Here is a 57,671-nt window from a genome sequence, read left to right on the forward strand (position 1 = left end):
ATTCAAGTCATGGCAAACGAGGCGGTGAAGCTCTCACTTCAGCTGGTCAATAACGAAGAAACAGAACGCACGGAACACAAATTATTCATGCCAATTCTGGTCAGACGCTCTTCCGTTGGCAGCATCAAATAAAGCTCAAACCGGCCTGTGTGGCTGGTTTTTTCTTTTAAACAGGTAAGAAGCTTGTAAAACATTCCCGCAAAAACAAGCGCATATCGATAAAAAGGGTTATTCTTAGTTATTAAAAGTACGAAATAATAACTGAATGAGCACTCAACCTAATTCACGTCAATTGATCTCCTGTGAGGAGTGTGGCTTGGTCGTTCGCGTCCCGGACATCGAACAAGGTCAAAAAGCCCAGTGCCCTCGCTGTGAGCATGCGCTAACCAAAGTCAATGCGAAACCGTATCAAAGCGTTATTGCTGTGTCGGTGGCTTGCCTGATCACCTTGGTTTTAAGTGTCTCCTTCCCATTCATGTCATTCAGTGTTCAAGGCCTTTCTCAAGAGATTACCTTGATGCATGCCGCTAAAATGCTGGCTGAGTTTCATAACGCCCTATTAGGCGCATTACTGCTGGCAACGGTTTTGGTGCTTCCGGCCATTTATGTAGGCTTGATCCTCTTTCTTCACCTTGAAGCGCTAAAATCACTCAAGCATCCGTTAGGGAAGAAACAAACTCGCATGGCAAAATCGCTGTGTCGCATCTTATTCCGAGTCGAACCTTGGCTCATGGTCGATGTGTTCTTAATTGGCGTTTTGGTGAGCTTAATTAAGATCGCCTCACTGGCTGAGATTGGCATGGGCAGTTCATTCTGGGCATTCTGTGTTTACACCATCTTGGTTGTGAAGTGCATTTCGATGGTCGATAAGAGTTGGCTGTGGGGACACTTCATTCCTGCGATTGAGCTGCCGAATGTGAAAGAAGGTGACACGCACCACAATGAAAACCACATTGGTTGCCACACCTGCCATCAGCTCAACCCTATTGAAGACAAAAAGCATCAGAAATGTATCCGTTGTGGCAGCCCGGTTCATAAGTACAACCCGCGAGATAATATCCAGAAAGCTTGGGCGCTGTTGTTTGCCTCGATCATTTTCTACATTCCCGCCAACCTTTATCCAATGATGTACACCGTGAGCCTTGGTCACTCAGAGGGTTCGACCATTATGGAAGGCGTAATTCTGCTGTGGAAGTTAGGCTCCTACCCGATTGCTGCGGTCATCTTCTTTGCGAGTGTATTTATTCCGATGGCCAAAATGCTCGCACTTGCATGGCTGTATTACAACGCCCAAAAAGCACAATACTTGCCGCCGGAAGAAAGTATTTCGCGTTTAAAAATCTACCGAATCACTGAGTTCATCGGCCGTTGGTCAATGATTGATATTTTTGTGGTCGCAATTTTGGTTGCACTGGTGCAATTGCAAAACTTAATGGCGATCTATCCTGGCCCTGCAGCACTCTCCTTTGCTGCGGTGGTAATTTTCACCATGCTCTCTGCAATGATTTTTGACTCGCGTTTGTTGTGGCAAAAGCCGCAAAACGAAGCGCAGGAGCCAATGACTAATAACTTAACTGAGAAAGCCAAATATGAGTGATGAGAACAAGACAACCGCTCAAATAAAACCGCAAAAGCAGGTCTCTGCGATTTGGATCATCCCGATCCTTGCGTTAGCGATGGGAGCGTGGATGTTGTTCCAATACATCAACAGTACCGGTCCAGAGATCACGCTGAAGCTACCAACTGCAGAAGGCATTGAAGTCGGCAAAACCGAAATTAAAGCACTGAACGTGAAAGTTGGGGTGATCACCGACGTCAAGCTTAGCGAAGACTACGATCACATCATTGCAACGGCGCAAATGAACAAAGATGCCAAACGCATGCTGCGTGAAGACTCGATGTTCTGGGTGGTAAAACCGCGTATCGGTCGTGAAGGTGTATCTGGTCTAGAAACCTTGTTGTCAGGTGCGTACATCCAGCTTCAACCAGGTAACTCTCAGGTTGAGAAAGAACGCTTTGATGTGCTTGATGTGCCGCCAGTGGCCTCTCCAGATGCAGAAGGTTTGCGCATTGTTTTGACTCATAAAGAAGCAGGCAAACTTGGGGTTGGTGATCCCGTTATCTACAAAGGCTTTACGGTAGGCCGAGTTGAAACGACGAGCTTCGATGTCGACACTCGCCGCGCTTTATACCAATTGTTTATCTTCAAGCCATACGACAGCCTAGTACGTACCAAAACCCATTTCTGGTTAAGCTCTGGTGTCGATTTACAGCTTAATGCGGAAGGCTTTGAAGTGAAATTTGGCTCACTAGAGAGCATGATTACCGGTGGGGTCACCTTCGACACCATTTCTGGCATTGGCGATGGTGATGAAATCAAAGAAGACATGACACACTTCCGTCTGTTCGATGATGTGAAGCAAGTGCGCGAAGGCATGTACGACGACTACATTCAATTCGTAATGATGTTTGAAGAATCGGTACGTGGTCTAAAACGCAAAGCACCCGTGGAATATCGTGGCCTTCGTATCGGTACGGTAATGAAAGTGCCAATGCGTATGCCAACGCCGGAAGAAGATTTCTCTGCGAAGAAGATTCCTGTCCTAGTACGTATCGAATTGGGTCGCGTGTACAACAACCTACCCGCAGACAAATTGCCGCTGTTCAAAGAAAAGCTGACAGAAGAGTTTGCTAAAGGACTTCGCGGTACACTAAAAACCGGTAACTTACTAACGGGCGCTCTATACATCGACACCGACTTCTACCCAGATGAAGACCCATACGTGCCGAGCAAATTCGAAGACTTTGACGTGTTCCCGACCAAACAAGGTGGCTTTGCTCAGGTTCAGCGCCAAGTGAATGACTTCCTAACCAAGCTAAACAGCTTACCAATGGAAGACACGTTGAACTCACTTAACAGAACACTGAAGAACTCAGAAAAGACGCTGGCTTCGGCAGAGCGTGTTGCAAGCAGTGTGGATCGTCTCCTCAACCAAGACGACACCAAAGCGATTCCTGCGGACATTCGCAAGAGCCTAGAGCAACTTCAAAGAACGTTGGATGGCTACGGTCCAAACTCCACCATGTACAGCGAAATGGAATCAACACTGAAAGAGCTTGAAAAAGTAATGACTGAGTTCAAACCGGTGCTAAAACAATTGAATGAAAAACCAAACTCATTGGTGTTTGGTGAAGATGAAGTGAGCGATCCAATTCCAGCGAGAGGGCAAAAATGATGAAACGCGGACTTTTATTGATTTCTGCCCTATTGGCAGGCTGTAGTAGTGCTCCTGAAGACACAGGCGCTTTGTATGTCTTACCGGAAGCAAGCTCAGCAAAGGTAAGCGATACCATGATCGCACAACGCCCACAACTTGTGGTTCGCCCAGTTGAATTGGCAAGCTACCTTGCCGACAGTGGCATTGTGTATCGCGCTTCAGAGACTCAGATCATCCAAGCGAAACACAATCAGTGGGCGCACAGTATCTCTGAACAAATCACGACGCGTGTAATCGACGAATTGCGCAGCAAGCAAAGCCAATACTGGCCGGTAGAAGTGAATAACCTGCTCGATCAGAGTGACGAAAACAAGCTTCAATTGTCACTAAGTAAGTTCAATGGCAGTTATGAAGGCAACGCTGAGATCGAAGGTGAATGGCTCCTTGTTGATGCTAACGGCAAGGTGAAGACCAGCGCACCAGTCAAAATCAGCATGCCTTTACAAGATGAAGGCTACGATGCGCTTGTCGATGCACTATCGGTAGGTTTGAACAACCTGACAGATCAAATCGCCGCTCAGCTATAACACACCTCGCCCATTCAGTTCTCTGAGTGGGCGACTTTTTCTCCCCTTGTTTTCCCGATACACTGTAACCCTGCCCTTTTAGTGAGTGATAAAGAATGAAAGACATGCGACAAGCGTTGCTCGATGCCGGATTGCATTTGATCAATGAACACGGCTTTGCTGGTGTGGGTTTAATGAAGATCATCAACGAAGCAGAAGGTACTAAAGGGTCGTTTTATCACTACTTCAAATCAAAAGAACACTTTGGTGCGATTTTGCTGCACGACTACTTTGAAACGCACCTTGAGCGTCTCGAACGCTTTTTGAGTGACGAGTCCAAAGCGCCAAGCGAACGCGTGCAAGCTTACTTTGATGATTGGTGCGTCGTTAAGTTGACCGACGATTTTCGTATTCAATGCTTAGTCGTCAAACTCGCTGGTGAAGTTTCTGGTCACGACACTGAAATGCAAAGTGAAATGGCTGTTGGCACTAAGAAAATGATTGAGAAAATGACGACTTTCTTTGAGCGCAGCAATCAAGAAGGCACGCTTAGTTTGTCTGCACCGGAACAAACAGCAAAAACACTGTTTAGCTTGTGGTTGGGTTATACCTTGCTTGCGGCAATGCAAAAAGATCGCGCAATTCTAGATGATGCGATGCAAACCACCGTCAAGCTGCTAAACGAGTAAGCAGAACCTCTCACATACTCGGTAAAACACAGCACATATATCGAGATAAACCATCAAGATAAAGACAACAAAGCCAGCATTTCGCTGGCTTTATGTTTATTAGATGGGTAATGCTAATTCCCGACTCCACCGACGGTTTCTGCAGGTGTTTCTGGCGTCACTGGAGGCCACTTCTTGAAGGTTTCCAAATGCTGCTGAACAGCGGCTTGGGCAGGACCAAAGGCCCACATTTTCTGCCCCATCCATTTTAAGTACATCCCGGATTCTTCTTCCGCCCGTTCATAAGGATCTTGGCGTAGGTTGAATAACAGTGGCGCATTCAACTCTTCTTTCGGACCACTCCAACCGTGGTTTTGTACCACAAAATGCGCTTTCCAATCCCCCACACGAACGGCTTGCAGTTTATCGCGCTCGTAGTAAAAGATTTCATTGCGATTAGATTTGCCGTTGTTGGTTAGCATTTCCATTTGGTTGTAGCCATCAAGGTGTGCTTTGTGGCCTTTGTAACCTTTCAGCATTTGCTGTTTTAAATCAGCAGGACCACCAGCAGCTTCGACCAACGTCGGCAGTAGATCCATACCATCAAACATACCGTTGCTGACTTTATTTGCTGGGATTTTTTCAGGCCAACTGATCAAGAAAGGTGCTCTAACCCCACCCTCCCATGTTGTTCCTTTCTCACCATGGAAAGGCGTCATGCCTCCGTCTGGCCATGTCATGATCTCAGGCCCATTATCGGCGGTGAAGATCACTATGGTGTTGTCAGCAACGCCGAGCTCTTCAAGCTTCGCAAGCATTTCTCCAACGTGGTCATCGAGGTCTTTCATCACGACCTCTTGCAATCCCCAACCGTTAGTTCCAAGCATAGCTTCATATTTCGGAGAGAGATGCGTCCATACATGACCTCTCGATGGACAGTACCAAGTAAAGAAAGGTTTTTCGGCCTTCACCGCACGCTCAATAAAATCGATCGCATGCTTGTTGACCTCATCATCAAGAGTACGCATTCGCTCAATGGTGAGAGCGCCATCATCTTTAATCGACTGGCCACCTTTTCCATCGGCTTTTGCGTGAATCACATTACGTGGCGCAAACTTTTGGAAAGCTTCATCCTTCGGCCAATCAGGATCTTCGGTGTATTCCATTGCGTTTAGGTGGTAAAGCCAACCCCAATACTCGTCAAAGCCGTGCATGGTTGGAAGAAACTCATCGCGATCACCTAAATGGTTTTTACCAAACTGCCCTGTGACGTAACCAAGCTCTTTAAGTAACTCAGGCAGAGTTGGCGTATTTTGGTTAAGCCCAACAGGACCACCAGGTAGGCCGACAGTGTGCATGCCTGTTCTTACCGGTAATTGCCCAGTTAAAAAAGCAGAACGCCCAGCAGTACAAGATGGCTGGGCGTAATAATCGGTAAGTAACATGCCTTTTTCAGCGATGCTATCAATGTTTGGCGTCTGGCTACTCATCAACCCACGGTGATAAGCGCTGACGTTAGAGACACCAATATCATCAGTAAATATCACGAAGATATTGGGTTGGTCCTGCGCTGCAGTTGCAGCGAAGGACATCAATGAAGCCAATCCTAGCGCTATACGACGAAGTATCCCTTTCATAAATTTTCCTTATGCTGTTTGCTCTTCTTTTCTGATCATCTTCAGCCCCACCAAGCCAAAGCCGAACTCCAAAAATAGATACACGACTAACAACCAATGCGGCATTCCGTCTACTAGCAAACTCAAGAGCCTTCCCATCGCTAAGCCCCACATAAAAATGACCAAGCTATACAGTGCAGGTAGACGATATTTGGTGCTCATCGCCCCCATTACCCAAAACATAGCGAGCGCTAAATACAATCCCATGACCGCTCGGAAAATGTGGCTAACGTTCACCGAGGATGCATCAATCCCAAATAAAAATGAGAGCGAGTCAACCGGTGAAAAACCATAAGAAAGTGCAATTGGGGTAAGACCTGCCGCAGCTAAGAGAAGAAAAATACTTTGAATTTTCATGACATCTCCTGATTCGCTGTTTCACATACAGCGTAGTTAAATTAACAAATTAAACAAGTTGCATAACTAATGCGTTTTTGAAAGAGGCTTGATGGAGCCTGTGTGTCCTTAAGCAAACATCAATAAAGGCGCCAAAATACACAAACCGGATAGCAGGACGTTTTCGATTTTCATCTGGGATTCTCCGTCAAATGTCATTCCATCGACGTTGAATTTTGAACGCGTTACCACGCTCTTCGATGGTTAAAGAATACACGATACAAACCGGTCGGTCTAGAGTTATTTACAAAAAAGATCTTAGCTCGATCATAGAGAATCGGTATCACGCTGAATTGAAAAGAAAGTTATCCATAAACCTGAGATTTTGAATTACTGCAATCCATGCTCTACGCTAATTTTGTGCGATTCATTTAATAACGATTACAAACACGGACGTTGATATGGCTAAGATGACCTTCCCTTCTATCGCCCTTATTTCCTCGCTTGCAGTGGCGCCAAACGCAATAGCAGAAGAGACGCAATCCCCACCAAGTAACTGGCAACACAGTGTCGAGATCTACATGCTCGCCCTAAATATCAATGGTGATACCACCATGGGTAACTTCTCTTCCAGTCTCGATGTCGATCCAAAGTTCATCATGGATCATCTCGACATTGGTGCTATGGCAAGACTTGAAGGGGTATATCAAAACAAATGGGGTTACTACATCGATTACAGTTTTATGGACCTCAGTGGTGACGTAAATAACCTGTCAGGTATTCTCCCAAATGTCAGCTATCGTGCTGATTTGGAGATCCGTCAGGGCGTTCTCGAAGCAAAAGCATTTCAGCGTGAAACCTACTCCTTCGGCATGATCGATTACATGTTTGGCTTACGTTGGTGGGATAACGACATCAAGGGCAAGGTTTACCGCAACGATAACCGTATTCTGGTGGATAGACTCAACATCAAAGAAGACTGGGTTGATTTTCTAATGGGTGTTCGATGGATCAATGACCTAACCAAAGATTGGCGCTTTCATGCCAGCTTGGATGCCGGTTTAGGTAAAGACACCAACTTTACCTATGCGACCCAATTTGGTTTGCGTTACCACATTAATGATTGGTCAGACGTTAACCTCGCTTATAAATCCACTTGGGTTGATTACGTAAACGAAGGAACCTTTGAATACGATACCGCTTCGCATGGCTTCTTAATCGGTCTTGGTTTGTACTTTTAATAACTTTAGGGCGAAGTGTTTCGGCACTTCGTACCGGATTCTCCTAAGCTAATAAGAACGAGTGTCACAAGGTGTTGCTTAGATGAACAAATCGGAAGTTATCTGGCCGGATTATTATCATCCCAAACATTCTCACATTCATGTGCGTAGCCAAATCGAAATCCCTGAACCTCCCGAGGTTGTATGGCAACACTTAGTTCGTGCTCATGAATGGCCTGCGTGGCGAGACGGAAAAACCATGGTGCAGATCCTAAGTGGTGACAGTACATTGTGCAAAAACACCATGTTTCGTTGGAAAGCCTCTTGGCTCGACTTTCATTGTACGGTTGTGGAATACACACAGCATCAGCGCTTGGCTTGGAAAGGGAAAAAAGGCGGCGTTGATATGTATCACGCGTGGGTGTTGGAACCAACCAAAACCGGTTGCAGTATTGTCACCGAAAGCACGCAACGTGGTGGCATGACTTGGCTTACCAAATACTTCGCACCAAAAAGGTTGAGAAAATACCACCTCAAATGGCTAGAAGAGCTATGTCGTCAGTCTCATGGTCACTGCGGCAAATAAGCACCAATGCCCACCGCCTACCGACGGATATGTACAATAAATGCTCCCTCCCTGATCTCAATCATATTTGAGACACATTGCATGAGATACCCTTAGCGAAAACTATAAAACCCAGTCATATGACCACATGGTCAATAGATAAGGCGCTTGAGCAGCAATGTCGATTAACATTTCAGATCTAACCACCGCATTAAGCAAGGTGGAGCACATCCACAAAGTTCAATTGGAAAACGTGCATCAGTTTTTCAAGTCTAACGAAACTTTCTCGGTAAAAGCCTTTAGCCAAATTGTGGCGACGGACTCTATTGATGAACGTTTTAAAGCTATCGACAAAGAATTTGCTTTGTTGGGCGATGCTAAAACTTACCTGCTAGAGGCTTCTTACTTGGTTGCTTAGGGACAAAGCCAACTAAAGTAAAAAATTGCGCTTTCAAACCTTAAATGAGATTTATTTTCAATCGCATTACTGCTAAATTATCAGCAGTTATCGTATGAGGTTTTGCAATGAACGCGAAGAAAGCGCTCAAAAAATTGAAGAAGAAAGCGGTTAAGAAAGTCGCCTCTTCTTCAAACAAACAACTTAGTGTATTAAAGAACAATGCATTAGGTAGCGTTGTCACATCTCAATCCCGCACTTCTTCATTACAAAGTGAACTCGTTAATGAGCTAAAAGGCGTAGCAAACCAAGCTGCAATGAGCGCAGCTTATGAACTTGCCGCCCCACTCAATCCGCTGTTGTCTTGGTTTAACGATTCGGGAGGTGTGGTCGATTTCACTACTTCAGCTAAAAAAGCGTCAACGCCACTACCTAAGCAATCTGCCAATGATGCAGCACCTGCATTTTCGGTAAAATCAGTGGGACATTTACCCTTAAAGTCACCACCTTGCAAACGATGCCCTGCTCTTTCTAACGGCATTTGTAAATGTGCAGCTAAAAAGTTTAGGTTGAGCGCATAAATTAACGCGCTAGCACCCACAGATTAGATCAAAAAAGCCCGACATCACGTCGGGCTTTTTGCTATTCATTTTTCGCGGTCATTTAGGCCAAGTTCATGATCACTCGGCTGACTGATGGGCCAACAATTCGGGTTAAAGCGACCCCTGTTAATCCTTTCACGAGACTCTTCGTTCCACTGACCATCGCTTTCTCAACAAAAGATGGTTTTTCGCTACTTTGCGTCCAATGGTGACTTTCTAGAATTTCCATCAGGCTATCACAATCAAGCTCTTCACTATCAAAACTGATAGCAACCGAACCTGCGTATCGCTTGTGCTTAATTTCGTGTACGGCATCAATCTCTTCCAACTGACAAATCAGTTCCGCAACCTCATTAGGGTGATCTTTAATGTAGTCAGAACGAACTCTAAGTCGCTGATTTGTCTTGTGAATGTAAGTATTCATGCTAGCACCAATCCAAATGATAACTATTACTGTTTGCAACAGTACCACTGAAATTGATTAAGCGCAAAACATTTGTAATTAGTTTGTCACATGATCGTTTTTCCCAATGAATCGCACTTTGCTTACCGTATAATTTTTTTATGAAACAGTACGTCGACCAGGCCTTAAAACTAAGAAAGTGGGTATCGATTGGCCACCATATCCCGGGAAGAGTAAGACTCAAATACAAGCTGGGCATCGTAGCGCACCTTGCCAAATTCCGTAGTGACGACATCGAGAAAGCCATTTCTTCTATTCCTGCGTTCAAAAACTACAAATTGAACAGTGCGACGGGAAGCATCGTCATCGAATACGACCCAATGACAGTCAACCCTAAGGCGATTGACGCGTTGTTTTCGGATTCAGAACAGGCTGCAGAACAAGCATGCTATTCGATCGCTGAGCAATTGGACTTAAATGGAGAACGTTCATGAGTGACTCATTGAACAATGCAAATCCATACGAAGCCTACTTCAAGGCTATGGTGGAAATGCAAAAGGAAATGGCGAATGCTTACATGGCAAGCATGCAAAACGGTGAAATGCCGCCAATGCTGATGCCTCATCAAATGGGTATGATGCCGCATTTCCCACATCCTGCATTTTGTCATCCCCACCAAATGCCACCGGGCATGGGGGCACAATTCCATCCAGGAATGATGCCACCACCTCCACACTGGCCACATCCGGGGATGATGCAACACCCACCTCAACCTCAACAACCACCACAGACTCCTGAAACACCGGAGAGCGACCCATTATTCGAGCAGGCTCAGGCAATGCTAGAAGGCGCTCTAGGTGAAGAAGCAGGCATGTTTAAAGAGATATTAGGAACTTTCGGTATGAACGATAAAGAGTTTTGGAAAGGCGCTATGGTAGGCGCTGCAGCAGCACTTCTACTTAGCAATGAAAATGTGCGCGGCAAACTAATGGGCTTGGTATCAGGTGCTGGCGATATGCTGAAATCTGGTGGTTCGAGCGTAAAAGAAGGCGCTGTTAATACCGCAAGCGCAGTCAAAGAGAACGTTTCAACAGGTAGCGAGATCTTCAAAGATACTTACGCTGCCGGCAAGCAAGGCTTTCAAGAGTCTGTAGAGCGCCACAAAGAAGAACCTGCAATCAAAGAAGTAGCAGAAAAAGCGCCTCGCGAAGAAAGCGAAGGTGAAGATGGCCAACCCGTTATTAAAGAACATGAGTAATTCAGCCAATAAACTCAGTTCTGCCAATCGCGCTATGCTCGTTGGTGCTATAGCCGGCGGTAGTGCAACGATTGCCAGCCAATGGAAAGAGCACAAAGCTGGCAATATCGACACCAATGAAATGGCGACTAACGCAGCGAAATCCGCGCTAAAAACCGCAGCTATCGCTGGTGCGACAACTTATGTGGCAGAAAAAATGGCAGGCCGCCCTGCACTCTCCATGCTGACGATTCTCAGCGTCGGTGCAGCAGGCCTTTACCTTATGGATCAAGCTTCGGACTCTAAAAATGAACAATAACAACCCATACTGCGGCTACCCTTATTACGGATATCCGCAACAACAAAACCAAGCGGCTGAACAACAACCTGCAGAACAACCTTACAAAAAGCAAAACTCCAAAACCCATTTCGCTATGGGTGTGGCTGCAGGCGCTGCAGTTGCTTACCTCCTAACCAATAAAAAGTTCCAACAAGGCGTTGCTACGACTGGCGAAAAAGCGTGGTCTGCGGTTCGTGGCGAAGTTGAAGAACTAAAAGAGCGTTTGGAAGACACCCAAGCAGAGCTGGAATACTACCGTAACCTTTACAAAGGCGAAGAATGATCTCGATTCAGGTAAAGCATCACTTTCCCGGTCGAATCCGCTTTAAAGCATCAGCACTGAGACATCACAAAGATGTGGGTACTTGGATTGAAACCAGTTTAATGGCGATCCAAGGCATTAGTGCGGTGCGAGTGAACGAATCTGCTCATTCTGTTGTAGTGGAATACGACACGCAATTGCTGCAAGCAAAAACTGTCGAAGAGCGTTTAAACCAGCTTGATTTAAACGACGCAACGCAAGAAGAAACGGAACATAAGTTCACTCGCGGCGATATTGCAATGAATGTGATTGGCACTATCGCTGCAGCTTTGCTGCCAAACAAATGGGGCGCACTTTCAACAGCTACCTTAATTGCCCCAACGCTGTTTGAAGGTGTGAGCGACCTAAAAGACAAAAACATCTCGGTTGAAGTTTTGGATGCGATTGCCGTTGGTCTCTCAGCTTGGCGCGGTGATTATCGTACCGCAATGATGACGCAAAGCTTGATCAGCCTTGGGGAATACATGGAGCAAAAAACCAGTCGTAATAGTGACCAACTATTGGCTGATTTAATGCGCCCTCAAGAGTCGATCGTTTGGCGCGTCGATGGGTCAGACCGCACTCAAGTCAACTCGACGGAACTGAATGTTGATGACATCATCGAACTGGCTCCTGGCGTATCGATTCCTGTTGACGGCACCATTGTAAAAGGCGCGGCGTTAATCAACCAATCATCTCTTACTGGTGAGAACGTGCCTGTTCGTCGTGAAGAGAGCGCGGTTGTTTACTCTGGTACTAGTGTCCATGAAGGCACTATTCAAGTTCGTGTTGATAAAGTCGGAAGTGAAGCAACAACCGCAAAAATTGCTAAGTTGATTTACGACTCGTTGAGTGAAAAAAGTGAAATTCAACAAGTCACACAAGACATGGCAAATCGCCGTGTAAAAATCACTTTAGGGATTGGTGCAGCTGTCTTCGCACTCACTCAAGACATCAACCGCGTTGCATCGGTGTTTCTTGTCGATTATTCCTGTGCCTTGAAACTGAGTACCCCAGTAACGTTCAAGTCCATCATGTACCGTGCTGCGCAACAAGGCATCTTGTTTAAAGGCGGTAGTGCAATTGAGAAGTTAGTGAAAATCGACACTTGTGTGTTCGATAAAACAGGGACACTCACGCATGGTGATATGCAGGTAACGGATGTCATTCCCCTCTGCGACTCGAACTCTGCACGTGACTTGCTAGCGATTGCTGCCTCGGTAGAAGAGCACAGTAACCACCCACTATCTCAAGCTGTAGTAAACGCTGCCAAGCACAACCAACTGCCGCACATCGAGCATGGTGAAGTGGAGTACGTGATTGCACACGGTCTCAAGAGCACAATGAACGAACATGAGTTGGTTATGGGTAGCCGTCACTTCCTAGAAGTGCATGAGGATGTTGACTTCACGCCATTTGAAGATGTGATTAAGAAATACGAGGCGCAAGGTCGCCACCTTATCTTTATCTCTCATCAAAATGTGTTGATTGGCATGATTGGCTTACGTGATCACTTACGTGAAGATGCGCTAGAAACCCTGAATGCCCTTCGCCAGTTTGGCGTAAAAGAGCTGATCATGATTACGGGTGATAGCCAATTCAAAGCCAGTATCCTTGGCAATGAGTTGAAGCTAGATCGTATCTTTGCCGAAGCGGTACCTTCTGAGAAATCGACTATTGTCGAAGCACTTCAAGCAGAAGGTCGCACTGTTATGTTTGTCGGTGATGGTGTTAACGATGCTCCAGCACTCACCGCGGCAGATGTTGGTGTTGCGATGGGCCGAGGAACCGAACTCGCCCGCCAAGTCGCGGACGTAGTTCTACTTCGTGACCATTTGTCTGGATTAGCTGAAGCGCGCGAACTTGCTAACATCGCCATGCATGTGATCAACTCCAATATTAAAATTGCTGAGTACGTGAATAGCGGAATCATGCTTGCAGCCGCACTAGGGTGGTTAAACCCAGCGATGAGTGCCCTGCTCCATAATGGTACGACATTGTCTATTCTTGGTCGCTCTGCGGCGCTAAGACATGGGTAATTCCTGAATTCCATCGTCCACTTAGATAGAAAAAGCCCCGATGCAATCAAGCATCGGGGTTTTTTACTGTCTACTTACTAAACAACTAATTCGCTGAAAGCTTATAACGATCGTCGATAACCGTCACTTCAGGGAACGATTTGCCCGCCTTCATCGCTTTCTCAGTTTCTTCTTTCACTGATTTATCAATCCAGAAGTTCGCAATGTCCATTGGGTGAAGAATTCGTTCAGTATTTTTTGTCATACCGTTTTTCGGGATCTTAACCCAACGCCAGTGCACATCACGCGTGTAAGGTACCATGTAGCCAGGAACGATCACGTTCGCATCACCCACGTATTTTTGAATCTGACGCGACAAATCGTAACGTTTTTGCTGTTCAAACTCATTGTCATACGCTTCAATCAGTTTATCTAACTCTGGACTGCTGTAGTTGGTGTGCGCGTTCGTTTGTGGCTTGTTCGCGTTATCTGAGTGGAAGTATTCCCAGTACGCAGGGATCTCACCAGAACCCATGTTCAAGAACGCCAATTGGTGCTTCTTCTCGAGGATGTATTTGAATGCCGAAGAGCCATCAACCAGATTCAGAGTAAACTCCAAGCCTGCAAGTTTTGCTTGCTCTTTTAGGTAAGCAATACGCGGCGTGTGTGAGTTGTAACCGTAGGTAATTGCAAAACTTAGACGCTCGCCTTTGTCGTTTACACGGATACCATCAGAGCCGACCTTGTCAAAGCCTGCTTTTTCGAAATGCTTAATCGCTTCTGCAGGATCAAACTTCGGTGGCTTGTTGTTTGGATCATCGTAATCACCATGACCAAAACCAAGGCCATGTGGTTTACGAGAGTAGTCACCACGCATGATGTTTTCGATCATACCGTCGTAATCAGTCGCCGCCATGATACCTTTACGCACTTCTAGACTATCCAACATTGGCATCGCGGTATTCATCCAGAGGCCACCCGCACCTTGAGGTGCTTGGTTAAAGCCCCAGTATTTTTGCACATAGCCTTTCTTGTACACTTCACTGTCTGTTTTATCGTGCCAGAAGTTTGGTAGTACCATCTCGAAGTAATCTAAATTACCCTTCTCAAAGTGCTTCATTGCGATGTCTTCATCACGAATGACTGTGATGCGGACTTTGTCTACGTTGTAACGGTTTTTGTAATAACGGTTGTTGTAGCCCCACCAATCTTCACCAACGTGTTTGAATGTCACGCTCTTACCTTTCTTCACTTTATCAATGTAGTAAGGTGCAGCTGTCGGCTCAGATTTAAAGTTGAACTTACGTACGAAGTTGTCTGGCATGCCATCGTTGTTCGCGTCTTTTTCACCCTCGAAGAAGTGCTCTGGACGAGGTTGGAAGCCGTTACTTGGCATATTGATCAGAACCATCAACGCATCTTGGCTCTGTTCCACAGCAAGATTTACTTTGATGGTGTAATCATCAATTTTCTCGACACTTAAGATGCTCGTTTTAAAGAAGTCGTTGTACCACGGATCAATGATGTCTTCTGAGGTGTAGTACTTCATCATGAACACGTAGTCGTCCGCCGTGATCTTTTCACCGTCCGACCATTTCGCTGTTTCATCTAATTGGAAGTAAACGGTTTTGTTGTCTTCACCGAATGCCCATGCTTTCGCAAGCTGTGGAATCCATTTGCCTGTGTCTGGATGGCGTTGCGCCAGTTTAGGCGTGCCATCCATTAAGTACTGACGAAGACCTGAGTTCGCATCAGGGCCAACACTACGAAGCGTTTGAGGGAAACTACGGATAGAAGTGCGGTAAGTACCACCACGAACCGCTTCTTCTGAAGCAAAAAGTGGTTCGTTGTTGTTCGAAGTCCATTCGATATCTGCAGGTAACTCAGCTGCGTTTAGCTGAAAACTTCCTGCAACCAACATTGCCAGTGCCGAAAATGGCAGGGTCTTTATCATTGTTTTCTTCCTTGTTGTGTTTGCGCAGTGCGGCAGGAAGAGCGACAACAAGTGAATCTCAGAATGACTGCGCGCGATACACAGCAAAGAAAATAAAGGGAGCGAATACAAAGTGAAGTCCTGTCCACTTCCGTATTAATATCAGAGAGTTTCACTAGGTCATCCTGACCTTACAACGCAGTGAATGCATCCACTCCATAGTATTCGTTACACATTTGTAACGCAACCCATCCATAACACATGGTTGCACATTCCGACTATCACAGCGATTTATGTTAGAGAAGTGTGATCATAACAGTACCATCCGCTAAGCCATTCCAGCCCTGCGATATAGTGTCTTTATGTTGAGCATGTTTGTGTTACAGGAAATAAAAAAGGCGAAGTGTTTACCACTTCACCTTTCGTTTTAGCCCCAAACTAGGCTTACATGTTCGCTAGGCTGTCGTTGATAGACTTAAGCACAGCCGCTGGATCTGTTGCTTGAGTAATTGGACGACCAATCACTAAGTAATCAGAGCCTGCTTGAATTGCATCTACTGGCGTCATGATACGGCGTTGATCACCTTGCTCAGAACCTGCTGGGCGAATACCAGGTGTCACTAACTTGAACTCTTTACCCAATTCATTCTTAAGCAAAGAAGATTCTTGCGCTGAACACACCACGCCATCAAGGCCAGAGTTTTTAGTCAGCGTAGCTAGACGAATCACTTGCTCTTGAGGCGCAACGTCCAAGCCAATACCGGCAAGGTCGCTTTGCTCCATACTGGTCAATACTGTCACACCAATCAGCAACGGACGGTCTTTACCGTAAGGCTCAAGAATTTCACGTGATGCCGCCATCATGCGCTCACCACCACTCGCGTGTACGTTCACCATCCATACACCCAGTTCAGCCGCAGCGCGAACTGCTTTTGAACACGTATTCGGGATATCGTGAAACTTCAGGTCTAGAAATACAGAGAAACCACGTTGATGAAGCTCACGTACGAAATCAGGACCAAATAGCGTAAACATTTCCTTGCCTACTTTTAGGCGACATGACGCAGGATCAATTCTATCTACAAACGCAAGCGCATCTGCTTGGTTATCATAATCCAGTGCGACAATAACTTTTTGGTCGATCATTTCATCTCCTAACTGTTTTTGGTTCTTATTAAATAAAGGTCAAAAAAATGCAGCGGACAGAAACTCTGCCAGCTGCATTAAAATTATTCACCGTCCAATCCTCGGATTGGCTTGATCGTCCCCCATCCTTTACATGATGGACAATGCCAGTAAAGAGAATGGGTGGAGAAACCACATTTCCTGCATCGGTAATGCGGTTTAACTTTTAACTGTTCACCAACCATCGCTTGTAGCGTCGACAAGCTGTCTTTCGCACGACCATCCTCTGCTTCAGCGATATGGTAGTCGATAAGGCGGTAGAAGCCTTTCATAGTTGGGTTTTTCAATAGTTGCTTGGTCAACAGCTCTTGTGCTGCCCCAACGCTCTCATGATGCGCGACAAGCTGCGCTAGCATCAACTCAGACGATACGCCCGCCTTCTTATCAATACACGCACGCAAGAATTCCACCAGCTCGTCTTCTTGGCCTAAGTGGTGATAACACTCTGCAATGGTCGGTAGAACATCACTAATGAAATCTTTATCTTGCTCAAGCACGCCCGTCAGATATTTGATGGTGTGTTTGTAGTCTTCTGACTCAAGATAGATACGACCAAGCGCAATGCTTGCACGCACACATTTTGGATCTTCTGATAGTGCTTTTTTAAAGTGTTGAATCGCTTTACTGGTATTGCCATCGGCTTGATCAAGCATGGCCAGCTCACACCAGAAATGCGCAATATTGGCGCGAATACGAGTGCGCTTCTTACCCATCTTAGCCAGTTGGTTGGCGTAGTGAATGGCTTTTTCCCACTCACGCGTTTGCTGGTAGATGGTGACAAGTTGCTGAAGTGCACTTTCACGGTGATCGGGTTCTTCCACCAATTGCTCAAAGATTTTCTCAGCGCGATCTAAAAAGCCGGACGCCATATAGTCTTTCGCGAGCTGTTGAAGCGCTAAGTTTTTCTGATCTAGAGTGAGCCCAGAACGGGAGATGAGGTTTTGGTGGATACGAATTGCACGGTCGACTTCACCACGAGAACGGAAAAGATTACCCAACGCTAGGTGTGTATCTATCGTTTCGTTGTCAACTTGGAGCAATTCAATAAAGTGGTCAACCGCCTTATCTGACTGATCAGATAAGAGCAGGTTAAGACCCGTCACATACTGACGGGATATTTGATGAGATTGCTTCTGCTTGTCTTGCTGAGCGCTGCGATGGCCCATGTACCAGCCATAAGCGGCGGCTATCGGCAATAACAAGAAGAGTAGTTCAAGCATTAAAGTTAAGCCTTATCCTTATGCCTGTTTTTCTACTGCTGGTTTTGCAGGTTTCTCTGCTTCAGCGGGCTCATACTTTTTAAGTTTCTTTTTCAGACGACGAACTTGAAGTTGAGTCTTAAATTGGATGCTAGCAAAGATAACCCATGCTAGACCAAAGCCAACCACGAATACCACACCCAATAGCGTTGATAGGTGGAACTCGCCTTTCGCCAGAAGATAATTAAAGGTTACGATCTCTTGGTTTTGAGAACCTAAAGCCAGTGCAATTAAAAAGAGAGCTAAAACAGCAATGATTTTTATAATTTTCATGTTACATCACCCTTCGAGGAGTAAGTAGGTAAGATTATGCAGTAAAATGTTTCTTCAGACCATGTATATTACCAATAATCTAGTTATAAAAAAGCGGCATACACGAGAGTATGCCGCTTTTTCAAACTAATAAGAGAGCCTTAGCTATCGATATTTACGCGCTCACGAAGCTCTTTACCTGGTTTGAAGTGAGGAACGTATTTACCTTCCAACTCCACTTTATCACCCGTTTTAGGGTTACGACCTACGCGAGGTTCGCGGTAATGAAGAGAAAAACTACCAAAGCCACGGATCTCGATACGGTCACCGCTCTCTAGTGTAGAGGCCATGTGCTCTAAAATATCTTTTACAGCATCTTCTACCTCTTTCGCTGATAAATGTGTTTGCTCAGCGCAGAGTCTTTCAATCAGTTCAGACTTAGTCATAGTTGCCCTCTTTGAGTATCTTTATCACTCATTATAGTAAGTAATACTAATTCCAACAAACACTTGCTATCAATTCTAGACAAATTTTACACAAAATGCGCAATCAAAAAATGTCTTTTTTTAGCATAGTTTATCAACATTAGTATTACTACTCGGAAAGTAGCAAGCATAAAAAAGGAGCCTTGCGGCTCCTTTTTAGCTTAAGCGAGTAAATTATTCGCCTTTAGCAGCTTTGAAAGCGTCAGCCATTGCATTACCAAAAGCAGCTTCGTCTTGCTTGTTGATAGATGCCATTGCTTCTTGCTCTTCAGCTTCATCTTTAGCTTTGATAGATAGGTTGATTACGCGGTTCTTACGGTCTACACCTGTGAACTTAGCTTCAACAACATCACCAGCGCTTAGGATTAGAGAAGCATCTTCTACGCGATCGCGTGATACTTCAGAAGCACGGATGTAACCTTCAACGCCTTCTGCGATTTCAACTGTAGCGCCTTTAGCGTCAACAGCAGTTACAGTAGCGTTAACTAGAACACCTTTCTTGTTGTCAGCAACGTAAGCATTGAATGGGTCGTTTTCCATTTGCTTAACGCCTAGAGAAATGCGCTCACGCTCAGCGTCTACTGCTAGAACAACTGCAGAGATCTCGTCGCCTTTCTTGTACTCACGTACAGCTTCTTCGCCAGCAACATTCCAAGAAATGTCAGATAGGTGAACTAGACCGTCGATGCCGCCTTCTAGACCGATGAAGATACCGAAGTCAGTGATAGACTTGATCTTACCAGTAACTTTGTCGCCTTTAGCTTGTGCTTCAGCGAATGACTGCCATGGGTTAGCTTTACACTGTTTCAGACCTAGAGAAATACGACGACGCTCTTCGTCGATCTCAAGAACCATAACCTCAACTTCGTCGCCAACATTAACAACTTTAGATGGGTGGATGTTCTTGTTAGTCCAATCCATTTCTGAAACGTGTACTAGACCTTCAACGCCTTCTTCGATTTCAACGAAGCAGCCGTAGTCAGTTAGGTTAGTTACGCGACCAGTTAGTTTGTGACCTTCTGGGTAACGCTTAGCGATTGCTACCCATGGATCTTCGCCTAGTTGCTTAAGACCTAGTGATACGCGAGTACGCTCACGGTCGAACTTAAGAACTTTAACTTGGATCTCGTCACCAACGTTAACGATTTCAGATGGGTGCTTAACGCGCTTCCAAGCCATATCAGTGATATGTAGAAGACCGTCAACGCCACCTAGGTCAACGAACGCACCGTAGTCAGTAAGGTTCTTAACGATACCTTTAACTTCAGAACCTTCTTGTAGAGTTTCTAGAAGCTCGTCACGCTCAACGCTGTTCTCAGATTCGATAACTGCGCGACGTGAAACAACTACGTTGTTACGTTTTTGGTCAAGTTTGATAACTTTGAACTCTAGCTCTTTGTTTTCTAGGTGAGCAGTGTCGCGGATTGGACGTACGTCTACTAGAGAGCCAGGAAGGAAAGCACGGATACCGTTTAGTTCAACAGTGAAACCGCCTTTAACTTTACCGTTGATGATACCAACAACAGTTTCAGCTTCTTCGTAAGCTTTCTCAAGAACGATCCAAGCTTCGTGACGCTTAGCTTTCTCACGAGAAAGTTGAGTTTCACCGAAACCATCTTCAACAGCGTCTAGAGCTACATCTACTTCAGCGCCAACTTCAACTTCAAGTTCGCCAGCAGCGTTCTTGAACTGTTCAGCAGGGATAGCAGATTCAGACTTAAGACCAGCGTCAACAAGAACGAAACCGTTCTCGATAGCTACTACAGTACCTTTAACGATGCTGCCTTGTTGGAATTCTGTTTCGTTTAGAAACTCTTCAAAGAGTTGAGCAAAAGATTCAGTCATTTATTTAATCTTCAATAAATTAAACGTCCACGGGTATCCTACCGCATGGGGTTATTAAATTCGCCAGTCATCATCCTTGCGACCAACGCTCTTAGCCTAGCCGAGCGTAATTACTCAGCTAGCTTCGATTCGATATATTGTAGTGCCTTTTCTACTACTTCGTCGATAGTCATCGACGTAGAATCTAGCACAAGCGCATCCTCTGCAGGGCGTAGTGGCGCCACTGGGCGGTTACGATCTCGGTCGTCACGCTCTTGGATCTCGCTCAAAAGGTCAGCAAATCTAACATCTAACCCTTTATCTTGCAACTGTTTAAGGCGTCGATTTGCACGCTCTTCTGCGCTCGCATCAAGGAAAATTTTCGCTTGTGCATTTTGGAATACAACCGTACCCATGTCACGACCATCAGCAACCAGACCCGGAGCGGTCTCAAATGCACGCTGACGACGCAATAATGCTTCACGAACGCGTGGCAGTGCAGCCACTTTAGACGCTGCCATCCCCGTTTCTTCTTTACGAAGTTCACCAGAGACATCTTCGCCTTCTAGAATCACTTTTACTAGGTCACCTTCAGCAACAAACTGAACGTCTAGGTGAGTAGCCAGTGGAACAAGCGCATCTTCTGACTCAGTGTCTACGCCGTGGTGAATCGCTGCGAGTGCAAGAACACGGTAAATAGCGCCAGAATCAAGAAGTTGAAAGCCTAACTTCTTCGCTAGCAACATACATAAAGTGCCTTTACCTGCACCACTAGGTCCATCTACGGTAACAACCGGAGTTTGAGAGGACATGTTTTTCTCCACGTTGATGTGCGAATTTCGGTGCTGCCACCCAAATTCATTTCATTCTTAATTTTACGGTGCGGGAGTATATACCTAATAGTCTCAGGATACCATTTCTTTGCCCTCTCCCCGGTTCAGAATTTGTCGTTTTCTCTGTTCTGATTCTTTCTCTTTAAAGCGCAATACTAAATGGCAAATTTTCTCTAAGTTTCATTTTTCCGACCCGATCACAAATTAGTAATACAATATTATTGTATATTAAATCATCTTATCGACGACCCTATAAAAATTGAGAACACAATATGAAGAAATTAGCGCTTACTTTTCTTGCTGCCAGCATTGCCTCTGCGTCTGCTATGGCTGCAACTTCATCCAATGAATTGGCGAGCAAATATGAGCTAGATCCGACAAAGGCTCCAGCTCAAAACTTTGATATGACGAATTGGAAAATTACCTTGCCTGAACTGACTAAAGAAGGTGAACGCAAAGGTAAAGCATTAGAAATAGCCAAAGATGAGTTGGGCAATACAGAAAACCCTTATGTTCACCCTGAGTGGTTCTATACCAACAAAGAAACAGGCGCCGTGGTTTTTGTTGCACCAAATGAAGCACCGACCACTCCTAATAGTAAGAACACTCGTAGTGAACTTCGTGCCATGCTGGCAACACACTACGGTGAGCCAAAAAACAACTTTGTCGTCGCTTCTCACCCAAATGCTGCTGAGTACGGTGCAATTGGTGGCGAGCTAAACGCGACCCTGTCTGTTGACCAAGTCAGTACAAGTGGTAACTACAAAAAGAATGGTGCATTCGCTGTTGTTATTGGACAAATTCATGGTTCTGACAATGAGCCTTTAAAGATTTCTTACCGCAAACTGCCTGAACATGAATACGGATCTCTTTCATGGAACTACGAGTTAAACCCAACCAAAGAACTTCAAGACGCGAAAGATGAAAATGGTAAGAAGCTTCGCCAAGACATCCGCCACAACGTATTCGGACAATACAACTTACGTAAAGGCGACGCAGACCCACAAGACGGTATCAAACTGGGTGAAATCTTCTCATACAGCGTCAACGTGGAAGGTGACATCATGCACCTGACTTTCACTAAGAATCCTGGTGAGAAAAATGAAGTCACTAAGACATTTGATGTGAATTTAGCAGAAGGCAAATACCAAGGTCATGAAGTAGACCAAGGCTATGGTAACGATTGGATGTATTACAAAGCCGGCGCTTACAACCAATGTAATACGAAGAAGAGCAGTTCAGACTGTGAATGGCGCGGCATGGAAGCGGGTGATTATGCTCAAGCAAGCTTCTATCAGTTAGAACTGAAACAATAACGGTTAGAGCTGAACTAATAACCCACCGCTGAAACAAAAAAAACCAACTAAACAGTTGGTTTTTTTTGTTGTTATTTCTTAAGCATTACACAATTGGCTTTTGACCACGTTCTGCAAGTTTAAGTACGACACTATCAGCCACTTTACTTGCAACACCGGCAAGCTTGTCTGCCAGTTTTTTCTTTTGCACGTAGTGCACTGCTAGTACGGTTTTCTCTTTGCATGCTGCGACAACTAGATCGTCGGAAGTGCTGATTTCATCTACCAGTCCTAGCTCTTTCGCTTGCGTACCAAACCAGTGCTCACCTGTTGCGACTTTTTCAAGTTCTAGCGCTGGGCGACGTTCACTGATGAAGTCTTTGAACAGTACGTGTGTTTCTTCAAGTTCTTGTTTGAACTTATCACGCGCTTTGTCGGTGTTCTCACCAAACATCGTTAGTGTGCGTTTGTACTCACCAGCTGTTAGCTGCTCATATTCGATATCGTGCTTTTTCAACAGTTTGTTGAAGTTAGGGATCTGCGCGATAACACCGATAGAACCTACAATCGCAAACGGAGCTGAAACAATCTTGTCTGCCACACATGCCATCATGTAGCCACCACTTGCAGCCACTTTGTCGACAGAAATCGTCAGAGGCAAACCGGCTGCTTTGATTCGGTCAAGTTGAGAAGATGCCAAGCCGTAGCCATGAACCATGCCGCCACCAGACTCTAGACGAAGTAGCACTTCATCGCCTTCACGAGCAACTGCTAATACTGCAGTGATCTCTTCACGTAGCGAGCCCACTTCTTTTGCATCAATACTGCCGTTAAAGTCCAACACGAACAGATGCGGTTCGCGCTTGCTATCAAGAGAACCTTCTTTGCTCGCTTGTTTGATTTCTTTCTCGCGAGATTTGTTCTTTTCTTTCTCTTCCTTCTTAGCCGCTTTATCGCGAGCTTTGAGGAAAGCCTCATCGTGTAAGTGATGTTCTAATTGTTCGATTGCATCTTTGTGACGTTCAGAAAGATTAGTGACTTCCAATTCGCCCTTCGCAGCGCCCGATTTACCACCCGCTGATTTTGCAATAATCAGCAGCACAACCACTGCCGCAACAACGGTGACAATCTTGGCTAAAAACAGACCGTAATCTAATAAAAATTCCAATGAGAGTTCCTCTATCTCATACCAGTAATAGTCATCAATATGTTACGTAGAAAAATCAGAGAGAAGGCAAGAAAATCGGTAACCTCTTGTTCTGATTGATGGCGTTCAAATAACATACCGGACAACCGTTCTGGAATTGGTATAACACATGAATTGGTGTATTGTAACCAACTTGTCACGATTACCAAGATTTTCCATTGAGAAACAGGCGCATTTCTACACCAAGATGACGTCTGTTCGTCGGAATTAGATACAATAATAAGGATTAACTACCGTGAACTACTCCGTTTCAGCAGATGCCCTAAAAGGTAAAGTCATTCTTGTCACTGGTGCAGGCAATGGTATCGGTCGCCAAGCGGCACTTTCTTACGCTCAGCACGGTGCGACTGTGATTCTACTTGGTCGAAACGTTCAAAACCTTGAATCCATTTATGATGAAATCGAATCTGCAGGCTACCCTCAACCCGCGATCATTCCACTTGATCTGAAAGGTGCAACTAAACAGCACTACATCGATATGGCAGAAACCATCGAAGGTCAATTTGGTCGTTTGGATGGCCTGCTACACAACGCTGGCGTTTTAAGCACGCTGTGCCCGTTTGAGCAAATCAATGAAGAAGACTTCGACGACATCATGCAGATTAACGTGAAAGCAGAAGTTCTAATGACTCAAGCGCTGCTGCCTATTATGCGTAATTCAGATGCAGGTCGTATTATCTTTACGTCTTCAACTGTGGGCCATTCTGGCCGTGCTTTCTGGGGTTCATACGCCATCTCCAAATTTGCCGTAGAAGGTATGATGCAAGTATTGGCAGATGAACTTAGCGATACACCAATACGTGTTAACGCGATTAACCCAGGTGCAACTCGTACTCGAATGCGTGAAAAAGCTTATCCAGGTGAAGATGCAAACACACTAAAAACACCACTGGATATCATGCCGCTTTACCTTCACTTGATGGACCCAGCGGTTACAGATGTAAACGGTCAGTGCATCGACGCTCAACCAAAGCGTAAGTAACCTCTTCAGGTCACCTCACATAATCGATTGAAAAGGCAGCAAACGCTGCCTTTTTTCGTATTTCTGCCTATAAAAATCTTGCGACTTTCCATCACAGAAATATACTGTACATATATACAGGTATTTATTTATGCAAGACATCATCCAACACTTAAAAAGCCAACACCTTGTTTGGCAAGCAAATTTGACCAAAGCGGACGAGCATCAGTTCCTTAATAGCTCAGGTTTCCCTGAACTCGACGCCCTGCTTGGCGGCGGCTTTCCTCCTCATGGCGTGGTGGAAATGGAATCTGTTGGCAGCATTGGCGAACTGCGCTTGCTTGCGCCTTATTTAGAAGCGTCTCTTTCGAGAGGGGTGACGGCATTCATTCAACCACCAGCGTTGATGAATTCATTGTTCCTACACAGCATTGGCTTGGACATCAACCAAGTATGGGTAATCACGCCTGAACATCAACGCGATGCGCTTTGGGCAGCAGAGCAATGCCTCAAGAGCGGCGTGTGTACCAACGTTTTGCTATGGCAAGATGAGCTAGAGATCCACCAAGTAAAACGCCTGCAAGTGGCGAGTGAGCAAGGCTCTTGCCCTCTGTTTATGCTCAAACCTAACATGACAAATCGCTTGTCTTTGCCTGTTTCATTGAGCCTGAAGCTACAAGGTCATGAGCAAGGTGTGAGTGTAGAAGTTCTCAAACGAAAAGGCGGTTGGAGCAAAGGTAGCGTCGATATCAACTTCCAGCACCACTATCCGCAACTGGTGATGCCAAGCACAACTCGTATTCCATCCACGGTGGTCAATTTCCCATTGGCGAACCAAGGTTAGTGATATGGCTTTGTGGATATATTTGCACTTCCCTCGCCTACAGTTAGATGCACTCTTTGGTGATAACCAAGAGCAGCCTGTGGTGATTGTAGAAAGCCAACGTTGTCGGATCATTCAATACAACGAGATTGCCGAGCAACAAGGCATTAAGCCAAATATGGGCTTGGGTAGCGCGGCTTCTTTGTGCCGAGATTTGCAAGTGCATCCTTATCATCCGCAAACCGAACTGAGCAAGTTACAAGAAATTGCTCAATGGCTGTATTTGATTACGTCTGATGTCGTATTGATGCCAAACCAAGGCATTCTGCTACGCGCAACCCCGATGCTTAATCTGTATGAAGGGCTACAAAACTATTGGACTAAAGTCAGTGCTCATTTATCGGAGCTGAAACTGAGTTTTCAATTCGGATGTGGCTTTTCGCCTTTTTCTGCCAAATTGATGGCATTAGCAGGAGCGAATTTCATCAGTGAAGATAGGTCTGTCATGCAACAAGCCTTATCACCGCTGCCGCTCACATTAACGGATTTATCAAGCACTACCGTAGAGAAGCTACAACGTGTCGGTGTCACCACACTGCAAGGGTTACTTGAACTGCCACTGCAAGACATCGCGCGTCGATTCGACATTGATTTGGTGAACTATGTTGGTCGCCTGACAGGGCAGTTTAAGCATCCTGTCGACTTTTATCATCCAACCGAATCCTTCCAAGTCTATTTAGAACTGTTGTTTGAGATTGAAAACGTCCAATGGGTGGAGAAACCACTGGCTAAATTGCTTCGTCAACTCGAAACCTTTCTCAAACTGCGCGATAAAGTCGCGTTTGAGCTGTGTTTAACCCTGCATCAGCGGGACAAACAAGCACAGCACCTTCAGCTCACATCCGCGCAAGGCGATTACTTGTGCCAACGCTGGCAACAATTGGCGAGTTTGAGTTTGGAATCCGTCACGTTAAACGGTCCTGTTATCGGCCTGACGTTAAAAGTAGAGCGCCAAGGTGAACCTTTAAGCTCCGCACGAGATTTCTTTGCCGGGCAAAAAGGGCAAATGAACGCGTTAGAGCTGCTCTCTTTACTGCAAGCTAAGTTGGGCAAAAGCGCGGTACTCAAACCCAATATAGCCTGCGATCCAAGACCAGAGAAAGCCAGTCAATATCGCCCAGCCGATGAGCCGGATGTCCCGATTAACACCATCCCTGCTCTGCTGCGCCCAGCGATGCAATTACCCGCCCCTATCTCGCTACAAGAGCAAGTCTCTCTAGTGCATGGGCCTGAACGGATTGTCTCTGGATGGTGGGATGGTGACGAGATCATGCGTGATTACTACATTGCGCACACCAAACAAGGTCGCTGGCTATGGGTATTTCGCGATCAACACAAGCACTGGTTTCTCCATGGCTATTTTTGTTAAATCGACAGTTATTTTTATTAGGTCGTTATGAGTTACGCAGAACTGTTTTGTCAGTCCAACTTCTCCTTTCTCACTGGCGCTTCTCATGCAGAAGAGTTGGTGCTGCAGGCGGCGTTTTATCGCTATCAAGCCATTGCGATCACCGATGAGTGCTCAGTTGCGGGCGTAGTGAAAGCCCATGCGACCATCGAGCAACACAAACTCGACATCAAACAAATCGTCGGCAGCATGTTTTGGCTCAATGACGAGTGCCAAGTCGTGCTGCTTTGCCCTTGCCGTAAAGCTTACGCTGAGCTGTGCCGTATCATCACCAATGCAAGACGACGCAGCGAGAAAGGCGCTTATCAACTGTCTGAGTGGGATTTGATGTCGATTCGCCACTGTCTTGTTTTGTGGCTCCCGACTCATCAAGAGAATGACCATTATTGGGGACGTTGGCTCCAGCAGCATCATGCTCATCGCTTATGGGTCGCGGTTCAGCGTCATTTAGGTGGTGATGATGATGCCTACACCACACACTGTGAATTATTAGCAAACGAGTTCCAATTACCGATTACCGCTTGTGGTGGCGTTTTGATGCATGCTGTTGAACGCTTACCGTTACAACATGTCCTGACAGCAGTAAAACACGGTTGTAGCGTTGATAAGCTCGGCTTTGGTCGTTTATCCAATGCCGAACGGGCATTGCGTCCATTGAACAAACTGTCTCGAATTTACAGAGCCGAATGGTTAGCAGAAAGCACCCATATTGCGAGCTTGTGCGAATTCAACCTCTCAGACCTGAAATACGAATACCCAACAGAGCTCATCCCGGACGCTCACACTCCAACCTCTTATCTGCGTCTATTGGTCGAGCGTGGTAAAAAACTGCGCTTCCCTGAAGGTGTTCCCGCAGACATTCATCAGACCATCGAGAATGAATTAACCCTCATTGAAGAGCTGGAATATCATTATTACTTTCTGACCATTCACGACATTGTAATGTTCGCTAAGCAGCAAGGCATTCTCTATCAAGGGCGAGGCTCTGCGGCAAACTCGGTAGTGTGCTACTGCTTAGAAATCACTGCCGTCGATCCTAGACAAATCTCAGTATTGTTCGAACGCTTTATTAGCCGAGAACGAAAAGAGCCACCAGACATTGATGTCGACTTTGAACACGAGCGCCGTGAAGAAGTGATTCAATATATTTACAAAAAGTACGGGCGCGAGCGTGCCGCTCTGGCAGCAACCGTTATCAGCTATCGCTTTAAAAGCGCCGTGCGTGAAGTGGGCAAAGCGTTGGGGATTGAAGAAACTCAGCTAGACTTCTTCATCAAAAACGTCAATCGCCGTGATCGTAGCCAAGGTTGGCAAGCGCAAATCATCGAATTGGGATTACAACCAGAGTCGTTAAAAGGCCAACAGTTTATCCAGTTAGTGAACGAGATCATCGGATTCCCACGCCATTTATCTCAGCATGTAGGTGGCTTTGTGATTTCATCTGGCCCTTTGTATGAACTGGTGCCTGTCGAGAATGCTTCGATGGAAGATCGCACCATTATTCAATGGGATAAAGATGATTTAGAAAGCTTAAAGCTGTTGAAAGTCGATGTTCTTGCTCTCGGCATGTTGAATGCGATCCGTAAATGCTTTCAATTGGTCGAGAAGCACCACCAGCGATCCCTGTCGATTGCTGAGATCACGCGTCTGCAAGACGATCCGCACGTATACCGCATGATCCAAAAAGCCGATACTGTTGGCGTATTCCAAATTGAGTCTCGCGCACAGATGAGCATGTTGCCACGCTTAAAGCCCGCACGTTACTACGACTTAGTCGTACAGATTGCTATTGTCCGCCCGGGCCCAATTCAAGGTGATATGGTCCATCCGTTTCTAAAAAGGCGCAACGGTGAAGAGCCGATCAGCTATCCATCTGAAGAAGTGAAAAGCGTACTAGAGCGCACTATGGGCGTGCCGATTTTCCAAGAACAAGTGATCAAACTCGCGATGGTCGCCGCTGGGTTCAGTGGTGGTGAAGCCGATCAACTGCGCCGAGCAATGGCAGCATGGAAGAAGAACGGCGATCTTGCCAAGTTCAAACCGAAACTTATCGATGGGATGCGTGAGCGTGGTTATGACTTGGAATTTGCGGAGCGAATCTTCGATCAAATCTGCGGTTTTGGTGAATACGGTTTTCCAGAAAGCCACTCAGCCTCTTTCGCAGTATTGGCTTACTGTTCTGCATGGTTGAAGTTTTACTATCCTGCTGAGTTCTATACTGCCCTACTCAATAGTCAACCAATGGGGTTTTATAGCCCTTCGCAATTGATTCAAGATGCGCGCCGACACGGTGTCGAAATACTGCCTGTTTGCATCAATCACTCTTCGTATCAACACCATTTGGTCAAACGTCCTAATGGCCGTCTTGGGGTACAACTGGGCTTTCGTTTAGTAAAGGGCTTTAATCAAGAAAGCGCTTCTCGATTGGTTGAGCGCCGACCAACAACTGGGTATCGCTCTATTCAAGAGGTGAAACAGATCTTAAGAAACCGCCGTGATATTGAACTGCTCGCTTCTGCCAATGCGTTTCAGATCCTTTCAGGTAATCGCTATAACGCTCGTTGGGCTGCGATGGATTCGTTATCAGATTTACCCTTGTTCAATCACATGGAAGAACCAATGGCGAATTACCAAGCTCAACCTTCTGAATACGAGAACTTGATTGAAGATTACGCCAGTACCGGGTTGTCACTGAGTCGCCATCCGATAACTTTGCTAGAAGAAGCTGGAAAGTTACCGCGCTTTACTCGGATGAAGCAGTTAGTTGAAAAGGAGCATAAATCTTTAGTGACGGTCGTCGGTGTCGTGACAGGTAGGCAATCTCCAGGCACCGCAGCAGGTGTGACTTTTTTCACTTTAGAAGACGATACGGGCAATATTAATGTGGTGGTCTGGCGAGCAACCGCACGCGCTCAGAAACAAGCTTATCTCACTTCAAAAGTCTTGATGGTTAAAGGGATTTTAGAAAGAGAAGGAGAAGTGACACATATAATTGCAGGGAAGCTCATCGATTGTACACACAACCTTGCTGAGCTAAAAAGTAAGTCGCGCGACTTCCATTAAATCATCATATTTTGGGGGCTGGAAAACACATTTCGCCGAAAAAAGTAAAGGGAGGTAAACCCTCCCTTTTTCGATTCTGCTGAATTAATCCTCAGCCATCGTTTCCGTACGCTTACTCTTGTATTTCCTATACAGTAACAAGGATAAAGTCATAATGACTTTAGATGTTAGCCATATCATTAAACGGAAGTACCCTAGGTTAATAGGTGAAAAGTGACGTGATATACCTACATATTTCATTGTCAGAAATATGTAAAATAGTATAGCAATCGCAGTTCAATTAATCACCTACTCTTATGGATTAATTCTTCGCCGATTAATTAACGCCCGTATATAAAACTTGACGCATTCTATCTTGTGAAACTTCGACGAGAAGGTCCGGTTGGAACTTAGAAATAAAGCGGTCGCAGCCCACTTTCTGCACCATGGCCTCGTTGAAACTACCACTTAAGGAGGTGTTCAGCGTAATGAACAGTTTGGACATTCGAGGATCAGAGCGCACTTCATGCGTCAGTCTGTAACCGTCCATTTCTGGCATCTCTGCATCCGTGATCATCATCAGCAGTTCTTTCTCGACGTCTTTACCTTCATCACACCAACGCTTAAGGACCGTCAATGCTTCTAGACCATCGCGGCATTCAATGATGTTCAAACCAAGCTGAGACAAGGTATCTTTCACCTGATTACGGGCCGTTGAAGAATCATCAACAATCAGAACATTACGACCAATCATGGCTTGAGCTAGCTCTTGATCTAAAATGCCATCAGAAATGGTGACGTCGTAATGGACAATTTCCGCCAACACTTTTTCTACATCAATGATTTCAACGATTTGTGATGAATCACCGTCCTTCACTTGCGTGATTGCGGTTAGGTAGTTAGAGCGGCCAGATGTCGATGGCGGCGGCTGAATCTCTGTCCAAGCGGTATTGATGATGTTGCGCACGGGCCCGACAAGGAAACCCTGAATAGAGCGGTTGTATTCGGTGATGATCAAATTTTCTTCTTCTGCTTCACCACGCAGTGGTGGGAAACCAATCGAGCAACGCAGATCAATCACTGGCACAGCTTCGCCGCGCAAAGACGCGACACCACGGATGTTGTAATGAGAGCCCGGGAGTTTAGTCAGTGGAGGCAGCTTAATCACCTCTTTCACTTTAAAAACGTTAATCGCAAACAATTGGCGACTATTCAGTGTGAACAGCAAAAGTTCCAGTCGGTTTTCACCTACTAGATTCGTACGCTGATCAACCGTATTTAACACTCCGGACATACCACTACCTAACTTTGAACGACAACCTATCACTCTTTACAGAAAACCGTGTTGAAACAACAAAGTAAACCTTTTGTATGAGTGCTCTACATTACTTACGAAAATTACATTAATGCTATAGATATAGCAATGAAACAGCGCCCAGATTGGCGTTTTCGGCACTGAGAAGATCAAAAAAGGGCGAACTGTAACGTTCACCCTTTTCTTCAAGTTGAGTTGATGCAGGAAAGATTAACCTTCAATCACCTTCATCAACAGTTGTCCATCGTATAGCGCCTGCTTCACTAGCGCAGCGCCCGGCATCGTCGCTTGCTTATAAAAGCGAGATTCCACCAGCTCAAGGTCTTGATGATAAACAGGTAAACTCTGCTCTTCGATACAACGGCGAATTGCAGGATAAAGCACATCTTTGGCTTGGTTAATTACCCCACCAATCAAAATCTTTTCTGGGTTGAATAGGTTAATCACGATCGCAATCGCAGAGCCTAAATAACGGCCTAATTTTTCAATCACATCAACCGCAAGAGGATCACCGTTCGCCGCCGCTTCACAAATGCTCTCGATGCTCATTTCTTCGTGCTCAGCAAGAATAGAAGCTTCACCGTTGGCAATACGAGTAACCACCTCTTCGCGGATTGCCTGCGAACTCGCCACCGTTTCAAGACAACCAATGTTGCCACAATGACAGCGCTTGCCGTTTGGATCAATTTGGATATGGCCAAGTTCGCCGATGTTACCGTGACGACCTTGCAGCACGCGACCATCTAAGATGATACCCGCACCTAAGCCATGGTGGATGGAGATAAGCACCGAGTTATCGTTCTCTTGCGAATGTCCGAACAGCTTTTCTGCCAGCGCCCAAGCACGCGTATCGTTGGCAATAAAGACAGGTAAGCCCGTTGCTTTGTAGATTTCTGGGCCTAACGCCAAGTTCTCAACATTGTAATGCGGCATTTGCAATACGATGCCCTGCTCTGAGTTCACTAGGCCAGGCAAAGTAATCGCAATACTGGTGACACGATCGAGTTGATCAGCGTAGGTTTGGAAGAATTCATCAATTTCGTAGAGTAAGCGTTCAAGCACGTCGTCTTGGTCGCGTTCATGGATATCGATTTTGGTATCGATAAGAACATCACCGCCAAGCTCGTGCAGTGCGATGGTCAAGTAACCTCGCCCTAAGCGCATCGACAAGAATTGCCAACCTTCATTATTGACCTGTAAACCCACTGCAGGACGGCCACGGCTCGTCGCTTCCTGAACAGTAGTCTCATGAATCAGATGGGCTTCAATCAACTCTCGAGTGATCTTAGTGATACTCGCAGGCGCAAGCTCACTTTGCTTGGACAAATCGATTCGAGATATTGGACCCTTCAGGTCAATTAGTTTGTATACACGACCAGCATTGACCTGTTTGATATGATCAATATGGCCCGGTTGAGCCATGTACATCTTGCACTCCGAAATTCTATAACGGGATAATTTTTTTACTTTGCGAAGTAATTGTGAAGTGAATTGATAAATCCCCGTGACAAGCATCACGTATAAACATGTTTGTTTGTGTATTCAATCAAATAACCAGAAATCTACTCCTGTTAAATTGTTTGAAAAATAACTTATTTTATTCATCAAATTAGGTAACAAAGCCTGCGCCTTAATGTTTTTTCAGCACTTTGACCTAAATGCGAACAATCTGCGCATACTGTGCATATACTTAGCGAGAATAGAATTCGAGTTATCTAGTCCTACACCTGCATTCTTCGGAGAATCTATGACTTCCATATTAAGAAGAACAAAAATTGTCACAACGCTTGGCCCATCAACCGATAAAGACAATGTCCTTGAGGAGATAATCAAAGCTGGAGCAAACGTCGTTCGTATGAACTTCTCACACGGAACCAGCGATGACCACGTTCAACGTGCAGAAAAAGTAAGAGCTATTGCAGCGAAGCTTGGTCGCCAAGTGGCGATACTTGGTGACTTACAAGGTCCAAAAATTCGCGTTTCCACGTTCAAAGACGGCAAAATTCATCTCAACGTCGGCGATAAATTTACGCTAGACAGCGACTTACCAAAAGGCGAAGGCGATCAAGACTCCGTTGGCTTAGATTACAAAGAGCTACCACAAGACGTCTCTCCTAATGACATCTTGCTGCTTGACGATGGTCGCGTGCAACTGCAGGTGACTAGCGTTGAAGGCAACAAAGTCCACACCCGAGTAACGGTCGGTGGCCCTCTTTCCAACAACAAAGGCATCAACAAAAAAGGCGGCGGCCTATCTGCGGATGCACTTACTGAAAAAGACAAAGCAGATATCCTCACCGCTGCCAAAATCAAAGTCGATTACCTCGCTATCTCATTCCCTCGCAATGGCGAAGATATGCATTACGCTCGTCGTTTGGCGCGAGACGCAGGTCTTGAAGCGAAACTTGTGGCAAAAGTGGAGCGTGCTGAAACCGTCGCTACCACAGAATCCATTGATGACATCATCTTAGCGTCTGACGTTGTTATGGTTGCTCGTGGCGACTTGGGTGTCGAAATTGGTGACCCAGAGCTTATCGGTGTACAGAAGAAGCTGATTCGTCGTGCTCGCAGCTTAAACCGTATCGTGATTACTGCGACCCAAATGATGGAATCAATGATGGCTGCGCCAATGCCGACTCGTGCAGAAGTCATGGACGTAGCAAACGCTGTTCTCGACGGTACGGATGCAGTGATGCTTTCCGGTGAAACTGCAGCGGGTCTATACCCAGTGGAAACCGTGAAATCCATGGCTGAAGTGTGTATAGGTGCAGAGAAGATGTCGGAAGCAAGCCTGTCGACCTACCGCTTAGACCGCACCTTCGCAACCGCAGAAGAGACCATAGCTATGTCGACCATGTATGCTGCCAACCATATGGAAGGTGTTAAAGCGATGGTTTCTCTGACCGAATCAGGCCGAACCGCTTTGATGATGTCTCGCTTAAGCTCTGGTTTGCCGATTTTCGCACTGTCGCGTAATGAATCAACGCTAAACCGAGCGGCACTATACCGTGGTGTTACTCCCGTGTTCTTTGACTCCAAAGGCGGCGCTGGCTTAACGACGGCTCACGCAGCCATCGTAACACTGAAAGAACAAGGGTTATTGGATGAAGGGGACTTGGTGATCTTCACTCAAGGTGATGTGATGGATGTAGTAGGTTCGACCAACTGCATGCGTATTTTGTCCGCTTAATACCTTCCCAAAAAACCATAAAAGGCTCCACACGGAGCCTTTTCTTTTTTCGGATACTTGATTTCAATCTAAGCCGTTTCTCGACCATCTATGTTCAATTTGTCATAGAGTTGAATCAAATTGAAACCCGTTTGCAGACCAAGTTGATAATCGTGCTCTAACGCTTCTGGATCACTCAACAAAGACGATGACTGTAACTCTTCTTTAGGTGCCAATTGCAAAATAAAGGTGTCATCGGGCGGAGCGGTTAAGAACGCTTGCGTCAATTCGAAGGTTTGGTAGTGAATCATCAACATGTCAGCCAATCCAGAATCGAAGTTTTCACCAATCAGGTGGCTCAAGCGATAAAGATTATCCGCCCCAAACAACCAGCGTCCGCCATTGAGCAGCTTTCTACCCGACAATTTCGATTGATGAGCCGCATTAATTTTCTGCTGTAAGAAGCTACTCCAATCCTCTTTCCATTGATGAACTTTGTGTTGCCAAGACTCTTGCACAGAGTTAATCGACTCGCGGTACCATTTGATACCCTCTTCACCAATCTCGGCTTGTACTTTGGCTTCTGCTTCAGAAAAAGGCTCGGTGCGAATCACGATAATGTTACGTGCATTCTTTCTCCATGCTTCTTGCACAGGAATCGAGGCAGAGACCCCACCATCAACGTAAGGATGCCCATTTACATCCACAGGCCCCAGATACAATTTAGGGATCGCGCAAGTGGCAACCATGGTATTGACCCAATCCCCACCGAGTATCGGCAAGTATTGATCAGAAAGAGTATCGACATTTGTCACCGCAGCAAACGCACCACGGGCGCCTAACGCAGTTTTCCCCATATCGAGGTCAAGTTTATAAGGGTAATCTTGAATGCGCTCTAAGGCCCATTCCAAGCCCAAATATTGCTTCTTGCGGATATAACGGAAAAGATTAAAGAATTCGTTGGAAGTAGTGAGATCCGTAATGAAAGCCTTGCCCATGCCGTGTTGGCGACAAAGGTAAGCACACAAATTCAGAGCTCCGGCTGATGTGCCATAGAATTCATCGAATGGATCGAAATTGGAAAGAAGGAATGCATCCAACACTCCAGCGGTAAAAATCCCTCTCTGCCCTCCTCCTTGTGCGACAAGGGCAGTTTTGCCATTTCTATAGCGCTCATACATCTCAATGTCGAGCTCTGCATGGCGATCAGTGATAATACCGCTGTTGCGTGTCATAGGCGTATCGCCAATTCATTAAGCCGTAGTAATCGCAATGATGCCGAAAGAGAGTAAAACTGCGAATACTGTAACGACGATGAGTAGGGCTGATTTTAGATCGTGTTCCATAGACACCTCCTTTAGTTGTAACAAATTAATAACACCAGTGTGAATTATGTTCAAGAATTGCCTAATTTAGTCGCACGATTTTGGCTAAGGCATCACAATTAGCTTAGTCATAATAAGGAGATAGCAAATGAACTATAAAATTGGCTGGCTAGTTGGGAGTGTATTATTGAGCTGTTCTATGGCTGCTCAAGCGACGGTCATCGTCACGCCCTATGTCGGCTTTACAGGAGGCGGTAAAGTAGAGGATGAGAATGACCGCACCTACGATTTAGACCCTTCAATCAATTATGCTTTGTCAGTTGAAACCCCTTTTGAGATGGGTCGCATCGGTTTTTTCTATTCCAATCAGTCGTCAGAATTGCAAGACATTAATAACTCTGCAGACATTCACTATCTTCAATTTCAAAGCAGCATTTACTACCCTCTCGCTCAGGGCTGGCAAACCTACGTTGGATTGGGCATAGGCGCGTCTTACGCCGACGTAGACTGGGTAAACGACAAGTATGGCTTTTCTGGTAGTGCATTCGCCGGCCTTGAGTACGAATTCTCGAAAACCTTTGCAATGACCGCGCAAATCCGTTGGTTAGGTACAGTTGTTGACAACGACACCTCAGGCGCTTGCGTCGTACCAACGGACGGTTCGTCTTGTATCATCAAGTTTGAAACCGACTGGATGAACCAATTCCAATCCAACATTGGCTTTCGTTTCCGTTTCTAACGACTTTCACTTCTAATGTGTCGTTTTAACGAAATATTCTCTATTGGGTGTGTCTAACACAGAGATACACCCTAATAGCCAAAAAGAGTTTATTTGACCAAGATCACATCAACCATACAGTCATTTATTTCAAAACCTACCCAACTTTACCGATCAGATAGCCTACCAAATCACTAATTAACAATATTTAAACCAGATAAAATATCGACATTAACATTTAGAATCTATTGCGCTAAATAATGTAAAAAGTTAGTCTGAACACAGAAAGCAGAAGAATATTTCAGCTTTTGCAAACACACATCAAAATTTAAAGCATTTAATTCTATTTCTTGTTAGGTAACACAAAGCAAAACACCAGAATTTTATAACAATACCGAACATCGAGCAGAAAACTGACGGATAACAGTTGCTCTTTGCTCTACTGGTGTTGCACGTTGCCGAGAAGAGCTTCATTCCTTAGGGAGTTGTACAGGAGTCAAATATGAAGCGAGAACAATGGGGATCCCGTGCGGGATTCATCTTAGCAGCAGTCGGTTCAGCCATCGGCTTGGGTAACATCTGGCGTTTCCCTTACATGGCCTATGAGAATGGCGGCGGTGCCTTCTTTATTCCTTATCTTTTCGCCATGATCACCGCAGGTATTCCATTCATGATCCTTGAGTTCAGTATGGGTCAAAAATACCGCGGTTCTGCACCAAAAACATTGGCAAAAATCCACGCGAAATTTGAATGGCTTGGTTGGTTCCAAGTTGGCGTTGCTGCCGTCATCGCCGTTTACTATGTTGCGGTTATTGGTTGGGCAATTTCTTACTTTGGGATGTCGTTCACTCAAAGTTGGGGTTCCGATACCAACGCCTTCTTCTTTAGTGAATACCTAAAACTTGGTGATAACTCTCCAACTGATTTAGGCAGCATTCAGTGGAAGATCGCCGTATCTATGCTGATTGCTTGGGCAATTACCTATACTGCGATTGTGAGCGGTGTTAAATCAGGTATTGAACGCGCATCTAAGATCATGATGCCTATATTGTTCATTATGGTGATCTTCTTGATCGGTCGCATGATTTTCCTTCCTGGTGCGCTAGACGGTGTGAACTACATGTTCGAACCAGACTTCAGCAAAATCTGGGACGTAAAAGTGTGGGCAGCGGCTTACGGTCAGATCTTCTTCACACTAAGTATCGGCTTTGCCATCATGCTGGCTTACTCGAGCTACCTGCCTGAGAAATCAGACATCACCAACAACGCCTTCATGACGGTATTGATCAACTGTGGCTTCTCTATCCTTGCCGGTATCATGATTTTCTCGGTATTGGGTTACATGGCTCAAGAACAAGGCAAACCGCTTACTGAGGTAGTCTCTGCCGGTGTGGGCTTGGCATTTGTGACGTTACCTGCGGCAATTAACCTACTACCAGCGCCATACATCCTTGGTCCCCTGTTCTTCTTTGCTTTGGTTGTTGCAGGCTTAAGCTCGCACATCTCAATCATGGAAGCGGTAACCTCAGCCGTTATCGACAAATTAAAATGGAGCCGTAAGAAAGCTGCAAACGTAGTGATTGGTATTGGATTTGTTGTCTCGATGGCATTCGCGACCAACGGCGGATTGCTTCTTCTGGACCTTGTCGACCACTTCGCAAACAACGTTGGCATTATGGTTGGCGGCCTAGTAGAAATCGTTCTGATGGCTTGGTTGTTGAAACAAGTACCTGAAGTTCGTAACTACGTAAACGAGCGCTCTGACTTCTCTGTTGGTCAATGGTTCGAAATCTGTTTACGCTTTGTCACGCCAATCATGTTAGCAATTATCTTGGCAACCAAACTGTACGCACTTCTAACAGAAGGTTACGGTGGCTACGACCTGACTCTAGGTTGGGTAATGATTGCCGCACTGTTTGTGTTTGGCGTATTGATTAACGTAGCGAGCAAGGAGAAAGCATAATGACTACAAGTGCAATCATCATGATGGTTATCGGACTTGGCATCACTTGGGGTGGCGCTGCGGTATGCATCAAACGAGCAATGAATAAACAGCAGTAAAGCTAACTACCAGCGAAATTAAGGCTCAAAAACAAAATGCCGGCTCAGTGCCGGCATTTTTGTGTCTATTAGAAATTGTACTTGATACCAAGCGCCCCACCGATTTGCAGATCAGGCCCTTTGTAGAAGTCCACTTCAGGATGGATTTGCGCGTACAGATCCCAGCCTTTTGATAGATCCCAATTTAAACCCAGTGGGACACGAACACCGAATTCATCATCCCACTCGTACCAGCCACCAACACCGACATACCAAGTTAATGGCATGCTTTGATCAAATGTACCGCGCTTCGCTATGTAATCAAACGCCATACCATCGTTACCAATAATACCGCGGTACTTGTCATCAATTTCAACGACAACGCTGAGCTCTTGATCGACCGCCATACCAACAGAAAAATTCTTCGCTCCATCCGCCGCCATTACGGCACTCGGCAGCATTGTTGCCGCCAATAAAATTCGCTTTTTCACAGCCTTCCCCCACTTAAAAAACAGCGTGCATAATTCAAACATGTTGTCATTTTGTTGTGTCAGTAATGAGTAAGAATGACGTACGAAAAAAGCCACAAACGTAAGGGTGAGCGTGAGATCACGACTAAAACACCAAAAGTAAGTGTTAGTGAGAAAGAGATTAGAGAAGAATAAATACTGGAGAGGTATGAGGGGAAAGATACAGAAAGCAAAAAGGAGGCCGAAGCCCCCTTTTTCTTATGAATGACTGAGATTAGCCGTGGTTACGAATCCACTCATCCATTTCAGTTTTCAGGTTGTCAGACTTAGTACCGAAGATAGCCTGAACACCACCTGCTACAACTACAACACCAGCAGCGCCTAGTTGTTTTAGTTTGTCTTGGTCAACTGCAGCTGTGTCAGCTACTGCTACACGTAGACGAGTGATACATGCGTCTAGACCAGTGATGTTTGCTTTGCCGCCGAATGCTGCAACAAGCTCACCTGCCATGTCAGAACCAGAAGTTGCAACAGCTTCTTCAGATTCATCTTCACGACCTGGAGTTTTAAGGTCAAGAGCAGTGATTACTGTGCGGAATACTACGTAGTAGATTACTGCGTAAACTAGACCAACAGCTACCATCAGACCCATCTTCTGAGCGTGGCCAGATAGAACTAGGAAGTCGATCAGACCGTGTGAGAATGATGTACCGTGTACGAAGCCTAGAGTGTTAGCAACAACGTATGCAGAACCAGCTAGTAGAGCGTGGATACCGTATAGTACTGGAGCAACGAATAGGAATGAGAATTCGATTGGCTCAGTAATACCTGTTAGGAATGAAGTCAGAGCAGCTGACGCCATGATACCCATTACTTTCGCGCGGTTTTCTGGTTTAGCACAGTGAGCAATAGCGATTGCTGCAGCTGGTAGACCGAACATCTTGAACATGTAACCACCCGCTAGCTGACCGAAGCCATTACCAGCAGCGCGAGAAGCATCATCTGCAACTAGGTAACAAGTTAGTACGCCGTTTTGAGTTTCACCAGCAGCGTTCACACAAGTACCTGCTTCGAAGAAGAATGGTACGTTCCATACGTGGTGTAGACCGAATGGGATTAGAGAACGCTCAACTACGCCGTAGATACCGAACGCAAGTTGTGGGTTTTGGTGCGCAGCCCAGTCAGAGAATGCAGAGATTGCACCGCCGATTGGTGGCCATACGATAGATAGTACAACACCTAGGATGATCGCAGCGAAACCAGTGATGATTGGCACAGCACGCTTACCAGCGAAGAAGCCAAGGTACTCTGGAAGCTGGATTTTGAAGAAACGGTTGAATGCCCAAGCAGCAACACCACCGACAAGGATACCACCTAGTACACCTGTATCGATTTTCTCAACGCCCATGATGCCAGCCATAACGCCAAGCGTTGCTGTCATGATGCCGTAACCAACGATTGCAGCAAGACCTGCTACACCGTCGTTGTTTGTGAAGCCAAGTGCTACACCAACAGCAAATAGAAGTGCCATTTGGCCGAATACTGAACCACCAGCTTGTTCCATTAGGTTAGAAACAACCTCTGGAATGAAGCTTAGGTGGGCAGCACCAACACCTAGTAGGATACCTGCGACTGGCAACACTGATACTGGTAGCATCAGAGCTTTACCAACTTTTTGCAGGTTTGCAAAAAGGTTCTTAAACATGTTTATGCTCCTGATAAATTATAAGTATTATTTGGGCACTAACGGCACACCCCCGTAGCCTAAATGTTAGCACCCAATGAAAATGTAACCACACGTTGCATTATATTTTCCGGCTCTAAATATATATTGATGGCCCTCAAACTTTCCACACAGTTACGAAATTTAGTTTCAAAACAAGCCGCAGATCACACCCAAAAACAGTAGATGAAAAGGTTTGCATTAAACTTATATTACTGTTTTATAACGATTTTATTATCAACATAATTAATTTTAAGGCGTAAATAAAATAAAGACTGATGTTATTTTTAGTAACAAAATTACATTTGAGAGATTTGATTGCGGTTAAATCAACAAATTTAGTAAACATTAAACTAAATGATCTTTTTGGCGTATTTCTAAACAAAAAAGGGGCAATAGCCCCTTTTTTAAACCGTCTATTGATTTTTCATCGCAAAAAAAGATTCCGGAAGTTTTCGGTTGTTTTTTGCCCTACTTCAGCAATGGAGCATCCTTTTAGCTGTGCAATATAGGCTGCAACTTCGACAACATAGGCTGGTTGGTTCTCTTTTCCACGATGTGGAACGGGCGCTAAATATGGAGAATCCGTCTCAATAAGCAGCCTTTCTAAAGGCAAAGCTTTCACGACTTCTTTCAATTCTGTCGCCTGACGGAAGGTTACAATGCCCGAAATTGAGATGTAGAACCCTAAATCTAATGCAGCTTCTGCAAATGGTAGATCTTCGGTAAAGCAGTGGATTACACCACCACATTTTTCAGCGCCACCATTGCGTAGAATTTCTAATGTATCTTCACGAGCGTTACGGGTATGAATGATCAGTGGCTTGTTAAACTCCACCGCTAAATCTACCTGCTGTTCAAAACGCTCTTTTTGCAGCGCTGCAGTCTCTGGTTTGTAGTGATAATCCAGACCTGTTTCACCAATCGCTACCACTTTTTCGTGCGAAGCGTGTTGACGTAAGGTCTCCATAGAGAACGCGCTCTCCACATCAAGCGGATGCACACCGCAAGACGCGTAAACGTTGTCGTATGGCGTAATCATTTCCAACATTTTTGGAAATGAATCTAACGTAACGCCTACCGACAGTAGCTCTTTTACGTTCGCTTGTTTTGCTTTGTTAATAACGTCTTCAACATTGATGTGAAGATCATCGTAATTCAGTTTGTCTAGATGACAGTGCGAATCTACGAACATAATGCCTCTCGTGATTCAATTAACCAATTCATTGATAGTAGTTCAAGGTTCAAGCCTGGAAAGCGTTGAATTTGCCCTTTTAGCTCAAGCAGCTTCTTCGACGCCAGGTATAAACCGTCATAACTGTGTGTTGGGAACAGAGTTGCGCCCGGAAGTTGAGCCGCTTCCGCCACCCCAAATTGGGCTTTCTGAGCGTCCGTTAATAGATACCAAGCCCAGTCGAATGCTTTGTCTGGGTTCTTTGCCATTAACGCTGCACACTGGAATACATCTGATACCGGCGAAGATAGCGTCTCAATAAAACAACGCTCAAACGCTTGGTACTCATCAAGCTCACCACTTTTCACCGCTTCTAGGGTATTAATTGGCGACCCTAAATTCAGTTTAAGCGCATAAGCTGGTACTTGTGATGCTCCCTGCTCGCTCATCCAATTCATCGCCAGCTCTGTTGATGGTGGTGTCACCACCCATTGTTGGCAGCGGCTCTGGATAGTTGGCAGCAATCGCTCTTGGTTATGCGTCACGAGCAAGAACAAGCATTTCTGTCCCGGCTCTTCAAGTGTTTTGAGCAACGCGTTCGACGCTGATTCGTTCATCGCATCGGCTGGCTCTATGATGAACACGCGATAACCGTTTAGTTGTGAAGATTCATGCGCAAGCCGATTACATGCTCGAACCTGGTCAACGGTGATCGACTTTCCTTCTTTCTCTGGCTTAATCCAGTGTAAATCAGGATGGCTATGAGATTGGGTCAGCTGGCAACTATGGCAGAAGCCACACGCTTCACTGGTGTAATTTTGACACAGCAACGAGTGACTAAAGAGCTCAACCAGCTTCTCTACCGCTAATCCTTTGTCACTTTGCAGCAGCAGTGCGCCCGGAATTCGTTCTGAATCCAAGCTTGTTTTGAGGTTATCCCAAACGGGTAGTAACCATGGAAAGTCATTTAACATGAGCGACCTCAATCCACATTCTGCTTACAGTGATGCTAGCCATTCGTTTAGCGCAGCTTTGATGTCTTGTGCAACCTCTTCAATCGACTGCTCAGCGTTGATCACCACGATGGAATCATCGGCATTAGCCAGCGCTAAGTAACGCTCACGCGTGCGTTCAAAGAAGCTGATGTCCATTTTTTCAATACGATCTAGTTCGCCACGTCCACGAGCACGTTCAAGTCCAACTCGAGGATCGATATCCATGTACAATGTGAATGCAGGCTTAAACTCACCTAGAGTTGTATCGCGCAGGTTCTTCATCAGTGATGCGTCGATTTGGCGGCCACCACCTTGGTAAGCTTGAGAAGACAAATCATGACGGTCGCCAACTACCCATTGATCGTTTGCTAGCGCTGGCTTAATCACGTTCTCAACTAACTGAACTCGAGCTGCATAAAGCAAAAGCAATTCAGTCATGTCTTTTAGATCTTCGCCCTCGTGCTCTTCTTTTACTAGTGCACGCATTTTCTCTGCTAGCGGTGTACCGCCTGGTTCACGAGTATTAACGATATCTTGGATACCTGCAGCTTTCAGCGTATCTAAAACGGTTTTAATCGCAGTGCTTTTACCCGCGCCCTCTAGGCCCTCAACGACAATAAAGTTTGCTTTCATCATTTGTTCTTTCTTAGTTCTCTTAAGTAGGCACGTACAGCACGGTTGTGCTCAGCAAGGGATTTCGAAAACACATGTCCGCCCTTTCCACTTGCTACAAAATATAGGTAATTGCTGTTTTCTGGGTTGAGAGCAGCTTCAATCGATGCTTCACCGGCCATGGCAATTGGCGTTGGTGGTAACCCATTAATGGTGTACGTGTTGTATGGCGTTGGTGTACGCAAATCTTTCTTACGGATATTGCCATCGTACGCATCCCCCATCCCGTAAATAACGGTTGGGTCAGTTTGCAAACGCATACGTTTATTGAGGCGGTTAACAAATACCGATGCAACACGTTCGCGCTCTGCATCAATCGCCGTCTCTTTCTCAATAATAGAAGCCAAGATCAGCGCTTCGTATTTATCTTTCAGTGGTAATTTCTCCTGACGCGCTTCCCATTGTTCATCAAGAATCTTGTTTAGCTTGCTGTGTGCACGCTCTAAGATCTGACTTTCACTTGCGCCAGCAGTGTAGTGGTAAGTCTCCGCAAGGAATAAACCTTCAAGCTTCTCACGCTCAATACCTAGCTTTTCTGCCATTTCTTTTTCAGACAAACCAGTTAAGTCATGTTTTACATGAGGTGCAGCCCTTAGCTGTTCAACCCACTCAGAGAAACGGCTGCCTTCGACAAAAGTAATCGCAAATTGATGCTCTTTGCCGGTATTGAGCTGTTCTAACGTTTGATAAAGCGAAACTTTTGGCACAAGTTGGTAAGTGCCTGCTCGCACCTGAAGAAGCTCTGGGTAAAGGTGTGGCATTAAACGAATGTAATCAGAAGCTTCTATGATGTCGTCTTTTACAAGATCACGCATCACTCGGTGAAAGCTGGTACCATTTTCTACGGTAAACAGCTGTGGCTGCTCTATAAGAATTGGCGAGTTAACATATTGCTTAGTCTGTGAAACAACGTAAAAAACACCTGCTGCACCAATAACGGCAATCAGTACAACAAAAGCAAACAGTTTTTTAATCACGAATTTAGATTCCCTTGAAGTCGTCGAGTCAATTTTCCTATTGGAAAGTCAATCTTGTTATCTGGTGTCGAAATACCGTTGACCGGTGCCACACCTAATAGTGAGTTACACATCCACACCTCGTCTGCATTAAGCAAATCAGAGAGTGCGAATGTCGCTACCTGCACTGGGTAGCCATTGGTTTGGAGAAATTCCAATACCTTACGGCGCATTACGCCGGCCACACCAGACAAATTCAAATCGGGTGTGTATACCTTTTTATCTTTAACCCAAAAAAGGTTTGCCATTGTAGTTTCAATGACATGATTTTGCACATTTAACGTCACAGCATCGGTAAATTCCGTGCCTTCAATTTCCGCTTTTGCGAGAACCTGTTCGATTCGGTTGTTATGCTTATGACCAGCTAGAAGTGGTTGAATACCAAGGTGGGTTCTACAAACCCCTAACGGCACGCCATTTTCTTGCCATGAAGAGTAATGCGAAGGAAATGCAAAATTCGAAATAGTCACGACTGGCCCTTCAATGCCGCTAGGACTATACCCTCGCCCTCCAGTGCCGCGACTGATATGAATTTTGATTCCGGCAAGCTCATCATTCAAGACCGCTTTCATTGCCCAATCGAACACCTGGCTCCAATCGGGGAATGGGATGTGTAACGTTTTTAGGCACGCTTCCATTCGCTCAACATGCGCTTGCCAGTGCTCTAATTCACCCTTCTTAGTTTTTATAGTGGTGAAACAGCCATCGCCATATTGAAACGAGCGGTCGCCAAGCGAAATGTGTGTTTGTGGCAATCCATTGACCCAGAACATTCAGATACCTTTACTTTCCGATCGACATATAAAACAAAACGGCTCAATGCTAAGCATCGAGCCGTCAGAATACAAGTATCGCTTCTCTAAAACAGTGTTAGAGATTTTTACTCAGCGAATTTTTTGAATACTAGCGAACCGTTTGTACCGCCGAAGCCGAACGAGTTACAGATTGCGTATTCCATATCAACTTTGCGCGCTGTATGCGGAACAAGATCGATATCTAGACCTTCTTCTGGATCATCTAGGTTGATCGTTGGTGGAACGATTTGGTCTACCAAAGAAAGAACTGTGATGATCGCTTCAACTGAGCCAGCAGCACCTAGAAGGTGACCAGTCATAGATTTAGTTGAAGATACTAATACTTGCTTAGAGCCTTCTTCACCAAGAGCACGTTTAACACCCTTGATCTCAGCCACATCACCAGCAGGTGTCGATGTACCGTGAGCGTTCACGTAACCAACTTGAGTACCAGTAATGTTTGCGTCACGCATTGCCGCTTCCATTGCTAGAGCGCCACCTGAACCATCTTCACTTGGAGAAGTCATGTGGTAAGCGTCACCAGACATACCAAAGCCAACTAGCTCTGCGTAGATCTTAGCACCACGTGCTTTTGCGTGCTCGTACTCTTCAAGGACCATCATGCCCGCACCGTCACCAAGAACAAAGCCATCACGGCCCTTATCCCATGGACGAGAAGCTTTTTGAGGCTCATCGTTACGAGTTGAAAGTGCTTTTGCTGCACCGAAACCAGCCATACCTAGTGGTGTAGATGCTTTCTCTGAACCACCAGCAACCATCGCCTCAGCATCACCGTATGCAATCATACGCGCTGCGTGGCCGATGTTGTGTAGACCTGTAGTACATGCCGTAGAGATCGCGATGTTTGGACCACGAAGACCACGCATGATAGATAGGTTACCTGCAACCATGTTTACGATGGTCGAAGGAACAAAAAATGGGCTAACTTTGCGAGGACCTTTTTCAACAAGCGCTGTATGGCCTGTTTCGATTAGGTCTAGACCGCCGATGCCTGAGCCGATTGCTACACCAACTCGAGCTGCGTTTTCTTCGGTAATTTCTAAGCCAGAGTCATCCAGTGCTTGGATACCCGCTGCAATGCCGTACTGGATGAATAAATCCATTTTACGAGCATCTTTCTTAGACATGTACTCTGTGCAATCAAAATCTTTCACAAGACCAGCAAAACGAGTCGAGAAGTTCGTTGCATCGAAATGTTCGATGTTCACGATACCGCTTTGACCTTCTAGCAGGGCTTTCCAAGATGATTCTACTGTGTTGCCTACCGGTGACAACATACCCATGCCTGTGACAACTACACGACGCTTGGACACGATATAATTCTCCGGGAATTGAATGTTTCTATGAGAGGATAGAAGAAGTTAGAAAGAACACAGGCGGTCTAGGAGACCGCCTGGGAGAGATAATTACTGAGCGCTGTTTACGTAGTCGATTGCAGCTTGAACAGTAGTGATTTTCTCAGCTTCTTCGTCAGGAATCTCAGTGTCGAATTCCTCTTCTAGAGCCATTACTAGCTCTACAGTGTCTAGAGAATCAGCACCTAGATCGTCAACAAATGAAGCTTCGTTTTTAACTTCTGCTTCGTCTACACCTAGCTGTTCAACAATGATTTTCTTTACGCGTTCTTCGATGTTGCTCATTTTTCTTTTCCTTTACAGATTTCGCCTAATGCGATGATTCCGTAGTTTATTCGAACTATTGAAAGTTGCAAGGGGGTCCTTGCTGGTCAAACCACAAAATTAGCGAATTTAACCGAATTTCAATACATTTTTGACTTAAATCATGCACAAATCTTGCGCATGAGCATGACAACTTAATGACAGTTAACAGCAACTATAGGCTATTTTTCACAAAGTAAAACAGCTTATTTTGCACGAACTGTGCATTAAACCATGTACATGCCACCATTTACATGCAAAGTTTCACCAGTAATGTAAGCCGCTTCAGGTGAAGCTAGGAATACAACTGCTGATGCAATTTCACGTGGGTCACCTAGACGACCTGCCGGCACGTTCGACAACGTTGCTGCACGTTGGTCATCATTTAGCGCCTTAGTCATGTCAGTTTCGATGAAACCAGGTGCGACTGTGTTTACTGTTACGCCACGAGAAGCTACTTCACGAGCCATCGATTTAGTGAAACCGATAACGCCTGCTTTCGCTGCTGCATAGTTAGTTTGACCAGCGTTACCCATAGTACCAACGACAGAACCTACGTTGATGATGCGACCAGCGCGTTTTTTCATCATGCCGCGTAGAACCGCTTTAGACATGCGGTAGATTGGCGTTAGGTTTGTGTTGATGATGTCGTTCCACTCGTCATCTTTCATACGCATTAGTAGGTTATCGCGTGTGATACCAGCGTTGTTTACTAGAATATCGATTGCACCAAACTCATCGTTGATGGTTTTTAGGGTTGCTTCGATAGACTCAACGTCAGTTACGTTAAGTGCTAGACCTTTACCGTTTTCACCTAGGTATTCGCTGATAGCCGCTGCGCCACCTTCTGAAGTTGCAGTACCGATTACCGTTGCACCGCGCTCAACAAGAAGTTCAGCAATCGCACGACCAATGCCACGGCTCGCGCCTGTCACTAGAGCGATCTTACCTTCTAGATTCATCATGTTGTGTTTTCCTTTTCTTATCGTGAACAGATTACTTAGCGGCTTCTAGCGACGCTACGTCGTTAACTGCTGCTGCGCTTAGTGTTTTCACGATACGTTTAGTCAGACCTGTCAGTACTTTGCCAGGGCCAAGCTCAAGAAGATTCTCTACGCCTTGTTCGCTCATTAACTGCACGCTCTCAGTCCAACGAACTGGGCTATGAAGTTGACGAACAAGTGCGTCTTTGATTTTTGCCGGATCAGTTTCAGCCGCCACATCAACGTTGTTGATAACAGGAAGTTGTGGTGTATTGAATTCGATAGACTCTAGCGCAACGGCTAGTTTCTCTGCTGCTGGCTTCATTAGTGCGCAGTGTGAAGGTACTGACACAGGAAGAGGAAGTGCACGCTTAGCACCTGCTTCTTTACATAGTGCACCAGCACGTTCTACCGCGTCTTTACTACCTGCGATAACAACTTGACCAGGTGAGTTGAAGTTTACTGGAGAAACGACTTCACCTTGCGCTGCTTCTTCACAAGCTTTTGCAATTGCTTCGTCATCTAGACCGATGATCGCGTACATTGCACCAGTACCCGCAGGTACCGCTTCTTGCATCAGTTGACCACGTAGCTCAACCAGTTTGATTGCTTCTTTAAAGTCAATCACGCCAGCACACACAAGCGCTGAGTACTCACCTAGGCTGTGACCCGCTAGGTTTGCTGGTTGCTCAAGACCAAGCTCTTGCCATACACGCCAGATAGCAACAGATGACGCTAGCAAAGCCGGTTGAGTACGGAAAGTTTGGTTTAGATCTTCTGCAGGTCCATTTTGAACAAGCGCCCATAGGTCGTAACCTAGTGCGTCAGATGCTTCTGCAAATGTTTGTTTTACTACGTCATATTGTTCGCCTAGATCAGCAAGCATACCGACAGCTTGTGAACCTTGGCCTGGAAATACGATAGCAAACTTGCTCATGTTGTTTTCCTTTAAGCAAAGTAAAAAGAAATAAGATGCACCGTAGCGCATCTTAAATTTTGAATCTTGTGAAACTTAGAATTTCACCAGGGCAGAACCCCAAGTGAATCCGCCGCCAAACGCTTCAAGAAGTAGAGTTTGACCACGTTTAATACGACCATCACGTACCGCCTCATCCAGTGCTGTTGGCACGGTTGCTGCTGATGTGTTGCCGTGTTTATCAAGTGTGATCACGACTTGGTCTAGTGACATCGAAAGCTTTTTCGCTGTCGCTGAAATAATGCGGTAGTTCGCTTGGTGCGGAACCAACCAGTCTAGTTCAGACTTATGCATATCGTTCGCTTCAAGCGTGTCTTTAACCAGTCTTGATAGCTGAGTAACGGCTACTTTGAATACCTCGTTTCCGGCCATATGAAGCCATTTATTTGCATCTTTACCACGTTCAGGAACAGGAAGGCTCAATAGATCACCAAACTGGCCGTCTGAATATATGTGCGTGGAAATAATGCCAGGCTCTTCGCTTGCACCAAGAACAACGGCACCCGCAGCATCACCAAACAAGATGATGGTTGAGCGATCCGTTGGGTCACATGTTTTCGACAATGCGTCTGCACCAATCACAAGCACGTTTTTGCACATGCCAGATTTGATGTGTTGGTCAGCAACAGATAATGCGTATACAAAACCTGAACAAGCAGCGGCTAAGTCGAATGCAGGACAACCTTTAATGCCAAGCTTTCCTTGCACCTGACACGCAGATGAAGGGAAAGTATGGCTACTGCTAGTAGTAGCAACGATAATTAGGTCGATATCATTTTTATCAATGCCGGCCATATCGATAGCGTTTTCAGCTGCGTAGAATGCCATGTCCGCAACAGTTTCATCTTCTGCTGCAATTCGACGCTCTTTAATACCAGTACGAGCTACGATCCACTCATCACTTGTATCTACCATTTTCTCTAGGTCTGCGTTAGTACGCACCTGAGATGGCAGGTAGCTGCCAGTACCTAAAATTTTGCTATACATGAAGACTAATAATGCCTCTCGAGTAAAACCGCTTCCAAACGATCGCTAATACGGCTTGGTACTTGTCGTTTGACCTCGTGTACTGCCTCGCCAAGTGCATTGACAATCGCAGATACATCCGCACTTCCATGGCTTTTTATGACAATGCCGCGCAATCCTAGCAAACTTGCGCCGTTATACTGGTCGGGGTTCAGTGTTTTTAGTTCATTAAATAGCCGAGAAAACAGTTTTCTAGCAATCCATCCCTTTATCGTTGATGCCATCATGCTGGTTTTTAGTTTTTCGATAAAGAGTTGCGCTGTTCCCTCGCTGGCTTTTAAGCATACGTTACCGACAAAGCCATCACAAACAATGACATCGGCAACGTCATGCAAAATTTGATTACCTTCAATATAACCCACAAAATTAATTGCGTCGGTTTGAGAAAGCATTTCTGCACAGCGTTTGACTAAATCGTTTCCTTTAATTTCTTCAGCACCAATATTCAGCACCGCCACACGAGGTGGATGACCGAGATGTTCCTCGGCTAAGGCACTGCCCATCACTGCAAATTGAAATAAGCTGTCTGCATCGCAAGATACATTCGCACCAAGATCTAACATCCAAGTACGTTTGCCACTAATGGTGGGTAATGCGGAAACTAAAGCAGGACGCTCAATACCAGGAAGCAGTTTAAGAATGAATCGTGAGAGCGCCATCAAGGCTCCGGTGTTACCACCGCTCACACACGCATCTGCTTCGTTATCAGAGACCAGATCAATGGCCATACGCATGGAGCTATTTTGGCTATTACGTAATGCTAAAGACGGTTTTTCTGAGTTAGAAATTACTTTCTCGCTATGAAGAATGCTTAAACGAGAACTGGTAGAGGTACCTAGTTGAGATAATTGAGACGTGATCAGAGGTTGATCACCTATAAGAATCACTTTTAGCTCTGGGAAATGAGACAGTGCCTGCACGGCGGCAGGCACTGTTACGCGTGGACCGAAATCCCCGCCCATTGCATCAAGTGCAACGGTAATACTTTGCAAAGGTTCAACCTTACTTGTTGATAACCTTTTGACCACGGTAGTAACCTTCAGCAGTTACGTTGTGGCGTAGGTGAGTTTCACCAGAAGTCGCGTCTACAGATAGTGCAGCTGTAGTTAGCGCATCGTGTGAACGACGCATACCGCGCTTAGAACGAGTTTTACGGTTTTTCTGTACGGCCATTGACCCTACTCCTATACTATTGGGTTAAAAACCTAAAGAAGAAGCGGCTACCACACCAGTTACTTTTTCAGATTTTTCAAAACGTCGAATGGATTCGGTTTTTCTTCCTCAATTTCTTCAGGAATCTCACCAAAAACCATGTTATTTGAATCAACGCTACAATCCGCTTCATCGTGCATTGCGATTTGAGGTAATGTTAAGATGAACTCGTCTTCAACTAGTTGTATAAGGTCTAATTCACCGTACTCATTTAGATCTACCAAATCATAAATTTCTGGTGCTTCCTCTTCTGTCTTCTCACCGTAGTAAGGAGTGTAAAGGAATTCAACTTCACACGGATGTGTGAATACCTCATTACAACGCTGACACTCTAAATCAACTTCGATGTTAGCTTTACCAGAGATAACAACAAGTCGCTGTTCATCAATATCAAATGACAATGAGACTTCTGCGTCGCGTTTTACGCCTTCAGTTGTTTCCGCTAAGCGCTTGAAAAGACTAGCTTGGATGATGCCATCGTAATCTAATCGTTTCTGTGCGGACTTCGCCGGATCAACCGTTCGCGGTATTTTTACCTTTTGCATAGGGCGCGAATATTATCTTCCAAATCAAAATTAGTCAAAGAAAAAGGCAAAAAAGTTGTACTTTTTTACGCTTAATATAGAGAGCATTAGCCAGAATCGATTTTGATCGATTATCCTATTGGAAATGCTTGTGCGAATTGTAATTCAAAATGAAAAATTACCAACTGGTTTTAGCCTCAACCTCCCCTTTTCGTAAACAACTGCTGGAAAAACTAGCAGTGCCTTTTACTTGTTTGTCACCCAACTGCGATGAGACCCCTTTAGCTAACGAAACACCTTTAGAACTGGTACAACGGCTTGCTATTGGTAAAGCCACTTCTTGTGACACAACCCATGACAGTTTGGTCATTGGCAGTGACCAAGTGTGTGTCATTGACGGCAATATCGTTGGTAAACCGTTAAACCGAGAAAACGCCATCAAACAATTATTGGCTCAAAGCAGTAAAACCATCACTTTTTATACCGGACTAGCTGTCCACAACACAGCAACTAATCATACTGAAGTCGGCTTCGATACTTTTGAAGTGCACTTTAGAGATTTGACGCGTGAACAAATCGAACGTTATGTAGACAGAGAAGAACCTTTTTACTGTGCTGGTAGTTTTAAAAGCGAAGGGATGGGAATTTGCCTGTTTAAGAAGTTAGTCGGCAAAGATCCGAATACGTTAGTCGGCCTGCCACTTATTGATTTGATCGACATGCTGCAAAAACAAGGGTTAGAGGTTTTGTAGGGAATACAGAAGACTCCAAAGGGCTGATATGGACGGTTTAAGCAGTAACATCAAGCTAATGACTTTGCATCTCAACCAGAGATTCCCGACAACGCTCCTTCGTCGCTTTCGGGAATGACGTCGTTTAAGCTCATCCATCAAAAAGTAAGTCATAACCCACTTAAATTCAGAATTCACTGCACGTCATCCTCAAGAGTGAGGAACGAGCGAGTTGGGGATCTCTTTCAACGGTATCGCTGAGCACAAAGTTCTCATAACTCAACAGGCAAAGCTGCCGCCACTCTCTAAGAAGCTTTCTACGATCAAAAAAGCCGATGTATTAACATCGGCTTTTACATAGCTTTTTGCGATGGCGAGGGGGTAGATACGCTTGCCTCTACTTTTTACGCAAACCCGCTAAGACTTTCTCTAATTTCGCTTCCATCGGCGCATTGATTTCCATCCACTCATCATTCGATGGGTGCTGGAACTTGATGTTCGCTGCGTGTAGGAACAAACGGTTCAAACCAACCTGACCCGTGTACGCATCAAAACGACGATCGCCATAGCGGTCATCCCATGCAATCGGATGCCCCGTGTATTGAGTGTGCACACGAATCTGGTGAGTACGTCCAGTAATTGGACTTGCTTGAATTAACGTTGCTTGTTCGAATTTCTCCAATACTTTAAAACGCGTCTCAGACGGTTTGCCGTTTGGATTCACTCGTACAATGCTGTTCACTTCGTTTTTAAGCAGTGGCGCATTAACGACTTTGCAGCTGTTTTTCCACTCACCCATGACAAGCGCGAAGTAGAACTTCTTCACTGTCTTTTCACGGAACTGTGCTTGTAAATGACGTAACGCAGAACGTTTCTTCGCAACCAGCAAGATGCCAGATGTATCACGGTCGATACGGTGAACGAGTTCAAGAAAGCGAGCTTGTGGTCGTAATGCTCGAAGTGCTTCAATCGCACCAAACTTCAAACCACTACCGCCGTGCACTGCTGTGCCAGATGGCTTGTTGAGAATCAATAGATGATCATCTTCAAAAATGATCTTATCTTCCAACTCTGCCACTTTGTTTAGCTTCGTGCTCGGCGCGACGTCATCCTCTTTCTTCTCTACCGTGACCGGAGGAATACGGACAAGATCGCCTGCTTTTAGTTTGTACTCTGCCTTAATGCGCTTTTTGTTTACGCGCACTTCTCCCTTACGCACGATTCGGTAAATCATGCTCTTTGGGATGTCTTTTAATTGGTTACGCAAGAAATTATCAATGCGTTGACCCGCCATATCTTCGTCGATATCAACGAACTGGACTTGTGTTCTTATTTCGCTCATGGGCGCTATTGTAAACTCAAATCTGTACGACTTCACATTATTCTTGCTGCAAAAGAAACACTTGTTGTCATAAATAGTTCCAAAACACGCCAAGCTTTTGTTTAGATTATTAAAAGTCTTTATCAACTTCTCTATTTGTTTCTCGTCTTTCTCAGTTTGCGAGACTCAAGTGCTTATGAAACAGCCAGTTATAAATTACAAAATTTGAATTTAGCGCCAAATTTTCCATCGTTTGCGCTAAAGCAGATTGCTGATATCAACCTGCGCTGCTATAGTTCACAGCTGCTAAGGAAGGTTTGGTTACATTTTGTTCATTACCAATCATTTATCCCCAAGCAATGTGAGTAGGTTGTTGAATGTCAGGTGCAGCATTGGCGTAAGACACATTGAGTTCAACACACTTGTCACTCTACTCCTCGCATATTCACGTTGAGTATCTACCGCCCGATATAGCGGGTCACAAGTTTCCGTTTCCAACGAAACCCAAAAGAATTTGTGATGACTGAAGTGCCCTAGAGCATCCCCTTCCAGCCGGGAGGCTGCAAAATATAAGCCATGGGATCAGGCACCGTGAAAGAGCGAAACAAAAGTGACAAGTTGCAAAGAAATATAAAGAAAAGACAACGAGAAATTTTCAATGAAAAGAATGTTAATTAACGCAACTCAAAAAGAAGAGTTGCGTGTCGCTCTGGTTGATGGCCAGCGACTTTTCGATCTTGATATCGAGAGTCCAGGTCATGAATCTAAAAAAGCGAATATCTACAAAGGACGTATCACACGTATCGAACCAAGCTTAGAAGCCGCATTTGTTGATTACGGTGCTGAGCGTCACGGTTTCCTCCCTCTTAAAGAAATTGCCCGCGAATACTTCCCAGAAGGTTACACTTACCAAGGTCGCCCAAGCATTAAAGAAGTGCTGACTGAAGGTCAAGAAGTAATCGTACAAGTGGAAAAAGAAGAACGTGGTAGCAAGGGCGCAGCTCTTACTACTTTCATCTCTCTTGCGGGTAGCTATCTTGTTCTTATGCCTAATAACCCTCGTGCCGGCGGTATTTCTCGTCGTATCGAAGGTGATGAGCGCACTCAACTAAAAGCTGCTTTAAGCACGCTAGAACTACCGCAAGGTATGGGTCTAATCGTACGTACTGCTGGCGTAGGTAAGAGTGCAGAAGAACTTGAGTGGGACTTGAACGTACTACTTAACCACTGGGGTGCGATTAAGGGCGCGGCAGATTCTAACCCTGCTCCTTTCCTAATCCACCAAGAAAGTAACGTAATCGTTCGTGCGATCCGTGACTACCTACGTCGTGATATCGGTGAAATCCTAATCGACAGCAACACCATCTATGAACGTGCACGAGAGCACATTCAATTGGTACGCCCAGATTTCATCAGCCGCGTTAAAAAATACGAAGGCGAAGTACCGCTATTTAGCCACTACCAAATCGAAAGCCAAATTGAATCCGCTTTCCAACGTGAAGTGCGCCTACCATCAGGCGGTTCTATCGTAATCGACCCAACAGAAGCTCTGACTTCTATCGATATCAACTCTGCTCGCGCAACAAAAGGCGGCGATATCGAAGAAACAGCACTGAACACTAACCTAGAAGCAGCAGACGAAATCGCTCGTCAATTGCGTCTACGTGACCTTGGTGGTTTGGTTGTTATCGACTTTATCGATATGACGCCAGTTCGTCACCAACGTGAAGTAGAAAACCGTCTACGTGAAGCCGTTCGTTTAGACCGTGCTCGCGTTCAGATTGGCCGCATTTCTCGCTTTGGTCTTCTAGAAATGTCACGCCAGCGTTTGAGCCCTTCTCTAGCAGAAGCAAGCCACCATATCTGTCCTCGTTGTAGTGGTACAGGTGTTGTTCGTGATAATGAATCTCTAGCTCTGTCTGTTCTTCGTTTAATTGAAGAAGAAGCACTTAAGGACAACACAGCACAAGTTCTTGCCGTTGTACCTGTTCCGATTGCATCTTACCTTCTGAACGAAAAACGTCGCTCAGTGAACCACATTGAACGCATTCAAGAAGTGAAGATCACGGTTGTTCCTAACTCTGATATGGAAACACCACACTTCGAAGTGATTCGCGTACGTGAAGGTGAAGAGTTCGATCTGCTTTCTTACCTACTTCCTAAGAAACTGGAAGCAATGAAAGAAGCAGAAGGCAAAGAGCCTGCAGAAGCTGACATCAAACCTAAACGTATTGAAGAACCAGTTCTAAAAGGTTTCGCTGCACCAGCTCAAACTGCGCCAGCTCCTAGCGCGACTTCTAAGCCTGCTCCGGCAGCGAAGAAGAAAGAAGTGGTTCAAGAAGAAAAGCCTGGTCTATTTAGTCGTCTATTTAAAGCGATTGGTAGTTTCCTATTCGGTGGTTCTGAAGAAGTAAAAGAAGAGCCTAAGAAAGAAGAAGAGAAGAAACCAAACCGCGATAACAAACGCAACAAACGTGACCGCAACGACCGTCGTCGTAACAACAACCAACGCGATAATCGCGAAGGTCGTGACAACCGCGACAACAAGCGTCGTCGTAAGCCACGTGAAGAGCAAGCGACTGAGCAAAACGAAGCGCAGCAGCAACCTAACAAGCAGCAAAATCGTAACCAGAAGCGTAAGCCAAAAGCTCAGCAAGCTGAAAAAGCACAAGAGCCAAAAGCAAATGCTAAGGTAGCGGAAAAAGGCCTGCAGCTTGCTGCTGAAGCACGCACCGGTTCAGAAGCGAAGCCTGAAGAAAGCAAAGCGAAGCCAAACGCAAAAGCAGAGAAAGTGAAAGAGCGTCGTCAACGTCGCAAACTAAACAAATCTGTACGTGTGAAAGACCAGCAAACGGCTGAGCAAGCTGAACTGGAAACACCAGTACAAGCAATTGAAGCGGTTGAAGCACCTGTTGAGAAGCCAGTAGAGGCGGTAGCAGAAGCGCAACAAGACAAAGCTGAATCGAAACAACGTCGCAACCGTCGTTCACCACGTCACCTGCGTGCAAGTGGTCAACGTCGTCGTCGTGGTCGCGATCGTCGCCCTAACCCATTCCGCCTACGTAAAGGTGGTGTAGCCTCTCCTGAGATGGCTATGGGTAAAGTGATGCCACGCTACATTCCAAAACCAGCACCTAAAAAGGAAGAGCGAGTGAAGGAAGAAGTGGCAGTAACAGCGACATCTGTACCTGCAATGCAAGGTGGCTTTGCTTGTCCAGAAATGGCAATGGGCAAAGTAATCATTCGCCGCGAGCAACCTGCAGTAGTTGAAGCGCCAGTGGTTGAACCAAAAGTTCAACAGCCTGTAGAAGCGAAAGTTGAAGCTCCAGCTGTAGAAACGCCTGTTGTAGAAGCACCAGTGGTTGAAACAGTCGTTGCACAAAAAGCGGAACCTGCAGCAGTAGAAGCAGCGCCAGTAGAACCAATCATTGAACCGGTTGAAGCACCTGTCGTTGAAGTTACAGAAGCAGCTCAAGAGCCAGTGGTTGAAGTGGTAGAAGACACTGTAGAGCAAGTTGCAGTAGAAGCGCCAATGGCTACACCAGTTCCTAAAGCAGAAGTTATCAAAGTCGCAGCTAAGCAACGCGCTAGCGCTCCGATGACTAAAGCACCAGGTCCTCAAGAGCTTCGTGAAATCACGGTTTCAGCAGCGCCGTTTAAAGCAGACCGCTACGCTCCAAAAGGCGCAGGTAGT

Annotated in this window: 56 protein-coding genes (2 of these 56 cut by a window edge); 25 read left to right on the plus strand and 31 right to left on the minus strand. The window is 45.5% G+C overall.

Annotated features, from left to right (window positions below; translation table 11 throughout):
* From KIT90_RS08480 to KIT90_RS08500, 5 genes are all read left to right on the plus strand, one after another.
* On the plus strand, positions 1–132 hold the end of the coding sequence (locus KIT90_RS08480; protein WP_039984366.1) for a substrate-binding domain-containing protein. The gene continues 873 nt to the left of window position 1, outside the view; the window shows 132 of its 1,005 coding nt (coding positions 874–1,005); its start codon lies beyond the left edge, outside the window; it ends in the stop codon at positions 130–132.
* Positions 133–265: 133 nt separating this feature from the next.
* Complete coding sequence (locus tag KIT90_RS08485; RefSeq protein ID WP_038895308.1) at positions 266–1,597, plus strand: paraquat-inducible protein A; 1,332 nt, start codon at positions 266–268, stop codon at positions 1,595–1,597.
* Positions 1,590–3,236, plus strand: a complete 1,647-nt coding sequence (gene pqiB, locus KIT90_RS08490; protein ID WP_020197188.1) for an intermembrane transport protein PqiB — start codon at positions 1,590–1,592, stop codon at positions 3,234–3,236. The genes KIT90_RS08485 and pqiB overlap by 8 nt, the downstream gene beginning before the upstream one ends.
* Entirely contained in the window at positions 3,236–3,805 is a 570-nt protein-coding gene (locus tag KIT90_RS08495) for a membrane integrity-associated transporter subunit PqiC (RefSeq protein WP_264405685.1), read from the plus strand. The genes pqiB and KIT90_RS08495 overlap by 1 nt, the downstream gene beginning before the upstream one ends.
* Before the next feature lie 95 nt (positions 3,806–3,900).
* A complete protein-coding gene (locus KIT90_RS08500; protein ID WP_132698050.1) occupies positions 3,901–4,473 on the plus strand; it encodes a TetR/AcrR family transcriptional regulator in 573 nt (190 codons plus the stop codon).
* 113 nt (positions 4,474–4,586) lie between these two features.
* Here the strand turns inward: KIT90_RS08500 and KIT90_RS08505 are convergent, their stop codons facing one another.
* On the minus strand, positions 4,587–6,089 hold the full coding sequence (locus KIT90_RS08505; protein ID WP_038895312.1) for an arylsulfatase: 1,503 nt from the start codon (positions 6,087–6,089) through the stop codon (positions 4,587–4,589).
* Positions 6,090–6,098: 9 nt separating this feature from the next.
* On the minus strand, positions 6,099–6,485 hold the full coding sequence (locus tag KIT90_RS08510) for a DUF4345 domain-containing protein (protein WP_020197185.1): 387 nt from the start codon (positions 6,483–6,485) through the stop codon (positions 6,099–6,101).
* A gap of 440 nt (positions 6,486–6,925) precedes the next feature.
* Here KIT90_RS08510 and KIT90_RS08515 point away from each other — a divergent pair, with 440 nt between their 5' ends.
* The 4 genes from KIT90_RS08515 (at position 6,926) to KIT90_RS08530 (ending at position 9,227) form a co-directional block, all read left to right on the plus strand.
* Positions 6,926–7,705, plus strand: a complete 780-nt coding sequence (locus tag KIT90_RS08515) for a hypothetical protein (RefSeq protein WP_041058115.1) — start codon at positions 6,926–6,928, stop codon at positions 7,703–7,705.
* A gap of 82 nt (positions 7,706–7,787) precedes the next feature.
* Positions 7,788–8,270: an SRPBCC domain-containing protein gene (locus KIT90_RS08520; protein WP_005438955.1), complete on the plus strand. Its 483-nt coding sequence runs from the start codon at positions 7,788–7,790 to the stop codon at positions 8,268–8,270.
* Positions 8,271–8,427: 157 nt separating this feature from the next.
* On the plus strand, positions 8,428–8,667 hold the full coding sequence (locus KIT90_RS08525; protein ID WP_020197184.1) for a hypothetical protein: 240 nt from the start codon (positions 8,428–8,430) through the stop codon (positions 8,665–8,667).
* Between the two features lie 107 nt (positions 8,668–8,774).
* Positions 8,775–9,227: a hypothetical protein gene (locus KIT90_RS08530; RefSeq protein WP_285376251.1), complete on the plus strand. Its 453-nt coding sequence runs from the start codon at positions 8,775–8,777 to the stop codon at positions 9,225–9,227.
* 82 nt (positions 9,228–9,309) lie between these two features.
* Here the strand turns inward: KIT90_RS08530 and KIT90_RS08535 are convergent, their stop codons facing one another.
* Positions 9,310–9,672 carry an HMA2 domain-containing protein gene (locus KIT90_RS08535; RefSeq protein ID WP_020197182.1) on the minus strand — a complete coding sequence of 121 codons (363 nt, stop codon included), beginning with the start codon at positions 9,670–9,672 and terminating at the stop codon, positions 9,310–9,312.
* A 140-nt stretch (positions 9,673–9,812) separates the two neighbouring features.
* Between KIT90_RS08535 and KIT90_RS08540 the strand changes: the two genes are divergently transcribed.
* Genes KIT90_RS08540 through KIT90_RS08560 form a run of 5 tightly spaced genes read left to right on the plus strand, consistent with a single transcriptional unit; the run spans position 9,813 to position 13,568 of the window.
* The gene (locus KIT90_RS08540) at positions 9,813–10,145 is read left to right on the plus strand and encodes an HMA2 domain-containing protein (protein WP_078608395.1); all 333 of its coding nucleotides are present in this window, start codon (positions 9,813–9,815) and stop codon (positions 10,143–10,145) included.
* Positions 10,142–10,909, plus strand: coding sequence for a YtxH domain-containing protein (locus tag KIT90_RS08545; RefSeq protein ID WP_285376254.1), 768 nt, complete (start codon positions 10,142–10,144; stop codon positions 10,907–10,909). Before KIT90_RS08540 ends, KIT90_RS08545 begins: the two co-directional genes overlap by 4 nt.
* On the plus strand, positions 10,902–11,207 hold the full coding sequence (locus tag KIT90_RS08550) for a magnetosome protein MamC (RefSeq protein ID WP_020197179.1): 306 nt from the start codon (positions 10,902–10,904) through the stop codon (positions 11,205–11,207). The genes KIT90_RS08545 and KIT90_RS08550 overlap by 8 nt, the downstream gene beginning before the upstream one ends.
* Entirely contained in the window at positions 11,197–11,511 is a 315-nt protein-coding gene (locus tag KIT90_RS08555) for a YtxH domain-containing protein (RefSeq protein WP_285376257.1), read from the plus strand. The genes KIT90_RS08550 and KIT90_RS08555 overlap by 11 nt, the downstream gene beginning before the upstream one ends.
* A complete protein-coding gene (locus KIT90_RS08560; RefSeq protein WP_285376258.1) occupies positions 11,508–13,568 on the plus strand; it encodes a heavy metal translocating P-type ATPase in 2,061 nt (686 codons plus the stop codon). Before KIT90_RS08555 ends, KIT90_RS08560 begins: the two co-directional genes overlap by 4 nt.
* An 85-nt stretch (positions 13,569–13,653) precedes the next feature.
* On the opposite strand, the gene KIT90_RS08565 is transcribed toward KIT90_RS08560, so the two are convergent.
* The 7 genes from KIT90_RS08565 to cmk form a co-directional block, all read right to left on the minus strand.
* Positions 13,654–15,501: an extracellular solute-binding protein gene (locus KIT90_RS08565; protein WP_285376259.1), complete on the minus strand. Its 1,848-nt coding sequence runs from the start codon at positions 15,499–15,501 to the stop codon at positions 13,654–13,656.
* 423 nt (positions 15,502–15,924) lie between these two features.
* Complete coding sequence (gene pyrF, locus KIT90_RS08570; protein WP_005438963.1) at positions 15,925–16,626, minus strand: orotidine-5'-phosphate decarboxylase; 702 nt, start codon at positions 16,624–16,626, stop codon at positions 15,925–15,927.
* Positions 16,627–16,709: 83 nt separating this feature from the next.
* Positions 16,710–17,885 (minus strand): lipopolysaccharide assembly protein LapB, encoded by a 1,176-nt coding sequence (lapB, locus tag KIT90_RS08575; RefSeq protein ID WP_005438965.1) that lies wholly within the window; start codon positions 17,883–17,885, stop codon positions 16,710–16,712.
* Positions 17,886–17,903: 18 nt separating this feature from the next.
* Positions 17,904–18,197: a lipopolysaccharide assembly protein LapA domain-containing protein gene (locus KIT90_RS08580; protein WP_005431104.1), complete on the minus strand. Its 294-nt coding sequence runs from the start codon at positions 18,195–18,197 to the stop codon at positions 17,904–17,906.
* A gap of 140 nt (positions 18,198–18,337) precedes the next feature.
* Entirely contained in the window at positions 18,338–18,622 is a 285-nt protein-coding gene (gene ihfB / locus KIT90_RS08585) for an integration host factor subunit beta (protein WP_005438967.1), read from the minus strand.
* 213 nt (positions 18,623–18,835) lie between these two features.
* On the minus strand, positions 18,836–20,506 hold the full coding sequence (gene rpsA / locus KIT90_RS08590) for a 30S ribosomal protein S1 (protein WP_005438969.1): 1,671 nt from the start codon (positions 20,504–20,506) through the stop codon (positions 18,836–18,838).
* A gap of 110 nt (positions 20,507–20,616) precedes the next feature.
* Entirely contained in the window at positions 20,617–21,297 is a 681-nt protein-coding gene (gene cmk / locus KIT90_RS08595; protein WP_005438973.1) for a (d)CMP kinase, read from the minus strand.
* Positions 21,298–21,590: 293 nt separating this feature from the next.
* Between cmk and KIT90_RS08600 the strand changes: the two genes are divergently transcribed.
* Complete coding sequence (locus tag KIT90_RS08600; protein ID WP_285376265.1) at positions 21,591–22,634, plus strand: polysaccharide lyase family 7 protein; 1,044 nt, start codon at positions 21,591–21,593, stop codon at positions 22,632–22,634.
* A gap of 85 nt (positions 22,635–22,719) precedes the next feature.
* Here KIT90_RS08600 and sohB read toward each other — a convergent pair whose 3' ends face one another.
* The gene (sohB, locus tag KIT90_RS08605) at positions 22,720–23,781 is read right to left on the minus strand and encodes a protease SohB (protein ID WP_045480767.1); all 1,062 of its coding nucleotides are present in this window, start codon (positions 23,779–23,781) and stop codon (positions 22,720–22,722) included.
* A 274-nt stretch (positions 23,782–24,055) separates the two neighbouring features.
* On the opposite strand from sohB, the gene KIT90_RS08610 reads away from it, so the two are divergent.
* The 4 genes from KIT90_RS08610 (at position 24,056) to KIT90_RS08625 (ending at position 30,135) form a co-directional block, all read left to right on the plus strand.
* Entirely contained in the window at positions 24,056–24,802 is a 747-nt protein-coding gene (locus KIT90_RS08610) for a YciK family oxidoreductase (RefSeq protein WP_285376270.1), read from the plus strand.
* Between the two features lie 130 nt (positions 24,803–24,932).
* Positions 24,933–25,625, plus strand: a complete 693-nt coding sequence (gene imuA / locus KIT90_RS08615) for a translesion DNA synthesis-associated protein ImuA (protein WP_009707012.1) — start codon at positions 24,933–24,935, stop codon at positions 25,623–25,625.
* A gap of 4 nt (positions 25,626–25,629) precedes the next feature.
* On the plus strand, positions 25,630–27,033 hold the full coding sequence (locus KIT90_RS08620; protein WP_285376273.1) for a DNA polymerase Y family protein: 1,404 nt from the start codon (positions 25,630–25,632) through the stop codon (positions 27,031–27,033).
* A gap of 27 nt (positions 27,034–27,060) precedes the next feature.
* Positions 27,061–30,135, plus strand: a complete 3,075-nt coding sequence (locus KIT90_RS08625) for an error-prone DNA polymerase (protein WP_285376275.1) — start codon at positions 27,061–27,063, stop codon at positions 30,133–30,135.
* Positions 30,136–30,451: 316 nt separating this feature from the next.
* Here the strand turns inward: KIT90_RS08625 and KIT90_RS08630 are convergent, their stop codons facing one another.
* A complete protein-coding gene (locus KIT90_RS08630; protein WP_005439567.1) occupies positions 30,452–31,408 on the minus strand; it encodes a chemotaxis protein CheV in 957 nt (318 codons plus the stop codon).
* Positions 31,409–31,639: 231 nt separating this feature from the next.
* Positions 31,640–32,857 carry an ROK family protein gene (locus tag KIT90_RS08635; protein WP_009707015.1) on the minus strand — a complete coding sequence of 406 codons (1,218 nt, stop codon included), beginning with the start codon at positions 32,855–32,857 and terminating at the stop codon, positions 31,640–31,642.
* Positions 32,858–33,176: 319 nt separating this feature from the next.
* On the opposite strand from KIT90_RS08635, the gene pyk reads away from it, so the two are divergent.
* Positions 33,177–34,619 carry a pyruvate kinase gene (gene pyk, locus KIT90_RS08640; RefSeq protein WP_009707016.1) on the plus strand — a complete coding sequence of 481 codons (1,443 nt, stop codon included), beginning with the start codon at positions 33,177–33,179 and terminating at the stop codon, positions 34,617–34,619.
* A gap of 68 nt (positions 34,620–34,687) precedes the next feature.
* Here the strand turns inward: pyk and KIT90_RS08645 are convergent, their stop codons facing one another.
* Together KIT90_RS08645 and KIT90_RS08650 are read right to left on the minus strand one after the other, a co-directional pair.
* Complete coding sequence (locus KIT90_RS08645) at positions 34,688–35,833, minus strand: patatin family protein (protein WP_020196405.1); 1,146 nt, start codon at positions 35,831–35,833, stop codon at positions 34,688–34,690.
* Between the two features lie 18 nt (positions 35,834–35,851).
* Positions 35,852–35,944, minus strand: a complete 93-nt coding sequence (locus KIT90_RS08650) for a YnhF family membrane protein (RefSeq protein WP_005444835.1) — start codon at positions 35,942–35,944, stop codon at positions 35,852–35,854.
* A 127-nt stretch (positions 35,945–36,071) separates the two neighbouring features.
* On the opposite strand from KIT90_RS08650, the gene KIT90_RS08655 reads away from it, so the two are divergent.
* From KIT90_RS08655 to KIT90_RS08665, 3 genes are all read left to right on the plus strand, one after another.
* On the plus strand, positions 36,072–36,662 hold the full coding sequence (locus tag KIT90_RS08655; RefSeq protein WP_009707019.1) for an outer membrane beta-barrel protein: 591 nt from the start codon (positions 36,072–36,074) through the stop codon (positions 36,660–36,662).
* A gap of 481 nt (positions 36,663–37,143) precedes the next feature.
* Positions 37,144–38,604, plus strand: coding sequence for a sodium-dependent transporter (locus KIT90_RS08660; protein WP_020196403.1), 1,461 nt, complete (start codon positions 37,144–37,146; stop codon positions 38,602–38,604).
* Positions 38,604–38,702: a MetS family NSS transporter small subunit gene (locus KIT90_RS08665; RefSeq protein WP_005536518.1), complete on the plus strand. Its 99-nt coding sequence runs from the start codon at positions 38,604–38,606 to the stop codon at positions 38,700–38,702. Before KIT90_RS08660 ends, KIT90_RS08665 begins: the two co-directional genes overlap by 1 nt.
* 68 nt (positions 38,703–38,770) lie before the next feature.
* On the opposite strand, the gene KIT90_RS08670 is transcribed toward KIT90_RS08665, so the two are convergent.
* The 15 genes from KIT90_RS08670 to yceD all read right to left on the minus strand — a co-directional run bounded on the left by KIT90_RS08670 (position 38,771) and on the right by yceD (position 51,946).
* On the minus strand, positions 38,771–39,172 hold the full coding sequence (locus tag KIT90_RS08670) for a hypothetical protein (protein WP_009707021.1): 402 nt from the start codon (positions 39,170–39,172) through the stop codon (positions 38,771–38,773).
* Positions 39,173–39,425: 253 nt separating this feature from the next.
* Positions 39,426–40,856, minus strand: a complete 1,431-nt coding sequence (ptsG, locus tag KIT90_RS08675; RefSeq protein ID WP_005439576.1) for a PTS glucose transporter subunit IIBC — start codon at positions 40,854–40,856, stop codon at positions 39,426–39,428.
* Positions 40,857–41,301: 445 nt separating this feature from the next.
* Positions 41,302–42,069 carry a TatD family hydrolase gene (locus KIT90_RS08680; RefSeq protein WP_005439577.1) on the minus strand — a complete coding sequence of 256 codons (768 nt, stop codon included), beginning with the start codon at positions 42,067–42,069 and terminating at the stop codon, positions 41,302–41,304.
* Positions 42,060–43,022 carry a DNA polymerase III subunit delta' gene (locus tag KIT90_RS08685; RefSeq protein ID WP_285376285.1) on the minus strand — a complete coding sequence of 321 codons (963 nt, stop codon included), beginning with the start codon at positions 43,020–43,022 and terminating at the stop codon, positions 42,060–42,062. The genes KIT90_RS08680 and KIT90_RS08685 overlap by 10 nt, the downstream gene beginning before the upstream one ends.
* A 24-nt stretch (positions 43,023–43,046) precedes the next feature.
* Positions 43,047–43,679 carry a dTMP kinase gene (gene tmk, locus KIT90_RS08690; protein ID WP_038896031.1) on the minus strand — a complete coding sequence of 211 codons (633 nt, stop codon included), beginning with the start codon at positions 43,677–43,679 and terminating at the stop codon, positions 43,047–43,049.
* Positions 43,676–44,692 carry an endolytic transglycosylase MltG gene (gene mltG / locus KIT90_RS08695; protein WP_285376289.1) on the minus strand — a complete coding sequence of 339 codons (1,017 nt, stop codon included), beginning with the start codon at positions 44,690–44,692 and terminating at the stop codon, positions 43,676–43,678. Before mltG ends, tmk begins: the two co-directional genes overlap by 4 nt.
* Positions 44,689–45,504: an aminodeoxychorismate lyase gene (gene pabC, locus KIT90_RS08700; protein WP_285376290.1), complete on the minus strand. Its 816-nt coding sequence runs from the start codon at positions 45,502–45,504 to the stop codon at positions 44,689–44,691. The genes mltG and pabC overlap by 4 nt, the downstream gene beginning before the upstream one ends.
* 107 nt (positions 45,505–45,611) lie before the next feature.
* Positions 45,612–46,859, minus strand: coding sequence for a beta-ketoacyl-ACP synthase II (gene fabF, locus KIT90_RS08705; protein WP_009707027.1), 1,248 nt, complete (start codon positions 46,857–46,859; stop codon positions 45,612–45,614).
* 93 nt (positions 46,860–46,952) lie between these two features.
* The gene (gene acpP / locus KIT90_RS08710; protein WP_004406112.1) at positions 46,953–47,186 is read right to left on the minus strand and encodes an acyl carrier protein; all 234 of its coding nucleotides are present in this window, start codon (positions 47,184–47,186) and stop codon (positions 46,953–46,955) included.
* 245 nt (positions 47,187–47,431) lie between these two features.
* Positions 47,432–48,166 carry a 3-oxoacyl-ACP reductase FabG gene (gene fabG / locus KIT90_RS08715; protein ID WP_005444803.1) on the minus strand — a complete coding sequence of 245 codons (735 nt, stop codon included), beginning with the start codon at positions 48,164–48,166 and terminating at the stop codon, positions 47,432–47,434.
* Between the two features lie 34 nt (positions 48,167–48,200).
* A complete protein-coding gene (gene fabD, locus KIT90_RS08720; RefSeq protein WP_009707028.1) occupies positions 48,201–49,124 on the minus strand; it encodes an ACP S-malonyltransferase in 924 nt (307 codons plus the stop codon).
* Positions 49,125–49,199: 75 nt separating this feature from the next.
* Positions 49,200–50,150, minus strand: a complete 951-nt coding sequence (locus KIT90_RS08725; protein WP_009707029.1) for a beta-ketoacyl-ACP synthase III — start codon at positions 50,148–50,150, stop codon at positions 49,200–49,202.
* Between the two features lie 5 nt (positions 50,151–50,155).
* Positions 50,156–51,181 carry a phosphate acyltransferase PlsX gene (gene plsX / locus KIT90_RS08730; protein WP_009707030.1) on the minus strand — a complete coding sequence of 342 codons (1,026 nt, stop codon included), beginning with the start codon at positions 51,179–51,181 and terminating at the stop codon, positions 50,156–50,158.
* A 10-nt stretch (positions 51,182–51,191) separates the two neighbouring features.
* Positions 51,192–51,362 (minus strand): 50S ribosomal protein L32, encoded by a 171-nt coding sequence (gene rpmF, locus KIT90_RS08735; RefSeq protein ID WP_005396978.1) that lies wholly within the window; start codon positions 51,360–51,362, stop codon positions 51,192–51,194.
* 59 nt (positions 51,363–51,421) lie between these two features.
* Positions 51,422–51,946 carry a 23S rRNA accumulation protein YceD gene (gene yceD, locus KIT90_RS08740; RefSeq protein ID WP_005439592.1) on the minus strand — a complete coding sequence of 175 codons (525 nt, stop codon included), beginning with the start codon at positions 51,944–51,946 and terminating at the stop codon, positions 51,422–51,424.
* Between the two features lie 149 nt (positions 51,947–52,095).
* On the opposite strand from yceD, the gene KIT90_RS08745 reads away from it, so the two are divergent.
* Positions 52,096–52,677, plus strand: a complete 582-nt coding sequence (locus tag KIT90_RS08745; RefSeq protein WP_020196394.1) for a nucleoside triphosphate pyrophosphatase — start codon at positions 52,096–52,098, stop codon at positions 52,675–52,677.
* A gap of 376 nt (positions 52,678–53,053) precedes the next feature.
* Here the strand turns inward: KIT90_RS08745 and rluC are convergent, their stop codons facing one another.
* On the minus strand, positions 53,054–53,998 hold the full coding sequence (gene rluC, locus KIT90_RS08750; protein WP_009707033.1) for a 23S rRNA pseudouridine(955/2504/2580) synthase RluC: 945 nt from the start codon (positions 53,996–53,998) through the stop codon (positions 53,054–53,056).
* Positions 53,999–54,635: 637 nt separating this feature from the next.
* Between rluC and rne the strand changes: the two genes are divergently transcribed.
* Positions 54,636–57,671: the 5' portion of a ribonuclease E gene (rne, locus tag KIT90_RS08755; protein ID WP_285376295.1), read on the plus strand. Its footprint extends 54 nt past the window's final position; only the first 3,036 of its 3,090 coding nucleotides appear in the window; the start codon lies at positions 54,636–54,638; its stop codon lies off the right edge, out of view.

The organism is Vibrio sp. B172a, assembly GCF_030248355.1.
GTDB classification, from domain to species: Bacteria; Pseudomonadota; Gammaproteobacteria; order Enterobacterales; family Vibrionaceae; genus Vibrio; species Vibrio owensii.

Coding starts and splice junctions, on each gene's coding strand:
- KIT90_RS08560 (WP_285376258.1), top strand. CDS start 11,508: ATGATCTCGATTCAGGTAAAGCATCACTTTCCCGGTCGAATCCGCTTT.
- KIT90_RS08565 (WP_285376259.1), bottom strand. CDS start 15,501: ATGATAAAGACCCTGCCATTTTCGGCACTGGCAATGTTGGTTGCAGGA.
- KIT90_RS08555 (WP_285376257.1), top strand. CDS start 11,197: ATGAACAATAACAACCCATACTGCGGCTACCCTTATTACGGATATCCG.
- KIT90_RS08515 (WP_041058115.1), top strand. CDS start 6,926: ATGGCTAAGATGACCTTCCCTTCTATCGCCCTTATTTCCTCGCTTGCA.
- tmk (WP_038896031.1), bottom strand. CDS start 43,679: ATGATGAAAGCAAACTTTATTGTCGTTGAGGGCCTAGAGGGCGCGGGT.
- pyk (WP_009707016.1), top strand. CDS start 33,177: ATGACTTCCATATTAAGAAGAACAAAAATTGTCACAACGCTTGGCCCA.
- KIT90_RS08580 (WP_005431104.1), bottom strand. CDS start 18,197: ATGAAAATTATAAAAATCATTGCTGTTTTAGCTCTCTTTTTAATTGCA.
- KIT90_RS08510 (WP_020197185.1), bottom strand. CDS start 6,485: ATGAAAATTCAAAGTATTTTTCTTCTCTTAGCTGCGGCAGGTCTTACC.
- KIT90_RS08550 (WP_020197179.1), top strand. CDS start 10,902: ATGAGTAATTCAGCCAATAAACTCAGTTCTGCCAATCGCGCTATGCTC.
- cmk (WP_005438973.1), bottom strand. CDS start 21,297: ATGTCCTCTCAAACTCCGGTTGTTACCGTAGATGGACCTAGTGGTGCA.
- KIT90_RS08665 (WP_005536518.1), top strand. CDS start 38,604: ATGACTACAAGTGCAATCATCATGATGGTTATCGGACTTGGCATCACT.
- yceD (WP_005439592.1), bottom strand. CDS start 51,946: ATGCAAAAGGTAAAAATACCGCGAACGGTTGATCCGGCGAAGTCCGCA.
- KIT90_RS08660 (WP_020196403.1), top strand. CDS start 37,144: ATGAAGCGAGAACAATGGGGATCCCGTGCGGGATTCATCTTAGCAGCA.
- KIT90_RS08745 (WP_020196394.1), top strand. CDS start 52,096: ATGAAAAATTACCAACTGGTTTTAGCCTCAACCTCCCCTTTTCGTAAA.
- KIT90_RS08485 (WP_038895308.1), top strand. CDS start 266: ATGAGCACTCAACCTAATTCACGTCAATTGATCTCCTGTGAGGAGTGT.
- KIT90_RS08540 (WP_078608395.1), top strand. CDS start 9,813: ATGAAACAGTACGTCGACCAGGCCTTAAAACTAAGAAAGTGGGTATCG.
- fabG (WP_005444803.1), bottom strand. CDS start 48,166: ATGAATCTAGAAGGTAAGATCGCTCTAGTGACAGGCGCGAGCCGTGGC.
- pqiB (WP_020197188.1), top strand. CDS start 1,590: ATGAGTGATGAGAACAAGACAACCGCTCAAATAAAACCGCAAAAGCAG.
- KIT90_RS08685 (WP_285376285.1), bottom strand. CDS start 43,022: ATGTTAAATGACTTTCCATGGTTACTACCCGTTTGGGATAACCTCAAA.
- fabD (WP_009707028.1), bottom strand. CDS start 49,124: ATGAGCAAGTTTGCTATCGTATTTCCAGGCCAAGGTTCACAAGCTGTC.
- KIT90_RS08725 (WP_009707029.1), bottom strand. CDS start 50,150: ATGTATAGCAAAATTTTAGGTACTGGCAGCTACCTGCCATCTCAGGTG.
- rluC (WP_009707033.1), bottom strand. CDS start 53,998: ATGAGCGAAATAAGAACACAAGTCCAGTTCGTTGATATCGACGAAGAT.
- KIT90_RS08545 (WP_285376254.1), top strand. CDS start 10,142: ATGAGTGACTCATTGAACAATGCAAATCCATACGAAGCCTACTTCAAG.
- KIT90_RS08655 (WP_009707019.1), top strand. CDS start 36,072: ATGAACTATAAAATTGGCTGGCTAGTTGGGAGTGTATTATTGAGCTGT.
- acpP (WP_004406112.1), bottom strand. CDS start 47,186: ATGAGCAACATCGAAGAACGCGTAAAGAAAATCATTGTTGAACAGCTA.
- ptsG (WP_005439576.1), bottom strand. CDS start 40,856: ATGTTTAAGAACCTTTTTGCAAACCTGCAAAAAGTTGGTAAAGCTCTG.
- KIT90_RS08625 (WP_285376275.1), top strand. CDS start 27,061: ATGAGTTACGCAGAACTGTTTTGTCAGTCCAACTTCTCCTTTCTCACT.
- KIT90_RS08620 (WP_285376273.1), top strand. CDS start 25,630: ATGGCTTTGTGGATATATTTGCACTTCCCTCGCCTACAGTTAGATGCA.
- KIT90_RS08535 (WP_020197182.1), bottom strand. CDS start 9,672: ATGAATACTTACATTCACAAGACAAATCAGCGACTTAGAGTTCGTTCT.
- KIT90_RS08645 (WP_020196405.1), bottom strand. CDS start 35,833: ATGACACGCAACAGCGGTATTATCACTGATCGCCATGCAGAGCTCGAC.
- KIT90_RS08600 (WP_285376265.1), top strand. CDS start 21,591: ATGAAGAAATTAGCGCTTACTTTTCTTGCTGCCAGCATTGCCTCTGCG.
- lapB (WP_005438965.1), bottom strand. CDS start 17,885: ATGCTTGAACTACTCTTCTTGTTATTGCCGATAGCCGCCGCTTATGGC.
- rpsA (WP_005438969.1), bottom strand. CDS start 20,506: ATGACTGAATCTTTTGCTCAACTCTTTGAAGAGTTTCTAAACGAAACA.
- KIT90_RS08520 (WP_005438955.1), top strand. CDS start 7,788: ATGAACAAATCGGAAGTTATCTGGCCGGATTATTATCATCCCAAACAT.
- KIT90_RS08500 (WP_132698050.1), top strand. CDS start 3,901: ATGAAAGACATGCGACAAGCGTTGCTCGATGCCGGATTGCATTTGATC.
- KIT90_RS08495 (WP_264405685.1), top strand. CDS start 3,236: ATGAAACGCGGACTTTTATTGATTTCTGCCCTATTGGCAGGCTGTAGT.
- KIT90_RS08680 (WP_005439577.1), bottom strand. CDS start 42,069: ATGTTCGTAGATTCGCACTGTCATCTAGACAAACTGAATTACGATGAT.
- KIT90_RS08505 (WP_038895312.1), bottom strand. CDS start 6,089: ATGAAAGGGATACTTCGTCGTATAGCGCTAGGATTGGCTTCATTGATG.
- KIT90_RS08650 (WP_005444835.1), bottom strand. CDS start 35,944: ATGGAACACGATCTAAAATCAGCCCTACTCATCGTCGTTACAGTATTC.
- pyrF (WP_005438963.1), bottom strand. CDS start 16,626: ATGATCGACCAAAAAGTTATTGTCGCACTGGATTATGATAACCAAGCA.
- pabC (WP_285376290.1), bottom strand. CDS start 45,504: ATGTTCTGGGTCAATGGATTGCCACAAACACACATTTCGCTTGGCGAC.
- KIT90_RS08635 (WP_009707015.1), bottom strand. CDS start 32,857: ATGTACATGGCTCAACCGGGCCATATTGATCATATCAAACAGGTCAAT.
- KIT90_RS08525 (WP_020197184.1), top strand. CDS start 8,428: ATGTCGATTAACATTTCAGATCTAACCACCGCATTAAGCAAGGTGGAG.
- KIT90_RS08630 (WP_005439567.1), bottom strand. CDS start 31,408: ATGTCCGGAGTGTTAAATACGGTTGATCAGCGTACGAATCTAGTAGGT.
- ihfB (WP_005438967.1), bottom strand. CDS start 18,622: ATGACTAAGTCTGAACTGATTGAAAGACTCTGCGCTGAGCAAACACAT.
- imuA (WP_009707012.1), top strand. CDS start 24,933: ATGCAAGACATCATCCAACACTTAAAAAGCCAACACCTTGTTTGGCAA.
- KIT90_RS08530 (WP_285376251.1), top strand. CDS start 8,775: ATGAACGCGAAGAAAGCGCTCAAAAAATTGAAGAAGAAAGCGGTTAAG.
- rpmF (WP_005396978.1), bottom strand. CDS start 51,362: ATGGCCGTACAGAAAAACCGTAAAACTCGTTCTAAGCGCGGTATGCGT.